General features: G+C 65.1%; 45 protein-coding genes, 3 tRNA genes, 1 other RNA gene and 1 pseudogene. 17 read left to right on the forward strand and 33 right to left on the reverse strand.

Annotation, left to right across the window (positions count from 1 at the left end):
* Positions 1 to 660: DUF4364 family protein (locus B5G43_RS13000; RefSeq protein WP_242960581.1), on the reverse strand; the 660-nt coding region annotated here is incomplete at its 3' end.
* 197 nt (positions 661 to 857) lie between these two features.
* Here B5G43_RS13000 and B5G43_RS13005 point away from each other — a divergent pair.
* Positions 858 to 1955, forward strand: a complete 1098-nt coding sequence (locus B5G43_RS13005) for a DUF3048 domain-containing protein (RefSeq protein ID WP_087262084.1) — start codon at positions 858 to 860, stop codon at positions 1953 to 1955.
* Between the two features lie 53 nt (positions 1956 to 2008).
* Here the strand turns inward: B5G43_RS13005 and tsaD are convergent, their stop codons facing one another.
* Entirely contained in the window at positions 2009 to 3019 is a 1011-nt protein-coding gene (gene tsaD, locus B5G43_RS13010; protein ID WP_087262086.1) for a tRNA (adenosine(37)-N6)-threonylcarbamoyltransferase complex transferase subunit TsaD, read from the reverse strand.
* Positions 3020 to 3092: 73 nt separating this feature from the next.
* Positions 3093 to 3180, reverse strand: a tRNA-Leu gene (locus tag B5G43_RS13015).
* Between the two features lie 155 nt (positions 3181 to 3335).
* On the opposite strand from B5G43_RS13015, the gene B5G43_RS13020 reads away from it, so the two are divergent.
* The 3 genes from B5G43_RS13020 to B5G43_RS13030 all read left to right on the forward strand — a co-directional run bounded on the left by B5G43_RS13020 (position 3336) and on the right by B5G43_RS13030 (position 4167).
* Positions 3336 to 3764, forward strand: a complete 429-nt coding sequence (locus tag B5G43_RS13020) for a hypothetical protein (RefSeq protein ID WP_087262088.1) — start codon at positions 3336 to 3338, stop codon at positions 3762 to 3764.
* 87 nt (positions 3765 to 3851) lie between these two features.
* A tRNA-Phe gene (locus tag B5G43_RS13025) sits at positions 3852 to 3927 on the forward strand.
* A 163-nt stretch (positions 3928 to 4090) separates the two neighbouring features.
* A tRNA-Arg gene (locus B5G43_RS13030) sits at positions 4091 to 4167 on the forward strand.
* 41 nt (positions 4168 to 4208) lie between these two features.
* Here B5G43_RS13030 and B5G43_RS13035 read toward each other — a convergent pair.
* From B5G43_RS13035 to B5G43_RS13090, 12 genes are all read right to left on the reverse strand, one after another.
* Positions 4209 to 4814, reverse strand: a complete 606-nt coding sequence (locus B5G43_RS13035) for a cytidylate kinase-like family protein (RefSeq protein WP_087262090.1) — start codon at positions 4812 to 4814, stop codon at positions 4209 to 4211.
* Between the two features lie 140 nt (positions 4815 to 4954).
* On the reverse strand, positions 4955 to 6172 hold the full coding sequence (locus B5G43_RS13040) for an LL-diaminopimelate aminotransferase (RefSeq protein WP_087262092.1): 1218 nt from the start codon (positions 6170 to 6172) through the stop codon (positions 4955 to 4957).
* On the reverse strand, positions 6117 to 6959 hold the full coding sequence (gene dapF / locus B5G43_RS13045) for a diaminopimelate epimerase (RefSeq protein WP_087262164.1): 843 nt from the start codon (positions 6957 to 6959) through the stop codon (positions 6117 to 6119). The genes B5G43_RS13040 and dapF overlap by 56 nt, the downstream gene beginning before the upstream one ends.
* 14 nt (positions 6960 to 6973) lie before the next feature.
* A complete protein-coding gene (locus tag B5G43_RS13050) occupies positions 6974 to 7513 on the reverse strand; it encodes an ANTAR domain-containing protein (protein WP_087262094.1) in 540 nt (179 codons plus the stop codon).
* A gap of 45 nt (positions 7514 to 7558) precedes the next feature.
* Positions 7559 to 8890: a type I glutamate--ammonia ligase gene (gene glnA, locus B5G43_RS13055; RefSeq protein WP_087262096.1), complete on the reverse strand. Its 1332-nt coding sequence runs from the start codon at positions 8888 to 8890 to the stop codon at positions 7559 to 7561.
* 268 nt (positions 8891 to 9158) lie between these two features.
* The gene (locus tag B5G43_RS13060) at positions 9159 to 10943 is read right to left on the reverse strand and encodes an FUSC family protein (RefSeq protein WP_087262098.1); all 1785 of its coding nucleotides are present in this window, start codon (positions 10941 to 10943) and stop codon (positions 9159 to 9161) included.
* 33 nt (positions 10944 to 10976) lie between these two features.
* Positions 10977 to 11885: a multidrug resistance efflux transporter family protein gene (locus B5G43_RS13065; protein WP_204244520.1), complete on the reverse strand. Its 909-nt coding sequence runs from the start codon at positions 11883 to 11885 to the stop codon at positions 10977 to 10979.
* Positions 11886 to 11981: 96 nt separating this feature from the next.
* The gene (locus tag B5G43_RS13070) at positions 11982 to 13346 is read right to left on the reverse strand and encodes a citrate/2-methylcitrate synthase (protein ID WP_087262100.1); all 1365 of its coding nucleotides are present in this window, start codon (positions 13344 to 13346) and stop codon (positions 11982 to 11984) included.
* Positions 13347 to 13461: 115 nt separating this feature from the next.
* Entirely contained in the window at positions 13462 to 14316 is an 855-nt protein-coding gene (locus B5G43_RS13075; RefSeq protein ID WP_087262102.1) for a patatin family protein, read from the reverse strand.
* Positions 14317 to 14351: 35 nt separating this feature from the next.
* Positions 14352 to 15191, reverse strand: coding sequence for a metal ABC transporter permease (locus B5G43_RS13080; protein ID WP_087262104.1), 840 nt, complete (start codon positions 15189 to 15191; stop codon positions 14352 to 14354).
* Between the two features lies 1 nt (position 15192).
* Positions 15193 to 15963, reverse strand: a complete 771-nt coding sequence (locus B5G43_RS13085; RefSeq protein ID WP_087262106.1) for a metal ABC transporter ATP-binding protein — start codon at positions 15961 to 15963, stop codon at positions 15193 to 15195.
* Positions 15960 to 16892: a metal ABC transporter substrate-binding protein gene (locus tag B5G43_RS13090; protein ID WP_087262107.1), complete on the reverse strand. Its 933-nt coding sequence runs from the start codon at positions 16890 to 16892 to the stop codon at positions 15960 to 15962. The genes B5G43_RS13085 and B5G43_RS13090 overlap by 4 nt, the downstream gene beginning before the upstream one ends.
* A gap of 157 nt (positions 16893 to 17049) precedes the next feature.
* Between B5G43_RS13090 and B5G43_RS13095 the strand changes: the two genes are divergently transcribed.
* The gene (locus tag B5G43_RS13095; RefSeq protein WP_087262109.1) at positions 17050 to 17463 is read left to right on the forward strand and encodes a thioesterase family protein; all 414 of its coding nucleotides are present in this window, start codon (positions 17050 to 17052) and stop codon (positions 17461 to 17463) included.
* A gap of 41 nt (positions 17464 to 17504) precedes the next feature.
* Here B5G43_RS13095 and B5G43_RS13100 read toward each other — a convergent pair whose 3' ends face one another.
* Positions 17505 to 19274 (reverse strand): LTA synthase family protein, encoded by a 1770-nt coding sequence (locus B5G43_RS13100; RefSeq protein WP_087262111.1) that lies wholly within the window; start codon positions 19272 to 19274, stop codon positions 17505 to 17507.
* 145 nt (positions 19275 to 19419) lie between these two features.
* On the opposite strand from B5G43_RS13100, the gene rnpB reads away from it, so the two are divergent.
* From rnpB to B5G43_RS13115, 3 genes are all read left to right on the forward strand, one after another.
* Positions 19420 to 19769, forward strand: an RNA gene (gene rnpB / locus B5G43_RS13105) — RNase P RNA component class A.
* 163 nt (positions 19770 to 19932) lie between these two features.
* Positions 19933 to 20802, forward strand: coding sequence for a radical SAM protein (locus B5G43_RS13110; RefSeq protein WP_087262112.1), 870 nt, complete (start codon positions 19933 to 19935; stop codon positions 20800 to 20802).
* 132 nt (positions 20803 to 20934) lie between these two features.
* Positions 20935 to 21294, forward strand: coding sequence for a DUF1413 domain-containing protein (locus B5G43_RS13115; protein WP_087262114.1), 360 nt, complete (start codon positions 20935 to 20937; stop codon positions 21292 to 21294).
* A gap of 51 nt (positions 21295 to 21345) precedes the next feature.
* Here B5G43_RS13115 and B5G43_RS13120 read toward each other — a convergent pair whose 3' ends face one another.
* The 14 genes from B5G43_RS13120 to B5G43_RS13185 form a co-directional block, all read right to left on the reverse strand.
* Entirely contained in the window at positions 21346 to 22074 is a 729-nt protein-coding gene (locus tag B5G43_RS13120; RefSeq protein ID WP_087262116.1) for a YebC/PmpR family DNA-binding transcriptional regulator, read from the reverse strand.
* Positions 22075 to 22180: 106 nt separating this feature from the next.
* On the reverse strand, positions 22181 to 22978 hold the full coding sequence (locus B5G43_RS13125) for a Nif3-like dinuclear metal center hexameric protein (RefSeq protein WP_087262118.1): 798 nt from the start codon (positions 22976 to 22978) through the stop codon (positions 22181 to 22183).
* A complete protein-coding gene (locus B5G43_RS13130) occupies positions 22966 to 23679 on the reverse strand; it encodes a class I SAM-dependent methyltransferase (protein ID WP_087262120.1) in 714 nt (237 codons plus the stop codon). Before B5G43_RS13130 ends, B5G43_RS13125 begins: the two co-directional genes overlap by 13 nt.
* Before the next feature lie 79 nt (positions 23680 to 23758).
* Entirely contained in the window at positions 23759 to 23968 is a 210-nt protein-coding gene (locus tag B5G43_RS13135) for a DUF1858 domain-containing protein (RefSeq protein WP_087262122.1), read from the reverse strand.
* Between the two features lie 160 nt (positions 23969 to 24128).
* Positions 24129 to 24410, reverse strand: coding sequence for a zinc-ribbon domain containing protein (locus B5G43_RS13140; RefSeq protein WP_087262125.1), 282 nt, complete (start codon positions 24408 to 24410; stop codon positions 24129 to 24131).
* A 76-nt stretch (positions 24411 to 24486) separates the two neighbouring features.
* Entirely contained in the window at positions 24487 to 25122 is a 636-nt protein-coding gene (locus B5G43_RS13145; protein WP_087262126.1) for a sigma-70 family RNA polymerase sigma factor, read from the reverse strand.
* Between the two features lie 86 nt (positions 25123 to 25208).
* Positions 25209 to 26558, reverse strand: coding sequence for a phosphoglucosamine mutase (gene glmM, locus B5G43_RS13150; protein ID WP_087262128.1), 1350 nt, complete (start codon positions 26556 to 26558; stop codon positions 25209 to 25211).
* 46 nt (positions 26559 to 26604) lie between these two features.
* Positions 26605 to 27663, reverse strand: a complete 1059-nt coding sequence (ruvB, locus tag B5G43_RS13155) for a Holliday junction branch migration DNA helicase RuvB (RefSeq protein ID WP_087262130.1) — start codon at positions 27661 to 27663, stop codon at positions 26605 to 26607.
* Positions 27664 to 27684: 21 nt separating this feature from the next.
* Positions 27685 to 28290 carry a Holliday junction branch migration protein RuvA gene (ruvA, locus tag B5G43_RS13160; protein WP_087262132.1) on the reverse strand — a complete coding sequence of 202 codons (606 nt, stop codon included), beginning with the start codon at positions 28288 to 28290 and terminating at the stop codon, positions 27685 to 27687.
* A gap of 15 nt (positions 28291 to 28305) precedes the next feature.
* Positions 28306 to 28842: a crossover junction endodeoxyribonuclease RuvC gene (ruvC, locus tag B5G43_RS13165; RefSeq protein WP_087262134.1), complete on the reverse strand. Its 537-nt coding sequence runs from the start codon at positions 28840 to 28842 to the stop codon at positions 28306 to 28308.
* Between the two features lie 152 nt (positions 28843 to 28994).
* Positions 28995 to 31109 (reverse strand): polyphosphate kinase 1, encoded by a 2115-nt coding sequence (ppk1, locus tag B5G43_RS13170; protein WP_087262136.1) that lies wholly within the window; start codon positions 31107 to 31109, stop codon positions 28995 to 28997.
* Positions 31102 to 32019 (reverse strand): hypothetical protein, encoded by a 918-nt coding sequence (locus B5G43_RS13175; RefSeq protein WP_087262138.1) that lies wholly within the window; start codon positions 32017 to 32019, stop codon positions 31102 to 31104. The genes ppk1 and B5G43_RS13175 overlap by 8 nt, the downstream gene beginning before the upstream one ends.
* Before the next feature lie 123 nt (positions 32020 to 32142).
* Positions 32143 to 33051 (reverse strand): DNA/RNA non-specific endonuclease, encoded by a 909-nt coding sequence (locus B5G43_RS13180; RefSeq protein WP_087262140.1) that lies wholly within the window; start codon positions 33049 to 33051, stop codon positions 32143 to 32145.
* Positions 33048 to 33458 carry a hypothetical protein gene (locus tag B5G43_RS13185; protein ID WP_087262142.1) on the reverse strand — a complete coding sequence of 137 codons (411 nt, stop codon included), beginning with the start codon at positions 33456 to 33458 and terminating at the stop codon, positions 33048 to 33050. The genes B5G43_RS13180 and B5G43_RS13185 overlap by 4 nt, the downstream gene beginning before the upstream one ends.
* 399 nt (positions 33459 to 33857) lie before the next feature.
* Between B5G43_RS13185 and pheS the strand changes: the two genes are divergently transcribed.
* The 7 genes from pheS to B5G43_RS13220 all read left to right on the forward strand — a co-directional run bounded on the left by pheS (position 33858) and on the right by B5G43_RS13220 (position 41217).
* Complete coding sequence (pheS, locus tag B5G43_RS13190) at positions 33858 to 34883, forward strand: phenylalanine--tRNA ligase subunit alpha (RefSeq protein ID WP_087262144.1); 1026 nt, start codon at positions 33858 to 33860, stop codon at positions 34881 to 34883.
* Positions 34884 to 34898: 15 nt separating this feature from the next.
* On the forward strand, positions 34899 to 37589 hold the full coding sequence (pheT, locus tag B5G43_RS13195; RefSeq protein WP_087262146.1) for a phenylalanine--tRNA ligase subunit beta: 2691 nt from the start codon (positions 34899 to 34901) through the stop codon (positions 37587 to 37589).
* 164 nt (positions 37590 to 37753) lie between these two features.
* Complete coding sequence (locus B5G43_RS17860; RefSeq protein ID WP_242960583.1) at positions 37754 to 38674, forward strand: rhodanese-like domain-containing protein; 921 nt, start codon at positions 37754 to 37756, stop codon at positions 38672 to 38674.
* A 71-nt stretch (positions 38675 to 38745) separates the two neighbouring features.
* Positions 38746 to 39516 carry a (Fe-S)-binding protein gene (locus tag B5G43_RS13205; protein WP_087262148.1) on the forward strand — a complete coding sequence of 257 codons (771 nt, stop codon included), beginning with the start codon at positions 38746 to 38748 and terminating at the stop codon, positions 39514 to 39516.
* Positions 39513 to 40190: a TIGR04283 family arsenosugar biosynthesis glycosyltransferase gene (locus B5G43_RS13210; protein WP_087262150.1), complete on the forward strand. Its 678-nt coding sequence runs from the start codon at positions 39513 to 39515 to the stop codon at positions 40188 to 40190. The genes B5G43_RS13205 and B5G43_RS13210 overlap by 4 nt, the downstream gene beginning before the upstream one ends.
* A gap of 18 nt (positions 40191 to 40208) precedes the next feature.
* On the forward strand, positions 40209 to 40880 hold the full coding sequence (locus B5G43_RS13215) for a TIGR04282 family arsenosugar biosynthesis glycosyltransferase (RefSeq protein WP_158097434.1): 672 nt from the start codon (positions 40209 to 40211) through the stop codon (positions 40878 to 40880).
* Positions 40881 to 40968: 88 nt separating this feature from the next.
* Positions 40969 to 41217 (forward strand): IreB family regulatory phosphoprotein, encoded by a 249-nt coding sequence (locus tag B5G43_RS13220; protein WP_087262154.1) that lies wholly within the window; start codon positions 40969 to 40971, stop codon positions 41215 to 41217.
* A gap of 49 nt (positions 41218 to 41266) precedes the next feature.
* Here the strand turns inward: B5G43_RS13220 and B5G43_RS13225 are convergent, their stop codons facing one another.
* The 3 genes from B5G43_RS13225 to fba form a co-directional block, all read right to left on the reverse strand.
* On the reverse strand, positions 41267 to 41779 hold the full coding sequence (locus tag B5G43_RS13225; protein WP_087262156.1) for a TIGR04002 family protein: 513 nt from the start codon (positions 41777 to 41779) through the stop codon (positions 41267 to 41269).
* Positions 41780 to 41806: 27 nt separating this feature from the next.
* A complete protein-coding gene (dinB, locus tag B5G43_RS13230; protein WP_087262158.1) occupies positions 41807 to 43012 on the reverse strand; it encodes a DNA polymerase IV in 1206 nt (401 codons plus the stop codon).
* A gap of 133 nt (positions 43013 to 43145) precedes the next feature.
* Positions 43146 to 44114: a class II fructose-1,6-bisphosphate aldolase gene (gene fba / locus B5G43_RS13235; protein WP_087262160.1), complete on the reverse strand. Its 969-nt coding sequence runs from the start codon at positions 44112 to 44114 to the stop codon at positions 43146 to 43148.
* Positions 44115 to 44296: 182 nt separating this feature from the next.
* Between fba and B5G43_RS13240 the strand changes: the two genes are divergently transcribed.
* The gene (locus B5G43_RS13240; RefSeq protein ID WP_087262161.1) at positions 44297 to 45538 is read left to right on the forward strand and encodes a 6-phosphofructokinase; all 1242 of its coding nucleotides are present in this window, start codon (positions 44297 to 44299) and stop codon (positions 45536 to 45538) included.
* Positions 45539 to 45692: 154 nt separating this feature from the next.
* Positions 45693 to 46405, forward strand: a pseudogene (locus tag B5G43_RS13245) (insulinase family protein); the annotation flags it as partial.

Here is a 46405-nt window from a genome sequence, read left to right on the forward strand (position 1 = left end):
AACATCATGACCATTGAGCTCCTGTGCGTCAACGAGGACCAGGCGGCCCGGCTGTCCCAGGGGTTCCAGGCCAAGCCCGAGCGGGTCTACAATGAGGTCCTTGCTCTCTTCGTTTTTATCCAGAATGGCCGCCAGGACCTCATTGTAGACCCGCTCGGGCTTGGCCTGGAACCCCTGGGACAGCCGGGCCGCCTGGTCCTCGTTGACGCACAGGAGCTCAATGGTCATGATGTTGCCCCCCTCGTCGTCCAACGTCATGCGGGCGGTGAGGCTGCCGTCCTTGCGGGGGATCACCTGGGTGCGGACCTGGGCGTTGCGGCGCAGGATGCCGTTGACCCGGGCCAGATTGGCGTTGCACTTGTGCTTGACCGAGTACGGCAGGCTGCTCTCCCAGGCCTCGCCGTTGTGGCGGCCCTTGTCGGTGATGGCGTACCGGTCCTCCTCCAGCGTCAGGTGCCCCGTCTCCACCAGCTCGGCCACCGCCTCGGCAAAGTCGAAGTAGTCCACCCCTTCGTCGCACATGGTCAGCTCCGTCAGGGTGGGAAAGTCGATGGGCGAGGCCACCCGGGCCATGATATAGAGCACCAGGAATTTGATCTCGATCTTGTCATGGATGAATCCGAACCGGCTCATGGCGCAGTCCCCCTTCTCCGTGGTCATAGGCTCCGCCCCGGGGGCATATACCAAAGTGGACGTGCCCGTGCGCGGATCATACCGCAGTTCATTATACGCGATTTTTCCCCGCTTGGCAAGCACTCCCCGCCCCTTCCCAGCTTGACAGCTTGTCCCGGGCGGGCGTATCATATCCATACAACGTACCTTCGACCCCATTCGACGGAGAAAGCGAGGTCCCAGCCATGCGCAAACCACTGCTCCCACTTTGCCTTGCCCTGACGTTCGCCCTCACTTCCTGCGGCGGAAAGCCCGCCGCCGTCTCCCCCCAGCCGGAGCACGACGTGCCCACGGTCTCCGCAGAGCCCACCGCCACGCCGGAGCCCACGCCAACTCCCTATAACGGGCCCCTGAATCCCCTCACCGGAATGCCCCTGGACGAGGAATATGTGAACCGCCGTCCGGTGGCCGTCATGCTCAACAACCTGAAGGTAGCCCTCCCCCAGCTGGGCGTGGCCCAGGCCGACATCATCTACGAGTGCATCGTGGAGGGCGGCATCACCCGCATGATGGGGGTCTGGCAGGACCCCAGCGACACCGGCGGCATCGGCTCCATCCGCTCCTCCCGGCCCTACTATCTGGAGCTGGCCCTGGGCCACGACGCCGTGTACATCCACGCCGGCGGCAGCGAGGACGCCTACTCGAAAATCAAATCCTGGGGCGTCACCGCCCTGGACGGGGTGCGGGGGCCCTACTGCGGCTCCTCCCCCGGGTCCAACCTGATGTGGCGGGACAGCCAGCGCCGGAAAACCATGGGCTATGAGCACAGCGTAGTCACCACCGGCGAGAACATCGCCCAAAAGCTCTCTTCCTACTCCTTCCGCCTGGACCACGAGGACGGGTACTCTTACGAGATGGACTTCGCCGACGACGGCACCCCCGCCGGGGGCGTCACCGCCAACACGGTCACGGTCCCCTTCTCCAACGTCAAGACCGGCGTCTTTACCTACAACTCCGAGAGCGGCAAGTACGCCGTGGAGGAGTACGGCAAGGCCTACGTGGACGGCAACACCGGCGAGCAGGTGGAGGTCACCAATGTGCTGGTGCTCCAGACCGCCTGCCGCAGCACCGGCGACAGCCTGGGCCACATCACCGTGGACCTGACCAGCGGCGGCAAGGGCTACTTCGCCTGCGGCGGCAAGATGACCGAGATCCGCTGGAGCAAGGCCGGGCGCAACGCCCAGCTGGTGTACACCAACACTGACGGCTCTCCCCTCACCCTGGGCCGGGGAAACAGCTATGTAAATATCGTCCCCACCAACGCAGACATCACCGCCGAATAAACAAAACGAGCGCCGGACCACAGCGGTCCGGCGCTCTCTTTTTTATATAGGTATCAGCCCAGGGAGATGTCCCGGGTGGCGTAGGCGTTCAGGTCCAGGCCGCCGCGCTTGCCCGCCAGGAACTCATAGTACCCCTGGCAGCCGATCATGGCGGCGTTGTCGCCGCACAGGGACAGGGCGGGCAGGAAGAGCTTGTTTCCGCTCTTCTGGCAGGCCCGCTCCAGGTCGGCGCGCAGCCGGGAGTTGGCCGCCACGCCGCCCGCCACGGCCACCTTGCCGTAGCCCATCTGGCGGGCCGCCTCCATGGTGCGGGGCACCAGGGTGTCGCTGACCGCCGCCCCGAAGGACGCTGCCAGGCCGGGGAGATCCAGCTCCTCCCCCTTCTGGGAGGCGTTGTGGGCCAGGTTCAGCACCGCCGTCTTGAGCCCCGAGAAGGACATGTCCAGCGGCGCGTCATGGACGTGGGCCCGGGGCAGGTCGTAGCGCTTGTCGTCTCCCCCCTGGGCCAGCTTGTCCATGGGGGCTCCGCCAGGGTAGCCGATGCCCAGCACCCGGGCCACCTTATCAAAGCACTCCCCCGCCGCGTCGTCCCGGGTGGCGCCCAGGATGGACATGTCGGTGTAGTCCCGCACGTCCACGATCATGGTGTTGCCGCCCGACACGCACAGGCACACAAAGGGGGGCTCCAGGTCGGGGTGGGTGATATAATTGGCGGCGATGTGGCCCCGGACGTGGTGGACCGGCACCAGCGGCTTTTGCAGGGCGTAAGCCGCCGACTTGGCGAAGTTCACCCCCACCAGCACCGCGCCGATGAGGCCGGGGGCGTAGGTCACCGCCACAGCGTCCACGTCCGCCCGGGTGATGCCCGCCCGGGCCAGGGCCTCTTCCGCCAGGCCCGAGATGGCCTCCACGTGCTTGCGGGAGGCGATCTCCGGCACCACGCCGCCGTAGGTGGCGTGCATGTCCGCCTGGGACGCGATCACATCGGAGAGCACCGTCCGCCCGTTCTCCACCACCGCCACGGCGGTCTCGTCGCAGGAGGATTCCACTGCCAGTATCTTCATATCATCCGCTCCTCTTCTCCGGAACTGTTGAAAACAAAAAAGAAGGACACGCCTGGGCGTGTCCTTCTCTCCTTGGTGCGCGAGGCGGGACTTGAACCCGCACGTGCGTAATGCACACTAGAACCTGAATCTAGCGAGTCTGCCAATTCCACCACTCGCGCATTTCTTTCGCTTTCGGCCTCGGCCGTTTGCCGTTCGCCTCAGCGCGAGATATATATTACCACCGACTTCCCCATCTGTCAACAGGTTTTTCAAAAAAATTTCAAAATATTTTTGACCCCCGCTGGAGACCCTATGGGAGAAAGGAGTGTGCCCGATGAACGGTAATACCGAGCTGTTGGATTTCACCGCCCAGAACGCCCAGATGGGCGCTCTCTCCCTCTCCAAGCTGTTGAAGCTCTGCCCCGACGAGCCCTTCGCCACCCACATGCGGGAGCAGCAGCAGGGCTACGACCACCTGGAGCAAAAGGCCCGCCTGCTGCTGGAGCGCCACGGCAAGGAGGAGAAGGGCCTCTCCGTGGGCGAGAAGCTGCGGACCTATTTAATGGTGGACTTCCAGACCCTCAACGACAGGAGCCCCTCCCACCTGGCGGGGATGCTCCTCATCGGCAGCAGCATGGGCATCGTCCAGGCCCGGCAGAAGCTCAGCCAGTACCCCCACGCCGAGAAGGAGATCCGCTCCCTTCTGGAGGAGCTCTGTACCTTTGAGGAGAAGAACGTGGAGCGCCTGAAAACCTTCCTGTGAGGGCTCAAAAAATTTTTGGGTTCTTTTGAAAAAAACACTTGCATTTTGGCGGAAGCTGCGGTAGAATAACACCGTTATTTTCGCAACGCCTCTGTAGCTCAGTTGGTAGAGCAGGGGACTGAAAATCCCCGTGTCGCTGGTTCGATTCCGGCCGGAGGCACCAGAAAAAAGGACACGACGTATGTCGTGTCCTTTTTTCTGGTCTCCAATCCCTCTCCCCTGCCGCCAAAAATTTTTTCGAATTTTTTCGAAAAAGGGGTTGCATTCCTCTGGGGAGTGTGCTATTATAATTGAGCTGTCAGCGAGAACGACTCGCACGGCGGTATGCGGCTGTAGCTCAGCTGGATAGAGTGACTGGCTACGAACCAGTAGGTCGGGGGTTCGAATCCCTTCAGCCGTACCAAAAGTGGGACATCCAAACGGATGTCCCACTTTTGTTTTTCCTCAGTCCACCTGATGGCAGTAGCGCACCAGCAGGTCCACCGTGCGCTCCACGCCGTACCGGGCGCTGTTGATGCACAGGTCGTAATTCTCCGGCGCGCCCCAGCTGCGGCCGGTGTACTGCTCATAGTAGGCCCGGCGCTGCTTGTCGGTCTTGCGCACCAGAGCCGCGGCCTCCTTCTCGTCCACGTGCTCCAGCAGGCCCACCTGCTGGATGCGCTTCTCCAGCGGGGCGCAGATGTAGATGCTGATGTGGGGAATGCCCGCCCGGGCCAGCACATGGTTGGCGCAGCGCCCCACCAGCAGGCAGTCCTCCTCCCGGGCCTTCTTGCGGATGACCTCGCTCTGGAGCCAGTAGAGGGCGTCGCTGGGGGAGGTGCCCCGGCCCGCCGTACCGCCGCCCTCGTACACGCTCTCAAAGAGCCAGGGGTGGCTCCGGTTCTCATCCGCCCCCTCCAGGCGGGAGAGCTCGATGTCTCCCCGGCCCGCGGCCAGTTCGATGATCTCCTTGTCATAAAAGGCGATGCCCAGCCGCTGGGCCAGCTGGCGGCCGATCTCCCGCCCGCCGCTGCCGTACTGACGGCTCAGCGCGATGACAGTGTGTCCCATACGATCCCTCCTCGAAACACGAAGCAGTGCCGGGAAGCGGTCCCGGTCCTCTGTCTTTAGTTTAAGCGAAGGCCATGAGCCTGTCAACGCCTTCCAGCGCAAAAAGCCCCCCGGTCCATAGGACCGGGGGGCTTTTCTGGTTACAGCACGCCGCGGATGCGCTCCACGGCCTGACGGGTGGCCTCCCGCTCGCCGAAGCCGGTGAGGCGGATGTACCCCTCGCCGCTGGGGCCGAAGCCCGCGCCGGGGGTGGTGACCACGTTGGCCTCCTTCAGCAGGCGGTCGAAGAAGGCCCAGGAGCCCATGCCGTTGGGGGTCTGCGCCCACACATAGGGGGAGTCCACGCCGCCGGACACGGTGAGCCCCGCCGCGGCCAGGCCCTCCCGGATGACCCGGGCGTTCTCCTGGTACACGGCCAGATTGGCCTGCACCTGGGCGCGGCCCTCGGGGGTGTAGATGGCCGCCGCGCCCCGCTGGACCACGTAGGGCACGCCGTTGAACTTGGTGCACTGGCGGCGGTTCCACATGGCGTTCAGGCTCAGCCCCTGGCGCACCAGGGCCTTGGGCACCACGGTGTAGGCGCAGCGGGTGCCGGTGAAGCCGGCGGTCTTGGAGAAGGAACGGAACTCGATGGCGCAGGTCTCGGCGCCGGGGATCTCATAGATGGTGTGGGGCACGCCGGGGGTGGTGATGAAGGTCTCATAGGCCGAATCGTACAGCAGCACCGCGCCGGTGCGGTTGGCGTACTCCACCCAGGGCAGAAGCTGCTCCTTGGTGGCGGCGGCGCCGGTGGGGTTGTTGGGGAAGCACAGGTAGATCATGTCCACGTCCTCCCGGGGCAGCTCCGGCAGGAAGCCGTTCTCCGCCACGCAGGGCATATAGACCAGGTTGGACCAGCGGCCGGTGGCCTCATTGAAATCCCCCGCCCGGCCGGCCATGGCGTTGGTGTCCACGTACACCGGGTACACCGGGTCGCACACGGCCACCTTGTTGTCCAGGCCGAACAGATCCACGATGTTGCCGCAGTCGCTCTTGGCGCCGTCGGAGATGAAGATCTCATCGGGCTGGATGGACACGCCCCGGTCCTGGTAGTCCTGCCGGGCGATGGCGTCCCGCAGGAAGGCGTAGCCCTGCTCGGGGCCGTAACCGTGGAAGCCACCGGCGGTGGCCATTTCGTCCACGGCGGCGTGCATGGCGGCGGTGACGGCGGCGGGCAGGGGCAGAGTCACGTCGCCGATGCCCAGCTTGATGAGCTTCTTGTCCGGGTTGGCCTCGGTGTAGGCGCTCACCCGCCGGGCGATCTCAGAGAAGAGGTAGCTGCCGGGCAGCTTCTGGAAATTCGCGTTCATCTGTACCATGTTCGTATTCTCCTTCAAATACGGTCACAGCCGGACCGCTCATGTAAATGTGGCCGTCATCCGCCCAGCGCACCTCCAGCGCCCCGCCGGGCAGCACCGCGGTGACCTCCCGCTCGCACAGCCCCTGGGACGCCAGCGCCGCCAGCGCCGCGCAGGCCCCGGTGCCGCAGGCCAGGGTCTCCCCGCTCCCCCGCTCCCACACCCGCAGGCGGATGCGGCGGGGGCTCTCCACGGCAGCGAACTCCACGTTCACCCGCCCGGGAAAACAGGGGCTGTGCTCCGCCGCCGGGCCCAGAAGGGCCAGATTGATGTCCTCCGGGCAGGGACAGAGCGAGACCGCGTGGGGATTGCCCATGGAGACCGGTGTAAAGGTAATTTCCTTTCCCGCGATTGGAACCACAAGGGGTTTGCCCAAGGTGGGTTCCCCCATGTCCACGGTGGCTCCCACCGCTTTTCCGCCCTCCACCCGCAGGCGCAACTCCTTTACACCCGCTGCGGTCTCTACGGTTAAGACCGTTCTCTCCGTCATCCGCCGGTCGTAGAGAAATTTCCCCACACAGCGGATGCCGTTTCCGCACATGGCCCCCTCGGAGCCGTCGGCGTTGAACATGCGCATGCGGAAATCCGCCCGGTCCGACGGGCAGATGCAGATGAGCCCGTCGCTCCCCACGCCGAAATGGCGGTCGGAGATCCGCCGGGCCAGCCCCGGCAGGTCGGCCGGGCTCTCTTTGGTGCAGTCCACGAACACATAGTCGTTTCCGATGCCGTGCATCTTGGTGAACCGCAGCAAATGGACACCTCCTATTGGGTCCGCCGCTCCGCCTCCTCCAGCAGGAGGCGGGCGGTGTCGGATAGCTTGCGCCCCTCGTCCATGCTCCGCTTCTGGAGCAGGCGGTGGGCCTCCCCCTCCCCGATGCCCCGCCGCTCCATCAGAACGGCCTTGGCCCGGGCGATGAGGGCCCGCTCCTCCTCGCTGCGGGCGGGGCGGGTGTCCCGCCGGGCGGCGGACAGAGCGGCGCGGAGGGTATCCAGCAGGGCCCGGCGGGTGATGGGGGGACTCAGGCGAAAGACGCCCCCCTCCATCCAGAGGGCCTGCATGTCCTGCCGGGCCAGGAGCACCATGGCGCTCCCCCGGGGCAGGTCGTAGAAGAGCTCCCGGGCGCTGCCGTCGGGAAAGCGGTAGGAGCAGATGACCACCGAGATGCCCTGCTGGGCGGCCAGGACCCGGGCCTGGGCGGCGGTGCGGCAGAGGATACCCCGGGCCGCCCCGGTCTGCTCCAGAAGGGCGCGGATCTTCTCCCCCGTGCCCTCGTTCTCAAAGACCAGCAGCACCCGCTCCATCCACGTCTCTCCCCCCGTTGCTCCGGACACCGTGGTCCGGGGCGCTTAATAGTTCATGATATACTTCTCCCGCTCCCAGGACGACACACGGGTCTTGTACTCCCGCCACTCGCTGCGCTTGCCCTGGATGTAGTAGCTGGCCACGTGGTCGCCCAGGGTGTCCATCAGCAGCTGGTCGGCCTGGAGGGCCCGGATGGCGTTGGACAGGGAGTCGGGCAGGGACTCGATGCCGTGGGCGGCGCGGGTGGCGTCGTCCATGGCGTAGATGTTCTCGCTGATCTCGTCGGGCGGGGTGAGGCCCTTCTCGATGCCGTCCAGGCCGGCGGCCAGGCACACGGCGAAGGCCAGATAGGGGTTGCAGGACGGGTCGGGAGAGCGCAGCTCCACGCGGGTGGACTGGCCCCGGGCCGCCGGGATGCGGATGAGCGCCGAGCGGTTGGAGGCCGACCAGGCCAGGTAGCAGGGGGCCTCGTAGCCGGGCACTAGGCGCTTGTAGGAGTTCACGAGGGGGTTGGTGATGGCGGTGATGCCCTTCACGTGGGCCAGGATGCCGGCGATGAAGGAGTAGGCCTCCTTGGACAGGCCGCGGGGATCGCTGGGATCGCAGAACACGTTCTTGCCGTCCTTGAAGAGGGACATGTTGGTGTGCATGCCGGAGCCGGCCACGCCGAAGATGGGCTTGGGCATGAAGGTGGCGTGGAGGCCGTTCTTCTGGGCCAGGAGCTTGACCGCCAGCTTGAAGGTCATGATGTTGTCGGCGGCGGTCAGCGCGTCGGCGTACTTGAAGTCGATCTCATGCTGGCCGGCGGCGTTCTCGTGGTGGCTGGCCTCGATCTCGAAGCCCATCTCCTCCAGGTTCAGGCAGATCTCCCGGCGGGTGGTCTCACCGTGGTCCAGGGGGCCCAGGTCGAAGTAGCCCGCCTCGTCGTTGGTCTCGGTGGTGGGCAGACCGTGCTCGTCGGTCTTGAAGAGGAAGAACTCGCACTCGGGGCCCACGTTGAAGGTGTCATAGCCCATGTCGTGCATCTTCTGCAGGGTGCGCTTGAGCACGTTCCGGGGGTCGCCCATGAAGGCAGAGCCGTCGGTGTTGTGGACGTCGCAGATCAGCCGGGCAGTCTTGCCGAACTGGGCCTGCCAAGGGAAGATCGTAAAGGAGTTCAGATCGGGATAGAGGCACTGGTCGGACTCGTCGATGCGCACGAAGCCCTCCACCGAGGAGCCGTCGAACATGATCTGGTTGTTGACCGCCTTCTCGATCTGGGAGGCGGTGAGCGCCACGTTTTTCAGCTGGCCGAAGATGTCGGCGAACTGCATCCGGATAAATTTGATGTCCTCTTCCCGCATGATGCGGATGATCTCTTCCTTGGTATACTCCATGAGTATCCTTCCCCTTTCCCTCATTTCCATATATAGGCCGCAGCCTTGCCCGGTAGACCAAAAAAAGGCGCTCCGCTCCCTGGGGAGCCGGAACGCCTTTGTTCTCAACCGGTGAACGGCGGTGCTCCGCCGCACCCCTGACCGCCCCGCGGCCCAGAGGTTCTGCTCTATACTACCATATCCCCGCCGCCTTGGCAAGGGGACATTTTCACAGCCTTTGGCCTGAAACGGTCCCATCTTCCGGCCGTCTCGCCAAAGTCCGGGGTTTTTACAGCGCCGCCAGGGCCGCGTCCAGCCGCTCCATGTCCTCGGAGAGCTCCTCCCACTCCACGCCCAGGATGGTCCGGTGCCGCAGCACCAGGAAGAGCTGGATCAGCCGGGCCTGGAGGGCGTAGCTCCTGGGGAGCAGCTCCTCCAGGCAGCGGGCCGCCGCCGGGTCGGTCTCCCCGGCCAGCAGGCGCTCGGTGGCGTCGATGGCCAGGAGGTTGCGCAGCAGCAGCTCCCCCTCCCCGGTGCCCTTCCGGTCCCGCAGACCGGCCATCAGCCGGCGCAGGTTGTCCGCCGTGTCCCGGGTGTGGTTGCGCACCAGGTCCCCCTTCTCCACCCGGAAGAGGATGAAACCCCCCGCGCAGGCGCAGGCCGCCGCCGCCAGGATGCTGAGGAAGCGGCCCTCCAGCGCCTGGGACACCGTCATGGACCGGGCCCACAGGCTCTGCACCGAGATCTGGGTGCCGATGAGGGTGATGATGCGGGTGTCCTGGATGGAGAACATGATGGAAAAGCCCACGAAGAGGAACACCATGCTCTTGACCGTCTGGTCCCCGGGGATGAACTCGGTGACCAGGGCAAAGAGCAGCACGCCCAGAATGGTGCCCACCATGCGCTCGTAGGCCTGCTTCCGCTCGTCCTTGTGAAAGACGTTGAGGATGCAGTACACCGTCATAGGTACCCACACCCGGCGCACGAAGGGCATGGGATAGACCAGCGCAAAGGTGAGGGTGTTGAGGACGGTGGTCTTGACGGCGAAACGCACCCAGGCATTTTCCATGGACAGGCCCTGGCGCAGCTGCCGCAGCTTCACCCCCAGGGCGGCGCGCACCGACCAGGAGCGGCTCTTCCGGTCCTCCCGCAGGTCCAGCTGGCTCAGAAGGTCCCGCAGCGCCGCCTTCCAGCGGTGACTGTGCCGGGGGGCGGGGGTGGCCAGGAGCTTTTCCACCCGGTCCCGCAGGGCGGCCAGGGCCTCGTCGCTGACCTCATGGAGCCAAAGGGCCTGCCGCATGCGCTGGTAGTAGCGCTCCACCTCCTCGGTGAGGACCCGGTCCTGGTCCAGGCTCTGCCGGATCATGAGCCGGATCTGCTCCAGGCAGGTGAGAGTGGCGAAGTACCACGCCTGACCCTTGTTCAGCTTGCCCCACTGCTTCAGCACGTCACCGTAGATGGCCTTGGCGTAATTCGTGGCGGGGGCCACGATGGTGCGGTAGCTCCGGGGCCCGCCCTCCAGTGCCGCAAGGCGGTCGGTGAGCTCCGCGAAGGCGGCCAGCAGGGCCTTCTCCCCCGGGTCGGGGGTGGGGCGCAGGCGCTTCATCACCGCCACGAAGAGGGCGATGAGCACCCCGCACAGCACGCACGCCAGGGCACAGCGCCCCAGGTCGGTCACCGTGCAGCGGTTCATCTGCCCCAGCACGAAGGCGAAGCCGTAGAGGAAATAGCTCCTGGGCTGGAAATCGTCGCCGTACCAGATGGTGACCAGCAGCATCCAGGCCGCGTTAAGCACCAGACACAGGGGGTAGTGCAGCGTGGCCGCCACGCCCACTAGGGCGCTCACCGACACGGTGAGGAAGTCCACGGTGTAGGCCTTGAAGGAGAGGTGCCGGCTCCACAGCCCCCGCAGGTAGAAGAGAAAGACCATCCCCACCGAGGACACGTTTCTCCCGCCCACGTTCATGCACACCAGGAAGAGCACCACCCCCATCAGAATGGCGGGCAGGGTGCTCTTCCACTGCCGGAACCAGCGGTGGGTCCGCTCCCGCCACAGTCCCAGGTCCTTTGCCATGGCTCCTCCCCCCTTTCGATGTTTGGCCGGTTCTTACGCCCGCCGGGCCGCCGCCCGGCAGTTGAGCAGCATCCCCGCGATGATGACCGCGATGCCCACGAACTGCACCGCGCTGGGCAGGGGGTCCTTCAGCAGCACCACCCCGCCGATGAGGGTAAAGACGATCTCACCCGCGATGGTGCCCTCCGCCACCGACAGAAGCCGCGGGTCGCTCTTGGCCAGATTGGTGGCCTGGAAGAAAAGCAGCGTGGCGATGACCGCCGAGAAGAGGCACACCAGGAAGGCCTGGAAGAGCTGATTCCCGTCGGGGAGCCGGTTCTGCCCCACCGCCACGGCGGACAGGACCAGCCAGAAGGGCACGCTGCAGATGGTCATGCCCAGCACCCGCTGGGGGGTGTCCAGCTCCTCGCCGCACAGGGTCATCATCTTGCGGTTGCCCAGGGGGTAGGCCACCGCCGCCACGGCGATGAGCCCCACGCAGATGAGGGCCTCTCCCCCGGCCTCGCCGGAGAGGATGCTCTCGCTCTGGATGAGGAACACCCCCGCCAGGATGACCAGCACCGCCCCCAGGCTGTTGAGGGGCACCTTCTTGCCCCACAGGGGGTTCAGGAACACGCCGGCCACGATGGTCAGCTGCCACAGGGACACGGTAAGCCAGGACGGCCCGAAGTCGGACGCCCAGGTGAGGGGCGCGTAGAAGAGGCCGAAGCCCACGGTGCTCCAGAGAAGCCACGCGCCGGGCGCCTTCTGGATGGCCGCAAAGACCGGCTTCAGCTTTCCCTGCACCCCCACCAGCACCAGCAGGATGGGCAGGGAGAACAGGTAGCGCAGCGAGGCGCTCCAGATCCAATAGCCGCCGGAGAGGTTCATGCTCCGGTTCAGAATAAAGGTAAAGGCGAAGAAAAAGGACGAAATGATGCCCAGGGTCAGGATGCGTTTCAAGGTAATTTCTCTCTTTTCTCTCAAATTTTTTCTTGCCCAGGAGAAAAACGGGCGCCCCAAAAGGGGCGCCCGCCCTGCGGCTCGGTTTACAGTTCCTCAGCGGTCACTCAGAGGATGATAGGGCTGGTGCTGGCCCACATACTGGTAGGCCGGACGGATGATCTTGCCCATGTTGATGAGCTCCTCGATGCGGTGGGCGCCCCAGCCCGCCACACGGGCCATGGCGAACAGCGGCGTGTAGAGCTCCAGCGGCAGGTCCAGCATGTGATAGACAAAGCCGGAGTAGAAGTCCACGTTGGCCGACACGCCCTTGTACATCTTCCGCTCGCCGGCGATGACCTCGGGGCCCAGCCGCTCCACCATGGAGTAGAGCTCGTACTCCTCCATGCGGCCCTTTTCCCGGGACAGCTTCTCCACCATGCCGTGGAGGATGTTGGCGCGGGGGTCGGAGAGGGAGTACACCGCGTGGCCCATGCCGTAGATGAGGCCGGACTTGTCAAAGGCCTGCTTGTCCAGGAGGGCCTGGAGGTAGTGGCGCACCTCGTCCTCGTCCTTCCAGTCCTTGACCACCTGCTTCATGTCCTCGAACATGCGGATGACCTTGATGTTGGCGCCGCCGTGGCGGGGGCCCTTCAGCGAGGCCAAGGCCGCGGCCATGCAGGAGTAGGTGTCGGTGCCGGAGGAGGTGACCACGTGGGTGGTGAAGGTGGAGTTGTTGCCGCCGCCGTGCTCAGCGTGGAGGATGAGGCAGATATCCAGCACGTGGGCCTCCCAGTAGGAGTAGGCGGAGTCCGGCCGCAGGAGGGACAGAATGGTCTCGGCGGTGGAGTGCTGGGGCTGGGGGGCGTGGATATAGAGGCTGTTGCCCTCCTTATAATGATAGGCCTGGTAGCCGTACACCGCCAGCAGGGGGAACACCGCCACCAGCTGCATGCACTGGCGCATGACATTGGGCAGGGAGATGTCGTCGGCGTTCTCGTCGTAGGAGACCAGGTTCAGCACGCTCCGGGCCAGGGAGTTCATGATGTCCCCGCTGGGGGCCTTCAGAATCACGTCCCGCACGAAGTTGTTGGGCAGCGACCGGTAATAGGCCAGCTGAGCCTGGAACTCCTGGAGCTCTTTGGCGTTGGGCAGGCGGCCCAGCATCAGGAGATAGGCGGTCTCCTCAAAGCCAAAGCGCTTCTCCTTCAGGACCCCGTTCACCAGGTCCTGCACGTTGATGCCCCGGTAGTACAGCTCGCCGTCGCAGGGGACCTCCTTGCCGTCCACCACCTTCTTGGCGATGATGTCGGACACCTCGGTCAGGCCCGCCACCACGCCCTTGCCGTTCAGGTCGCGCAGGCCCCGCTTGACATCATAGCGCACGTAATCCGCCGGGTCGATGCTGCTGTTGCTCCGGGTCATCTCGGCCATTGCCTCGATCTCCGGCGTGATCCGTCCGTAATTGGGGTTCGTTGCCATGGGATATTCCTCCTTTGCCGCGTGATCTTCGCAGTTTCTGATTGTGTTGTTCTAAATCAGTATAGCATGTAATTGTTACCAGATTGTGAATCCGCGGCCGAAATTTCAGGAGTGTTCACGCGCCCAGGAAAGCCCGCAGCTCCTCCAGGCGCGCGTCGGCCTGGTCGTAGCCCGCCCGCCAGAGGGCCTGGATCTTCTGCTGGTCCCGCTCCACGCGGGAAAAGCCCTGGGTGTTCTCGGGGGCGAAGAGGAACACTTTCCCCTCCTCCTCCAGGCGGAAGAGCTCCTCCCGGGCGGCGTTGTAGACCTTCCAGCGCTCCCGCATGGTCTCGCAGAAGGCGGGATACTGCCGGTAGCGCAGGTCGATGGCCTTCTGGAGCTTCTCAGGCTGACGGCGGTAGCTCCGCTCCCGGGTCAGGACCACCACCACCTTGTCGCAGCCCTGCGCAAAGGCCCGGCGGTACGGGATGGCGTCGGCCGCCCCGCCGTCCAGGTACTTCTTCCCCCCGATGTCGTACACCGGGAAGAGCAGCGGCATGGCGCAGGTGGCCTGGAGAAGCTTGAAGTGGTCGTCGTCGGTGCGGGGCACCTCCAGATACTCGGCCTTGCCGGTCTCCACGTTGGTGACCACCGCCTCGGCCCGGCCGGGCCAGGCGGCAAAGGTCTTGTAGTCGAAGGGCACCAGCTTGTCAGGGATGTCCTGGTAGGTGAATTTCAGGCCGAAATAGCAGCGGTTGCCCGGCTTGAAGAGGTTCCGGGCGCCCATGTACCGCTTGTCGTTGGCGTAGCGCTTCAGAATCTCCAGATTGCGGCCGAACTGCTTGGAGATGTAGCTCACGCCGTAGGCGATGCCCGCCGACACGCCGACCAGATAGTCGAAATCCACGCCGGCCTTCAACAGGCCGTCGGTGACGCCGCTGGAGAAGATGGTGCGCAGGGCGCCGCCCTCCAGCACGATTCCGGTTTTCATACCAATACGCCTTCTTTCCAGATGGGCGCCGGCCCTCACTGCCTCCCCTTCCGCAGCAGGAAGGTCAGCGCGAACCAGAGCGCCAGATAAAGGGTGATACAGGCTCCGGTGGAGGAGCCCACATAATAGGAGGTCATCAGCCCGGCCACGCCGCACACCAGCGCCCCCAGAATGGAGAAGGCGTGGTACTGCCGCATGTTCTTGGCCAGGTTCCGCCCCGCCGCGCCGGGGAGCACCAGCAGGGAGTTGATGACCAGCAGGCCCACCCAGGTCATGGACACCGTGACCACCACGGCGATGGCGGAGCAGAAAATGGCCTCCTGCCAAAAGACCCGGATGCCCCGGCTGTCGGCCAGAGCCGGATGGACCGAGGAGAGCATCAGATGGTTGAAGGAGCACACCCAAAGCCCCACTACCACCACCAGGATGGCGAAGAGAAGGGCCACCTTCCCCGGCTCCACGCTGAGGATGTCGCCGATGAGGAGGGCGTTGAATTTGGTGAAGCTGCCGCCTCCCAGGGTGGCGATGAAGATGCCAAGCGCCACCGCCGTGGAGGAAAAGACGCCGATGACGGTGTCGCTGGCCATGTTGGTGTGGCGGCGCACATAGGTGAAGAGGACGGCGAACACCACCGCGAAGGCCACGGCGCACCACATGGGGTCCATCAGCCCCAGGAGGGTGCCGATGGCGATGCCGGTAAAGGCCGAGTGGCCCAGGGCGTCGGAGAAGAAGGACATGCGGCTCTCCACCACCATGGTGGAGAGGAGCCCGAAGAGGGGCGAGATCACCAGGATGGCCAGAAAGGCCCAGCGCATGAAGTCGTAGGCCGCCCACTCGAAGGGCAGGCCGGAGAGAAGCTCGTTCCAGAACTGCATGTTACCGCTCCCCCCTTCCGGTGATGTTGAGGTGAAAGACCTCCTGGAATTCCGGGCTGGAGAGGACCTGGGCGGGGGTGCCCACCTTCAGCACGCTGGAGCGGAGCAAAATCACCTTGTCGGCGTACTGGTCCAGGGTGGCGAAATCGTGGGTGGACAGGAGGATGGACAGGTCGAAGCGGGTGCGGATCTCGTCCAGCATGTCCAGCAGCTGCTTCTCGCCGTCGATGTCCACGCCGGACAGGGGTTCATCCAGAATGAGGATGTGGGGCAGGGGCTCCAGCGCCAGGGCCAACAGCACCCGCTGCAATTCTCCGCCGGAGAGCGCCCCCAGGCGCTTGTCGATGAGCTGCTCCCCGTGGACCCGCTCCAGGCACGCCTCCACCCGGCGGCGCAGCTTGGCCGGGATGGGCAGGAACACCGGCCAGTGGTCCACCGCCGCGGCGAAAAAGTCCAGCACGCTCACCGGGTCCCCCCGGTCAAAGCTGGGGGACTGGGGCACGTAGCCGATGAGGGGCCGGGTCTTGTCGCCCCCCGCCCGCTGGAACTCGATGGTGCCGCTGTGGGGCACCTGGCCCAGAATGGTGCGGAACAGAGAGCTCTTGCCCGCGCCGTTGGGGCCGATGAGGGCCACGATCTCCCCGCAGTGCAGGTGGAAGGACACGTCGTGGAGGACCTCCTCCCCGCCGAAGTTCACCCCCAGATCGGTGACCTTCAGGCAGCAGCTGCCCGCGCAGCCGCCGCCGCAGTCGGTATGTCTGCGTACCGTCATCCCAACGCCTCCATCAGCGTCTCCAGGTTGGCCTCCATGGCCTCCAGGTAGGGGGTGAGGCCGGTGCCGTCGCCGCTCATAATCATGTTAAGCTGATACACTTTACAGCCAGTTTCCCGGGCAATGGCCTGGGCGGTGGAGTCCGAGCCGTTGACCTCGGTGAAGATGGCGGGGATGTCGTGCTCCCCGACGAGGGTCACCATCTCCTGAATCTCGGCGGCGGAGGCCTCGGACCCCTCCTCCTCCTCGATGGCCTTCAGAAGGTCCAGCCCAAACGCCTGGGCAAAGTACTGGAAGCCGTCGTGGAAGGTGATGAGCTCCTTGTGGCTCAGGGAGGACAGCATGGCCGTCCCCTCCTCCGCCAGGGAGGTCAGGGACTCCTTGGCCATGGAGGCGTTGCCCACATAGGCGTCGGCGTTGGCGGCGTCCAGCTCGCCCAGACGGGCGGCCAGGGTGTCCACCATGGCGGCGGCGTTGTTGGGGTCCATCCAGATGTGGGGGTCGTACTCGCCGTCGTGGCTGTGGCCGTCCCGGTCCACCGCCGCGCGGAGCTCGATGCCCTCGGAGCAGTCGATGCGCGGCGTCTCCGAGGAGGCCAGAGCGTCGTCCATAAAGTCCTCCAGCCCCGCGCCGTTCATGGCGATGACGTCGGCCCCGTCGATGGCCTTCATGTCGTTGACGGTCAGGGTGTAGTCGTGGAGGCAGGAGGTCTGCTGGTTCACCAGCAGGCTCACCTCCACCCCCTCCACCCCGGCGGTCACGGCGGTGGTGAAGAGGTACACCGGGTAGGTGGTGGCCAGGACGTGGAGCGTCCCGTCGTCCGTCTGCGCGGGCGCGCTCTCCGTGGCCGTGGGCTGGGAGGCCGGGGCGGTGCAGGCGGACAGGAGCAGAAGGCCGGCCACAAGGGCGGTCAAAAATCGTTTTTTCACAGATACACCTCGAGTGATTCAGATTGACGCATCCCCTTCGGACGCGTCCATAATATTGTATTATACACGACAAATCCCACTTTGTACAAGTCCCCCTTTGCCAGAGCCCCCGGTCCCGTGCTACAATGGAGGCAAATCGACAGGAAGGTGATCCGCTTTGAAGGACTATATCCACACCGTCCAATACTACGAGACGGACCAGATGGGCTTCGTCCACCACTCCAACTACATCCGCTGGTTTGAGGAGGCCCGGATGGACCTTCTGGACCAGCTGGGTCTCCCCTACGCCGCCATGGAGCAGAAGGGCTTCCTCAGCCCCGTGCTGGAGGTGCGCTGCCGGTACAAGCAGGCCGCCCGCTTCGGGGAGGCCGTGGCCATCCAGGCCCGGCTCACCGAGTTCGGAAACGTCCGCTACCGCCTGGCCTACACCGTGCGGGACCGGGACACCGGGGTCCTCCGGGCCGAGGGCGAGAGCGAGCACTGCTTCATCAACCGGGAGGGCCGCCCCATCGCCCTCAAGCGCCATGACCCGGAGCTGGCCCAGAGCCTGCTGGACGCGGTGGAGCCGTAAACGGAAACGCCCGCGGGAAATCTCCCGCGGGCGTCTTATTGTTACCGCCGCACCCGGTCCTCGGTCTCGCCGAAGAGCCGGTCGTATTGCAGGCGCTGATAGTCCTGAATGAGGGCGGTATAGTCGTTGGTCTCCAGGTGGCTGTACGCCTTCCCCTCCGCGTCGGTGTAGCCCACGAAGGTCACCGCCGGCAGGGTGGTCTGGGTCTCCCACAGGAAGGCCCCGTAGTCGTCGCTCTCCACCCCGGCGTAGGCCAGCAGATACTGCCCCAGGAAGTTGAGGCTGGTGTTCTCCGGGCCCTCCGTCACGTCCAGAGGGTAGTTGGCCCAGATGACGAAGGGCACCCGGTACTTGTTCATGTACTGCTCCATAGTCATCTCGTCTTGGGTCACGCCGTAGGCCAGGTCCAGGAACTCCTGCTCCACCGAGGGCTGGTGGTCGCCGAACATAAGTATGATGGTGGGCTCGTCGTACTGGGAGAAGTAGTCCACCAGGGCCTGGAAATCCTGGTCGCTCTTGTTGGCCAGAGTGAGGTACTGCTCCGCCATGGGGTAGGCGCCCGGCCGGTCGGTGAGCTGCACCTGGGCCGGGTAGTCGGCCACGGTGTAGGCCCCGTGGTTCTGGATGGTCACGTTGAAGAGGAAGAGAGGCTCCCCCGCCTCCTTGTGCTCGAACTCCCAGATGATCTGGGCGAAGTCGGAGGCGTCGCTCACATAGCCGTGCTCCATGGTCTGGGGGACGTCCATGTCCTCCCCGCACTTGAAGCCGTCGAAGCCCAGGAGCGGATAGGCCTGATTGCGCTGCCAGGAGGTGCGCTCTCCCGGGTGAAAGGCCAGGGTGTCGTACCCCTCCGCCTTCAGGAGGGAGGCCAGCGAGGGACTCTCGTCCAGGATGTACTGCTGATAGGGGATGCTGCCCGAGGGCAGGAAGGCCATGGAGTTGCCGGTGAGGAACTCGAACTCGCTGGCGCTGGTGCCCGCGCCGAACACCGAGGTATAGGCGTGGCCCCACACGGCGTTATCCAGGGTGCGGATGTAGTCGGTAACGCTCTCGCTGAGGGAGAGGTTGCCGAACTCCTCAAAGTCCGCCCAGGACTCGTTCATGATGGCGATGATGTTGGGCTGCTTTACCCCGCCGCTCAGGTCGGGGATCTCCTGCTCCACCTTGGCCAGGATCTGTCCCAGCCGCTCGGGGCTCACGTCGTCGGGCTCCTCCACGTCCATGAAGGCGGTGTTGCACAGGAAAGTGGCCACCGCGCCGCTGGTGCGGTAGGCGCCGGTCTGGTCCCACACGTCGGTCTTGACGCCCAGCTTCTCCAGCCGGGTGGGCTGGAGGACGGGGATCAGGCACAGCGCCCCCACCCCCAGGCACAAGATCCGCACCTTCCCCCGCAGTTTGGGCACGCCGCCCAGGCGGATGAGGGCCACGGTGGCGCCGATCACCGCCGCCAGGGAGAGGACCATGGGGACGGTGGGGGTGAAGTTGTAGCTCCCGCCCACCGCCGCGGCGGTGCCCAGGGCGGTGAAGTCCCAGGGCAGCACCGGGGTGCCCCGGAACACCGAGACGAAATAGTTGGCCGTCCCCCACAGCCCACACAGGAGATGGATCGCCGTGCCGCACAGGACCCGCCGCCCGGTGAGGGCGCACAGGGGAAAGTACACCACGCCGATGCACAGGGCATTGGCCAGCACCACGCCGGGGGCCAGCTGCCAGGGATACGCCCCCAGGATGAACTGCATGAGATAAAAGGCCGTCACCGGCGGGGCGAGAAACAGCAGGACCCCCACCACACGGCGCATCTGAGATTTCATAAAACTCGCTCCAAACCTTTACAAAAGTTTTACATAGGTTTTCTATATTACACGATTTCCGGGAAAATGTCAAAGCCCTTCGGGCCGGAGTTACGAATATACTGTGATTTGACAAGCGGGGCCAAATCGGTTACAATACCCTTTGCAAGCAAGCTGGACAGCCGCGCGGCGGGGGCGAAAGGCCCCGCTGTGAGGAAAGTCCGGGCTCCACAGGGCAAGGATAACGGGTAACACCCGCCGGGGGCGACCCTAGGAAAAGTGCAACAGAGATATACCGCCTCACATCTGTGGGGTAAGGGTGGAAAGGCGAGGTAAGAGCTCACCCGACGGCGTGGAAGCGTCCGTCGCTGTAAACTCTATCCGGAGCAACGCCGTGGAGGGACATGTGGTCGGCCCGACCGTCCCGCGGAGGCGGCTGGAGCGTGCCGGCAACGGTACGTCGAGATAGATGGCTGTCTTAAAGGACAGAACCCGGCTTACAGGCTTACTTGCACCAGACGGCCCCTCGGGGCCAGCACGAACCAGAACCGGCAGGAGAAATGTCCTGCCGGTTCCGGTTTTTTTGCGCCCGGCGCGGGTCCTTGCAAATCCACCCGGGTCTGGTATAATAGTCTTATAAGGTTCCCATCCGCCCACAGACGCGTCAGGAGGCGATGTTATGGAATATGAGGGTCAGATCTGCCGCGGCCCCATGGAGCGGGCTTCCTTCATGCTCCCCATCTCGGTGGGATGTTCCTACAACCAGTGCCGGTTCTGCATGCTCTTCAAACACCTGACCTACCGGGAGCTCCCGATGGAACAGATCGAGGCGGAGCTCCAGCGGGTCCGCTCGGTGGGCGGCAACCCCAAGCAGGTGTTTTTAGGGGACGGAAACGCCTTCTCCGCCCGGACGGACCGGCTGCTGGCCATCCTGGACCGGGTCCACCAGGCCTTCCCCGCCTGTGAGAGCGTCCATATGGACGCCACCATCCACGACATTCTCCGCAAACCGGCCCAGGAGCTGGAGGCCCTGTCCGCCGCCGGCGTGCGGACGTTGTATCTGGGCATCGAGTGCGCCCTGGACGACGTGCTGGCGCAGATGAACAAGGGCCAGACCGTGGCCCAGGCCGAGGAGGCCATTGAAAAGCTCCATCAGGCGGGCATGCGCTACGGCGCCCACATGATGACCGGCATCTGCGGCAAGGGCCGGGGGCTGGAAAACGCCCAGGCGTTGGCGGAATTCTACAACCGCACGCGGCCGGACCGCATCGTCAACTTCTCCCTCTTCCTCCACCGCCGGGCCCCGCTGTACCAGGACATCCTCGCCGGGCGGTTCGTCCCCGCCGACGAGCTGGAAAACCTGCGGGAGGAGCGGCGGCTCCTGGAGCTGCTGGAGACCGACGGGCTCTCCTACGACGGTTTTCACGACTTCCTCCCCTTCCGGGTCCGGGGCCTCCTCCCCCGCGACAAAGAGAAAATGCTCCAAAAGCTGGACGAGGCCATCGAGACCTATGCGGAACAGGAGCCCGCGGTGGCCTTTGTGGAATAGCGCGGCGACCAACCCGCGGCACAGCAGAACCTTCTGCCGTGCCGCGGATTTTTTCTCCCTTGACATGTGAGGGCCATCATGCTATCCTAGCCTTGTCAGGTTGGCCCTCACATGTGACAGGAGGAATCTACTATGCCTATCGTGAAAATCTCCCTCAATGACACCTACTATCAGAAGCTGGAACACATGGCTGCGGAGGCGGGCATCAGCATCCAGGACGTCATCCGAAATAAGGTCTTTGACGAGGAGCCCCCCCAGTTCACCCCCAGGGACGCGGTGGCGCGCATTTTTGAGCAGTATGCGCCAGGCGACCGCTTCACCCTGCCGGAGGTCTACGGCGACGACTGGGTCGGCATGAAGCGGGGGGTATCCGGCGTGTTCGGCCGGCAGTTCTTCCGCTATGTGGAGCAGGAGCACCCCGCCCACATTCGCTTTGTGGGCATGACCGACCGCAACCGCCACGCCCAGTACGAGCTCATCGCCAAGCCGTGAGCGCAAAAAAGCGCCCACCCCGAAACGGGGTGGGCGCTTTTGGTTTTCCTGTTAGTCCTGCTCCCAGTTGTGGTAGACGTTCTGCACGTCGTCGTTGTCCTCCAGCAGGTCGATGAGCTTCTCCATGTTCTTGATGTCGGCCTCATCGGTCAGGGTGACATAGTTCTGGGGCACCATCTGCACACCGGCCTCCAGGAAGGTGTAGCCCTTCTCCTCCAGCTTGGGCAGCACGTCGCCGAAGGCGTCGGGATCGGTGTAGATCTCAAAGACCTCGTCGCTGGCCTGCATGTCGTCGGCGCCGGCGTCCAGAGCGTCCATCATCACGGTGTCCTCGTCCAGGTCCTCCCGCTCGATGACGATGACGCCCTTGCGGTCGAAGGACCAGGACACGCAGCCGGTGGCGCCCAGGCCCTTGCCGTACTTGTCCAGCAGGTGGCGGACCTCAGGAGCGGTGCGCTGACGGTTGTCGGTCAGGGCCTCCACGATGACGGCCACGCCGTTGGGACCGTAGCCCTCGTACACCACGCTCTCGAAGTTGTCGGTGTTTCCGGCGCCCAGAGCCTTGTCGATGGTGCGCTTGATGTTGTCGTTGGGCATGTTGGCCGCCTTCGCCTTGGCGATGACGGTGGCCAGGCGGGAGTTGTTGGCGGGGTCGCCGCTGCCGCCGGTCTTGACCGCCACGATCATCTCACGGGCGATCTTGGTAAACATCTGAGAGCGCTTGGCGTCGGCCGCGCCCTTGGTCTTTTGGATATTGTGCCACTTGGAATGTCCAGACATACAATCGTTCCCTTCTTAAATCCTACGGCCCCACCGCGTGGCGGTAAGCGCCGAAAATCATCGCAACTAGTCTATCACAGCCCGCCGCACTTTGCAACCCCTGCCCTTACAGGCAGGCGTACACCTCTTTATGGACGGCGCTGCGCACGATCTCCAGGCCGGGGAAGCCGCTCTTCAGCCACTTCTCCAGCACCGGGCAGATCACCTGCTCGGTGGGGAAATGGCCCGCATCGATGAGGTTGATGCCCAGGGCCTTGGCGTCCAGGAAGCCGTTGTACTTCACGTCGGCGGTGACGAAGGTGTCGCAGCCCAGCTTCACCGCGTCCAGAAGCATGTCGCCGCAGGCGCCGCCCCCCACCGCCACCCGGCGCACCGGACGGCGGGCGTCCACGTACCGCACAGCGGCGGCGTTCAGGGCCTCCTTCACCTCCTTGGCGAAGGCGGGCAGGTACACGGGCACGCCCTCCCGCACGCCCACGCGGCCGATGCCGTAGGGCCGGGCCAGGGCGTCCACGCCGTCGGGGTGGAGCTGCTCCAGGCGGGTGAGGCCCAGCGCGGCGGCCAGGGCGTCATTGACGCCGCCCTGCACCGCGTCCAGGTTGGTGTGGGCGCAGATGGCGGACAGGCCGCCCTCCACCAGGGCCAGCAGCACCCGGCCGGTGGGGTCGCCGTCGGTGATGGACCTGGCCGGGTGGAAGATCACCGGATGGTGGGAGACGATGAGCTGAGCGCCCAGCTCCACGGCCTCCGCCACCACCTCCTCGGTGATGTCCAGGGCGACCAGCACCTTCTTCACGTCCCGCTCGCCGCGGCCCACCAGGAAGCCGGCGTTATCAAAGTCCATCTGGAGGGAGAAGGGGGCCAGTCCGTCCAGATAGCGGTAGATCTCCATTACATTTGGCATACTTCCAACTCCTTTTGCATGGTGATGAGGCCCTCCCGCACGGCGGAGAGCTCCTCCCGCCAGGGCACGTCCTCGGGGCGGCTGGAGTGGGAGATGCCCTCCAGGGCGCGCTCCACCCGGCGTCTTAACCCCTCCAGCAGAGCGGGGCGCAGCGGGTCGTCCCGGCCGTGTTCCTGCCGGCCCGCCCAGCACTCGGCGGGGGTGAGGGGTGCCTCCTCCCCCGGCACCACGTCCAGGACGGTGTAGATGGTCCGCCCCTCCTGCCGCAGCAGTTCCCGCTCCACCTTGTAGCCGTGCTTCTGGAGCCAGGCGCGCAGCTCAGGCAGGGCGCTCATGGGCTGCAGCAGCAGCCGGTAGTCCCCCAGGCGGGTCCAGGGGGCGGCGGCCAGGATGGCGGTGATGGTCTCCCCGCCCATCCCGGCGATGGCGATGACCTCCACCTCCTCCGGCGAGATGCCGTCCAGCCCGCTGCACAAGCGGAAGGAGATGCGCTCGGTGAGGCCGCAGCGGTCCGCGGTCTGGCGGGCCCGGTCCAGGGGCCCCCGGCGCAGGTCGGAGGCGATGGCGCGGTCGATCACGCCCCGCTGCAGCAGGTACGCGGGGAGATAGGCGTGGTCCGTGCCCACATCCGCAAAGCGGACGCCGGGCGGGACGCAGCCGGCCACCGCCAGCAGGCGGGGCGAGAGCTCAATGGTATGCAAGGGCGGTTCACCTCGTTTCCGGGAGATCCACAACCCAAAAAAGAGCGGCACGAGGCCGCTCTTTCCGGGTCGCGGTTGTTTACTTCTGGTTGGCGGCGATGGTGTTGTTCAGCTCGGTGAGCAGAGCGCCCACGTCCACGCCGTGGACGATGCAGGCCTCTTCCACGGTCTCGCCGCGGGAGGCGGGGCAGCCCAGGCAGTGCATGCCGATGGACATAAAGACAGGCGCGGTCTCGGGCGCGATGTCCAGGATATCGCCGATGATAGTATCCTTCGTGATCTGAACCATGATGGTCGACCTCCATTACAAAAGTGAATTACAGGAGTAGTATATCCTATCCGCCGCCGTTTTTCAACTGCAAATCGCGCAGGGGCCGCAATTTCCCGAAACGGCGCGAAAAAAGGGACGCCCCCCAAAAGGGGGCGTCCCAGTTCAGGCTGCTGTTCGCTTAGCGCTGCTCGCCGCGCATGCGGGCGAAGCAATCGCTGCAGTACACGGGGCGATCGGACTTGGGCTCGAAGGGCACCCGAGCCTCGCCGCCGCAGGCGGCGCAGGTGGCGGTGAAGTACTCGCGGGGGCCGCGGGCGGCGTTCTTGCGAGCGTCACGGCAGGCCTTGCAGCGCTGGGGCTCGTTCTGGAAGCCGCGCTCAGCGTAGAACTCCTGCTCACCAGCGGTGAACACGAACTCCTGGCCACACTCTTTGCATACCAAAGTCTTGTCTTCGTACATGATGATACCCTCTCTTTGACTCATTTGCCCAGGTCCGGAAGATCCGAGATGTGCTGGGACGGTTGATATATTGCGCTCAGCTCTCGCTGACATCGCCGGTTGAAAAGTGCCGCGCCAGCTTGCGTCGGATGCGCTGGACGGCGTTGTCCACCGATTTGGGGGACCGTTTTACCTCAGCTGCGATCTCGGAATAGGACAACCCGCTCAAATAAAGTCTTAACACACGCGCTTCCAATCCGGATAACCCGTCCTGGAGGACGTTCATCCGCTCCTGGACCTCCTCCCGGCCGATCAGCGTATCCTCCGGGTTCTCCAGGCGCCGGTGGTCGGTCCCACAGGTGTCATGGATGGTGAAGCCGTCAAAAAGGGGTGTTTCAATGGAGACGTAGTTATTCAATGGGGTGTGTTTATCTCTTGCCGCTGCTTTGATCGCGGAGATCAGTCGGTTCTGGATGCAGACCTGGGCATAATGCCGGAAGGACGCCTCCCGCCCGGGATCATACTCCCGGATGGCGTGGAGCAATCCCACCATCCCCTCCTGGATCAGGTCCTCGCTGTCGCCGCCGGCCAGGAAATAGGGCCGGGCGCACATGCGCACCATGCGGGTATACCGCCGCACCAGGGCCTCCTCCGCGTCCCGGTCGCCCTGGGCCACGCGGTTACACAGGTCCTCGTCGGAGTGCCGATCCCATTGGGGCTGGAATTCTTCCATTCCGAATCTCCTTATGCCATATTATACGCAAGTGTTCCTGCTTTTGTCAAGTAATTATGCAAATTATTTTAGAGCATGTCTTATACTCACAGGTTTTTTATGACATTTGCCAGTTCCTCGGCGCAGGCGGAGGCCTCTTCCGTTGTTGCGGCCTCCACCATCACCCGCAGGAGAGCTTCTGTCCCCGAGGGGCGGACCAGCACCCGGCCGCACCCGGCCAGGGCGGCCTCCTTGGCGGCCACGGCGTCCTTCAGAGCCTGGGAGGCCATGATGGACTCCTTCTTCTCCTTGCTCTCCACCGGCAGATTCACCAGCACCTGGGGGTAGCGCTTGCAGTCCGCCACTAGCTCCGAGGCCTTGCACCCGGCGCGGTGGAGCACCTGGAGGAACTGCAGGGAGGTCAGCTCGCCGTCGCCGGTGGTGGCGTAGGCGCGGAAGATGGTGTGGCCCGACTGCTCGCCGCCGATGACGAAATCGCCCTCCAGCATCTTCTCCAGCACGTTCCGGTCGCCCACGGGGGTGCAGAGGAGCTGCATGCCGTTGTCCGCGGCGAAGCGGTGGAGGCCCAGATTGCTCATGACGGTGCCCACCATGGTGTTGCCGTTGAGCTTGCCCTCCTGCTGGAGGACCCGGGCGCAGGCGGCCATGATCTGGTCGCCGTCGATGTCCTGGCCCTTCTCGTCCACCGCCAGGAAGCGGTCGGCGTCGCCGTCATAGGCCAGACCCAGCTGGTACTCCCCTTCCACCACCCGGGCCTTCAGGTCGTCCAGGTGGGTGGAGCCGCAGCCGTTGTTGATGTTGACGCCGTTGGGCTGGGCGTGGATGATGTCGGCGTGGAGCTTGGGGAAGCGGCGGAACAGCCCCGGCGCGGTGGCGGAGGCGGCGCCGTTGGCGCAGTCCACCAGCACCCGCATCCCGGCCAGGTCGTCCTGGATGGTGGAGGCCAGGTGGTCCAGGTACTTCTCGCTTAAATCCTCGCCGGGGATCACCCGGCCCAGGTCGCCGCCGGTCTGGAGGGTGGGGAAATTGCCGGAGAGGACGATCTCCTCAATGGCGTTCTCCAGCTCGTCCCGGAGCTTGTAGCCCTGGCTGTTAAAGACCTTGATGCCGTTATGCTCAAAGGGGTTGTGGGAGGCGGAGATGACGATGCCCGCGTCGGCGCCGCTGTCCACGGTGAGCCAGGCCACCGCCGGAGTGGGCACCACGCCCAGGCGCAGCACGTCGGCGCCCGCCGAGCACAGGCCCGCGATCAGCGCGCACTCCAGCAGGTCGGAAGACACCCGGGTGTCCTTGCCGATGGCCACCAGGGGGCGGCTCTTCTCCTTCTCCCGGGCCATGACCACCGCGGCGGCCAGGCCCACCTGGTAGGCCAGGGTGGCGTCCAGACCGGCGTTGACCACGCCGCGGATGCCGTCGGTTCCAAACAGTTTACCCATAATATTCTTACCTCTTTCTGCCGAAATCATCAAAGGTTCGTTCAGGCTAAAAGCTCAGCTGGTCCAGGCCCGCCGCGCTCCGGGGCACCGGGAGGCCCAGGTGCTCGTAGGCCCGGGGGGTGACGCACCGGCCCCGGGGGGTGCGGGTGAGGAAGCCCATCTGCATCAGGTAGGGCTCGTACACGTCCTCCAGGGTGATGGCCTCCTCGTTGATGGTGGCGGCCAGGGTCTCCAGGCCCACCGGGCCGCCGCCGTAGTGCTCGATGATGGAGTGGAGCATCCGCCGGTCGATGGCGTCCAGCCCCAGGTGGTCCACCTCCAGGGCGGTGAGGGCGGCGTCGGCCACCTTCCGGGTGATGACGCCCCCCGCCTTCACCTGGGCGAAGTCCCGCACCCGCCGGAGCATCCGGTTGGCGATGCGGGGGGTGCCCCGGCTGCGGCGGGCGATCTCCATGGCGCCGTCGTCCTCGATGGGCACATCCAGGATGCCCGCCGAGCGCTTCACAATCAAAGCCAGCTCCTCCGGGGTGTAGAGCTCCAGGCGCAGGGTGACGCCGAAGCGGTCCCGCAGAGGCGCCGAGAGCTGGCCCGCCCGGGTGGTGGCCCCGATGAGGGTGAATTTCGGCAGGTCCAGCCGGATGGAGTTGGCCGCGGGGCCCTTGCCGATGATGATGTCGATGGCGAAATCCTCCATGGCGGGATATAAAATCTCCTCCACCGAGCGGTTGAGCCGGTGGATCTCATCCACGAAGAGGATGTCGTTCTCCGCCAGGTTGGTGAGCAGGGCCGCCAGGTCCCCCGGCTTCTCGATGGCCGGGCCGGAGGTGATGCGGATGTTGACCCCCATCTCGTTGGCGATGATGTTGCTGAGGGTGGTCTTGCCCAGGCCCGGAGGGCCGTGGAGCAGGACGTGGTCCAGGGGCTCGTTGCGCATCTTGGCCGCCTGGATGAATACCTCCAGGTTCTCCTTGGCCTTCTTCTGTCCGATGTACTCCTGTAACGTCTTGGGGCGCAGGGAGCCCTCGCTCTCGTCCTCCCGGGTGAAGGAGGTGGTCACCAGGGGCTCCTGGGTCTCAAAGCCGTCCTCGGAAAATGATATGCTCAAGGTCTCACTTCCTTTAACATCTTAGCCCTTCACCATCTTCTTGAGGGCCTGCCGGATGATCTCCTCCAGGGCCAGGGACTCCAGGTCGATCCCCTTCAGGGCCACCCCGATCTCCGCCGTGGAGTAGCCCAGCACCGCCAGGGCGGCGGCGGCCTCGCTGGCCTTGTCCTCCGGGATGACGGTGACCCCGGTGCCGCCGTAGCTCTCCCCGCCCGGGCTGATCTGGCCCTTGGCCAGTTTGTCCTTCAGCTCCAGGATGATGCGCTGGGCGATCTTCTTGCCGATGCCCGGGGCCACGGTGAGGGCCTTCTCATCGCCGGTGATGATGCTCATGGCCAGGGACTCCGGCGTGGCGGCGGACAGGATGGACAGCGCCGCCTTGGGCCCCACCCCCGACACCCCGATGAGGAGCCGGAAGCAGTTGAGCTCGTTCTCGGTGGCAAAGCCGTAGAGCTCGAAGAGCTCCTCCCGCACATAGAGGTGGGTATAGAGCTTCCCCTTCTCCCCCGTTTTCAGCTGGGAGAGGGTCTGATTGGTGGTGCGGCAGGCGTAGCCCACGCCCCCGCAGTCGATGACCGCCAGGTTGGGCTCCATATGGGCCACGGTGCCGCTGACATAGTAAAACATAGCTTGACTCCTTCTTTACCGCTCCCGGCGCACGGCGTACCGTCCGCTGCCCGGCCGGGCCGAGTCCAGGATGCTCAGCCGCGAGGTGGACGAGCGGGCGTGGCACAGGGCGATGGCCACCGCGTCGGCGGCGTCGTCTGGCTTGGGGACGGCCTTCAGGTTCAGAAGCCGCCGGGTCATCTCCATGACCTGCCGCTTCTCCGCCTTGCCGTAGCCCGCCACCGCCTGCTTGACCTGGCTGGGCGAGTACTCAAAAATCGGAACCCCCGCCCGCTCGGCGCACAGGAGGATCACCCCCCGGGCCTGGGCCACGCCGATGCCGGTGGTGACGTTGTTGTTGAAAAAGAGCTCCTCCACCGCCATGGCGTCGGGGCGAAACTGCTCCAGAAGGGAGTCCAGATCGTCGGCGATCTGCCGCAGGCGGGCGGGCAGCGGCTCCCCCGCGGGGGTGGTCACCGCGCCGCAGGCCAGCAGCCGCGCCCGGGGCCCCTGGGCCTCCAGCACGCCGAAGCCCACGATGGCAAAGCCCGGATCGATGCCCAGAATGGTCACGGACGCTCCTCCTTCGGTGCGCATGAATTGCGAAATGGGTATACTCCGATTTATTTTAGCACACCATGCAAAAAATGAAAAGGGCTTTTTGGCCCCGGCAAAACGAACGGGCCCGGAGGCAAATGTCTCCGGGCCCGGGTGCGGATGTGCAATTATCGCTTCCCAAAGAGCTTCCCCCGCAGGGTGTGCAGCAGCCCCTTGGGCTGATGTTCCTCCGCCGGAGCGGCCGCCTCGGCCTGCTGGGCGGCATCCATGAGGGCCTGCTGGCTGTCCACCGGGGTCTCCCCCTGGGGGCAGTGGCGATAAGTGCCGTCGCTCTGGAGGATGCGCGCCTTGGTGTTGTCGGCCAGGCAGAAGTCCAGGATCTGATGGAGCTTCTCCCGGGCGGCCCGGTCGTGGATGGGACAGGCCACCTCCACCCGGCGCTGGGTGTTGCGGGTCATGAAGTCCGCCGAGGAGATGTACATCTTCTCCTCGCTGCCGGTGCCGAAGCAGTAGATGCGGGAGTGCTCCAGATACCGGCCCACGATGCTGCGGATGCGGACGTTCTCGGTCTTGCCGGGGACGCCGGGCAGGATGCAGCAGATGCCCCGGACGATCATGTCGATCTTCACTCCGGCGCAGGAGGCCTGCTTCAGCTTCTCGATGATGTCCACGTCGGTGATGGAGTTGATCTTGATGAGGATGCGGCCTTTGTCCCGCTTGGCGATCTCCTCGTCCATGCGCTGGATGATGGTACGCTTGAGGGAGTTGGGGGCCACCAGCAGCTCCCGGTACGCCCCGTCCAGGTTGCCGATGGACATGTTCTTGAAGAACTCCACCGCGTCCTGGCCGATGCGCTGATCCGCCGTGAGAAGGGACACGTCGGTGTACTGCTCGGCGGTCTTTTCGTTGTAGTTGCCGGTGCCCACCTGAGTGATATAGCGGATCTCGCCGTGCTCCTGGCGGGTGATGAGGCAGATCTTGGAGTGGACTTTATAGTCCTCAAAGCCGTAAATGACGGTGCAGCCCGCCTCCTCCAGCCGCTCGGACCAGTCGATGTTGTTCTGTTCGTCGAAGCGGGCCCGCAGCTCGATGAGGACGGTGACGTCCTTGCCGTGCTCGGCGGCGGCGCAGAGGTAGTCCACCAGCTTGGCCTTCCGGGCCAGGCGGTAAATGGTGATTTTAATGGAGATGACCGCCGGGTCGTTGGCCGCCTCCTTGATGAGGCGGAGGAAGGGCTCCATCTTCTCAAAGGGATAGGACAGCATCCGGTCCTTGCGCATGACCTGGCGGATCATGCTCTCCTGGGGGTGGATGCCGGCGGTGAGGCAGGGGGTGAAGGGCGGATAGGTCAGCGCCCGGCGCTTGATCTCCGGCAGGCGGCTGGCCAGGGAGAAGGCGTACTCCAGCTTCAGCGGGGCGGCGGTGACGTACATCTGTTCCTCGCTGATGGGCAGACGCTGCTGGAGGTAGGCCGAGAAGGCCGGGCTGATGGGCCGGGACAGCTCCAGGCGCACCGGGGCCAGGCGCATGCGCTGCTTGAGGACCTTCTTCATCTTCTTGCGGAAGTCGTCGTTGTCGAAATCGAAGGCCTCGTCCTCCGGGTTGATGTCGGCGTTGCGGGTGACGCAGAACACCACCTTCTCCAGCACCGTGTAGCCGGGGAACACCTGCTCCAGGAAGGCAAAAATGAGCTCCTCAGTGTGGATGTAGCGCAGCTCGCTCCCCGGCAGGAACAGCACCGGCGGCAGCGCGTCGGGCAGGGGCACCACCGCGAACACTTCGCGGCTCTTGAACTTCACCCAGGCGCCCACGTGGATGGTCTTATTTTTCAGATGGGGGAAGGGGTGGTGGGTGTCCACGATCTGGGGGGACAGGATGGGCGCGATGGAAGAGCGGAAGTACTGCGCGGCGTACTTCTGCTCGGTGGGGGCCAGCTCCGGATAGGTCAGGCGGCAGATGCCGTGCAGGCGCAGCTGCTGCTCCAGCTCCAGACAGATCTCCTCCCGCTTGTGGTAGAGGGGCCGCACGGCGGCGTAGATGGCCTGGAGCTGCTCGGCGGGGGTCCAGCCGGAGCGGCTGTCCCGGGACTGGTCCTTCAGCTCCATCAGGTCAAAGAGACTTCCCACCCGGATCATGAAGAATTCATCCAGGTTGCTGGTGAAAATGGACACGAATTTCAGGCGCTCCAGCAGGGGCACCGTCTCGTCGGTGGCCTCGCTGAGCACCCGGTCATTGAAGCTCAGCCAGGACAATTCCCGGTTCTGAGTAAAGGTATCAGGCATAATGTTCCTCCTCTCGCTCCAGCATCTGGGACAAATAGCCCTCCCGGACGCCGTAGGGACTGGTCAGGATGGTGTGGCCTCCGTACACCTGGGCCACGGTGTGCAGGATCAGCACGCCGGGCACCAGGGTGTGGACCCGGTCCGGGGCGATCTTCAGGACCCGGCGCAGCAGCTTGCGGGGGTTCTCCTCCGCCTGGTGCAGCACCTTTTTCAAAAAGGCCCGCTCGTACTCCCGGGCGGCCTCTCCGCCGCCCTCCGCGTTCCGGTAGAGCGCCAGGGCGGCCCGGGCGGTGCCGCCCACGCCCACCATGGGCTGGCCGGTGTACTCCTCCGCCGGGGGCAGGGCCTCCAGCAGCGTCCGGCGCACCTCCTCCTCCATGGCCCGCAGCTCCTTCTTAGTGGGGAAGAGGTCGGAGACGAAGCGGCTGTACAGGTTCAGCGACCCCAGGGGCACCGACTTGGCCGCCAGGATGCGCTCCTCCTTAAAAAAGACCAGCTCGGTGCTGCCGCCGCCGATGTCCACCATCAGGCCGCTGCCGCCCTTCATGCTGCGTACCGCGCCCCGATAGTCCAGGGTGGCCTCCTCATAGCCGGAGAGCACCCGGATGCGCAGGCCGGTCTCCTCCTTCACCTGCTGGAGGACCTGCTCGGTGTTGACGATGTTGCGCAGGGACGCCGTGGCGAAGGGGTACACCGGGCAGTCTGGGAGCATCACCAGGATGCTCTGGAACTCCCGCAGCACCGCGATGAGCTTCTCCACGCCCTCGGGCGAGAGGCAGTTTTTCTCGTCCACATAGCTGGCCAGGCCCGCCGGGCGCTTGTTGTTCAGAATGGCGCGCAGCTCGCCCCCATCCCGCCGGTACACCGCCAGGCGGATGGTGTTGGAGCCGATGTCGATGACACAGTACAAGACCGTTCCCTCCCAGAATGGCTCTTTCCCGCCCCCTTTCGACGGGAAAGATGCCGCATACGCTTGATGATAGCAAGCCGTTCGTCAAACTACCAGCGCATTTTTGTAAAATCTCCGTAAAACTTAAGGCTTGCAGATGCCGCAGGGCTCATAGCCCGCGTCGATGAGGGACTGCCGGGTGCCGGTGTACTCCTGGCGGTTGGTCTCGCTCATGGAGGACACGCCGGAGCAGTCGGGCAGATGGAACTTCTTGGAGTTGGTGTTGAGGATGTACCGCTCCTCCTGGGTGGAGGACGAGGTGGTCTCCCCGGCGGGGTCGGAGCCGTCCAGGGCGCTCTCGCCGGTGGCGTAGTCGATGGTGACGCCGGGCTGGACGTTGTAGCAGTACACCTCAAAGCACACGCCCTCGCCCTCATCTTCCACGCTCATGGCCTCCATCACCACGCCCCGGGCCACCAGCTCGTCCCCCTCAAAGACCGGGGTCACCCGGTAGAGGACGTGGTTCTCGGTCTCCTTCACGTAGTCGGCCACCAGGTTCTCAAAGGGCAGCATGCCGTCCACGTTCAGGTAGCGGGTGCCGGTGATGAGGTTTTGCTCGTTGGCGTTCTCGCCGGTGAGCTGGAAGCCGATGAGGTGACAGCGGTTATAGAGGTACTTGCCGTCCACGCAGTCGTACTTCGCGGTCTGCCAGCCGGTGGGCTTCACCTGGCTGATGCTCCCCCGGTCCTCGGTGGGCATCAGGTCCACGCCCACGTTGGCGTAGGCGGTGGTGCAGCGCCCCAGGTCGTCCAGCTCGCCATAGGTCTCAAAGGAGTTGGTGGTAAAGTCCTCCTCCGGGAAGTCAGGGGTGTTGTCCCCCAGGACCACATAGGGCTCCCCGGAGTAGTCGGGCACGTCCTCCAGCCCCGTCACCACGGCGGCGGTGGTGGTGCTCCCCGTGTCGCCGGGGAGCTGGGAGGGGATGGACGAGCAGCCGCTCAAAAGCACAGTGCAGGCGGTGAAGAGGGACAGAAGGGTATTGAGCTGATTCATTTCACAAAGACCTCTTTCGTGAGTTTGGGGTGGGAGCGGCCGGGGAATTCCCGCTGCTCCACCAACTTCCAGCCGCATTTGGCCGGGTCAAAGTCCAGGTAGCGGTCGGCGGGATAGGTCCGGTTCCAGCGGTAGACCACCATGGCCTCCACCCGCTCCAGCCAGGGCAGCACCGGCGCCGCGCCCCCGAAGCAGTACTCCCCCGGTCCGGCTTTTTCGGGAAAATCCTCCGCCACGGCCAGGTTGGGGCTCTCCTCGGTGAACTGCCGCCGGGCGGCCGCGTCCATCCACAGGCGCTTCTCCCCCACCGTGTCCAGCAGGTCCGCCCGCAAAGCCGCGTCCCGGCTCTGGGGCCGGTCGTGGAAGGCGGTCCCGTTCCGGTCATCCACACAGACGACCCAAATCATCGGCGCTCCCCCCTTTCATTTGCTACATTATACCATCCGCGCTTCCCGGAAGCAAGCCGCCCCCGGAAGGCGGAAATTTCCCTTGCAATTTGGGGAAAAACGTGCTATAAATACTCTTACATGCAGAGAAGGGGAAAATAGCGGTCCCCGGCCCGTCAGAGAGCGTCCGTCACCGGCTGAGAGCGGATGTGGGCGCCGCGCCGCTTGGTTCGCCCCGGAGCGGCCCTGGAGACAGGGACGGTCTCGCCCGCCGTTATACGGGCAAGAGTGCCCGCGCGGAGCGCGGGAATCCGGGTGGTACCGCGGAAGGTCGGCCTTTCGTCCCAGTTTGTGGGACGGAGGGCCTTTTTTGCTGCCTTCCTCCCCGCACATCATCACATCCGACAAAGGAGTTTTACCATGAAGGAACAACTGGCAAACATCCGCGCCCAGGCCCTGGCGGCCTTTGAAGCGGCCGGGGACAACGCCCAGCTGGACGCCCTGCGGGTCCAGTACCTGGGCAAAAAGGGCGAACTGACCGCCGTTCTCAAGCAGATGGGCAAGCTCTCCGCCGAGGAGCGCCCCGCCATGGGCCAGCTGGCCAACGAGGTCCGCGCCGCCCTGGAGGAGGCCCTGGAGCGCCGGAGCAAGGAGCTGGAGGCCCTGGCCCTGGAGCAGCGCCTGAAGGACGAGGCCGTGGACGTCACCATCCCCGGCAAGGCCGTCAAGGAGGGCCACCGTCACCCCATGTATATCGCCCTGGATGAGATCAAGGAGATCTTCATCGGCATGGGCTTCACCGTGCTGGACGGCCCCGAGGTGGAGCTGGCCAAGTACAACTTCGACCGCCTCAACGCCGAGGAGGGCCACCCCTCCCGCGACTGGTCCGACACCTTCTACTTTGACGAGGACTCCCGGGTGATGCTCCGCAGCCAGACCTCCCCCATGCAGGTGCGGGCCATGGACACCATGGAGCTCCCCATCCGCATCATCGCCCCCGGCCGGGTCTACCGCAAGGACGAGGTGGACGCCACCCACTCCCCCATGTTCCACCAGGTGGAGGGCATGGTCATCGACAAGGGCGTCACCATGGCCGACCTGAAGGGCACTCTCAACACCGTGGTGGAGAAGCTCTACGGCAAGGGCACCAAGACCCGCTTCCGTCCCCACCACTTCCCCTTCACCGAGCCCTCCTGCGAGATGGACGTGCAGTGCCACAAGTGCGGCGGCGTGGGCTGCCCCACCTGTAAGGGCGAGGGCTGGATCGAGCTGCTGGGCGCGGGCATGATCCACCCCCGGGTGCTGGAGATGGCCGGCATCGACACCAATGTCTACTCCGGCTGGGCCTTCGGCATCGGCCTGGAGCGCACCGCCATGCGCCGGTTCAAGATCGCCGACCTGCGCCTCATCTTCGAAAACGATGTGCGCTTCCTGGAGCAGTTTTAAGAAAGAGGGATCATCATGAATTTAAGCAGAAAATGGCTGGGTGAGTTCGTCACCGTCGACGCCAATGATAAGGATTTTGCCGAGGCCATGACCCTCTCCGGCTCCAAGGTGGAGATCACCACCGACCTGGGCGCGGAGATCTCCAACGTGGTGGTGGGCCGCGTCCTCGAGCTCAAGCGCCATGAGAACAGCGACCACATGTGGGTCTGCCAGATCGACGTGGGTCAGGCCGAGCCCGTCCAGATCGTCACCGGCGCGTGGAACGTCCACGTGGACGACCTGGTGCCCGTGGCCCTGCACAAGTCCACCCTCCCCGGCGGCGTGAAGATCGAGAAGGGCAAGCTGCGCGGCGTGGTCTCCAACGGCATGCTGTGCGGCCTCAGCGAGCTGGGCCTGGAGGTCCGCGACTTCCCCTACGCCGTCATCGACCCCGCCGCCGTCCTGGGCGACTACAAGCCCCTGGACCCCGAGAAGCCCTCCATCCCCGCCGACATCCAGCCCGGCCACAAGATCTTCGGCAGCGTGGTCTGCGCCAAGGTCACCGCCGTGCGCACCGACGGGTACAGCCGCTACACCGTGGCCTGTGAGGTGGACGCCGGTTCCGTCTCGGTGACCACCACCTGCCCCAACCTCCACGCCGGAGACCTGGTGGCTCTGGACACCAAGAAGGAGCACATCTGCACCCTCACTGACCTGCGGGCCCAGCAGGCCGAGTTCCCCCACTGCATCCCCGACGGCATCTTCATCCTCAACGAGGACTGCAAGCCCGGCGACGACCTGAAGCCGGTCATCGGCCTGGATGACCACGTGGTGGAGTTCGAGATCACCCCCAACCGCCCCGACTGCCTAAGCGTCATCGGTCTGGCCCGGGAAGTGGCCGCCACCTTCGACGCCCCCCTCACCCTCCACACCCCCGAGGTGAAGGCCGAGGGCGAGGGCTCCCTGGTGGAGCTGCTGGACGTGGAGACCCCCGCCAGCGACCTGTGCCCCCGCTACACCGCCCGCATGGTCCGCAACGTGAAGATCGCCCCCTCCCCCAAGTGGATGCGGGAGCGGCTGCGCGCCATGGGCGTGCGCCCCATCAACAACATCGTGGACATCACCAACTACGTCATGCTGGAGTACGGCCAGCCCATGCACGCCTTTGACTACCGCTATGTGAAGGGCGGCAAGATCATCGTCCGCCGGGCCGAGGAGGGCGAGGAGCTGACCACCCTGGACGGCCAGGTGCGCAAGCTCAACGCCAACCACCTGGTCATCGCCGACGAGCACCGCGCCGTGGGCCTGGCCGGCATCATGGGCGGCGAGAACAGCGAGATCGTAGCCGACACCGTGGACGTGGTCTTTGAGTCCGCCTGCTTCGACGGCACCTGCATCCGCAAGGGCGCGCTGGCCCTGGGCATGCGCACCGAGGCCTCCGCCAAGTTCGAGAAGGGCCTGGACCCCCTCAACACCCTCCCCGCCGTGGACCGCGCCTGTGAGCTGGTGGAGCTGCTGGGCGCCGGCGAGGTCCTCCCCGGCACCATCGACATCCTCAACTACGTCCCACAGCCCCGCGTGCTGAAGCTGGAGCCCGCGCGCATCAACGGCCTGCTGGGCACCGACATCGCGGAGAGCGAGATGGTGGCCATCCTCAAGAAGCTGGACTTCCAGGTGGAGGGCGACCAGGTGACCGTCCCCTCCTGGCGCGGCGACGTGATCGGCATGGCGGACCTGGCCGAAGAGGTGGCCCGCTTCCACGGCTACAACAACATCCCCACCACCCTCATGCGGGGCCAGACCACCCTGGGCGGCTTCTCCGAGGAGGAGAAGCTGGAGCGCCGGCTGGGCGGCATGTGCCGCTCCATGGGGTACGATGAGATCATCACCTACTCCTTCATCTCCCCCACCTGCTACGACAAGATCCGCTGGGCTTCCGACGATGCCCGCCGGGAGTCCTTCAAGATCCTCAACCCCCTGGGCGAGGACACCTCCATCATGCGCACCACGGTGCTGCCCTCTATGCTGGAGATTCTCACGCGCAACTACAACTACCGCAACCAGAATGTGAAGCTCTACGAGGTGGGCCGCATCTACCTGCCCGGCGGCGACGACGGTCTGGCCATCGAGAACAAGGTGCTCTCCATGGGCGCCTACGGCGACGACATGGACTTCTTCGCCCTCAAGGGCGCCGTGGAGGTCATCCTGAAGGACCTGCGGGCCCTGAATGTCCGCTTTGAGGTGCCCTGCGTGCCCAATCCCTCCTACCACCCTGGCCGTGTGGCCGACGTGTATGTGGGCGAGCGCCGCATCGGCGTGCTGGGCCAGGTCCACCCCCTGGTGGCCCGCAACTACGGCGTGGACGCCGAGTTCTACTGCGCCGAGCTGGACTTCGGCCAGCTGCTGAACATGGACTGCTCCGTGCCCGAGTACGTCCCCCTGCCCAAGTTCCCCGCCGTCACCCGCGACATCGCCGTGGTGTGTGACGAGACCGTCACCGTGGGCGCGCTGGAGGACTGCATCCGCAAGGGCGCCAAGGGCCTGCTGAAGGACTGCAAGCTCTTCGACATCTACCGCGGCAAGGGCATCGCCGAGGGCAAGAAGAGCGTGGCCTTCAACCTGGTGCTCCGCGCCGACGACCGCTCCCTCACCGCCGAGGAGGCCGACGCCGACGTGAAGAGCATCCTGGAGGCCCTCTCCTCCCAGCTGGGCGCCGTCCTGCGCTGAGCGGGAGAGCGTCGATAAGATTGGGTGTCTTTCATCGAAACTTGTGATTGGACACCTCTCTCCCTCCTGCCTATAATAGGTGGTGTGCCGTTCCGCCGCGTTTCGACCCACGGGCCGGGGCGCGGCGGAACTTGTTTTATCCACGGAAAGGATGGAGAGAATTTATGAAACGTACCCTGTCCCTGCTCCTGGCCCTGGCTCTGTGCGCCTCCCTGCTGGGCGGCTGCGGCGGCCAGACCGCCACCGAGAGCACCGCCCCCGACCGGGCCGACGCCGACATCGACTGGCAGTACATGTCCGCCGAGGACACCAAGGCCATGCTGGATAGCGGCGAGCCGGTCCTCATTCTGGACAGCCGCCCCGACGACATGTACAACGCCGGCCACATCCCCGGCGCCTATCACCTGCCCTGCTACCCCGTGGACACCCCCGAGCTGGAGCAGCTGCTGGTGGACGCCGCCGCCGACTTGAAGGCGCTGGACGCCCCCATCGTCATCGTCTGCAAGACCGGCAACAAGGGCGCCAAGCGGGCCATTTCCGTCCTCATCGACCAGGGCGTCCCCGCCGAGCAGCTCTACATTCTGGAAGGCGGCGGCGAGGGCTGGACCTATGAGGACTACCTCACCACCGAGAACGACTCCCCCGCCGAGCCCACCGTGCTGGGCGGCGAGAGCACCGGCGGCGACGCCGCTGTGGAGCCCACCCCCTATGACGGCGACCGCGCCGACGCCGCCATCGAGTGGCAGTACATCACCGCCGAGGACACCAAGGCCAAGCTGGACGCCGGTGAGCCCCTGATCGTGCTGGACACCCGTCAGGACGACATGTACTCCGCCGGCCACATCGAGGGCTGCCTCCACGTCCCCTGCTTCCCGGTGGACACCCTGGAGCTGGAGAACGTGCTGCGGGACGCCGTGCCCACCCTGCAGGAGAGCGATGACCCCATCGCCGTGGTCTGCAAGACCGGCAACAAGGGCGCCAAGCGGGCCATCTCCGTCCTCATCGACGAGGGCGTGTCCGCCGACCGGCTCTTCATCCTGGAGGGCGGCGGCGAGGGCTGGCCCTACGACACCGTCACCGATTGATCTTCGCACTTCCACCAGGCCGCCGCCCCTCGCGGCGGCCTGGTCTGCGTTCCACGAAAGGAGAATGCGCCATGCATCTCATACAGCGGCTCATGCTGCTGGAAAAGCGGCACTACCCCTTCCGGCGCTGGCCCAAGGGCCATTCCGCTGCCCTGCTCTTCCCCGGGTGCAACTTCCCGGGGCAGTACCCCAAAACCATGGCGTATCTGGAGGACCTCTGCCGGGCGCGGGGGGTGGGCGTGGCCTACGACTGCTGCGGTAAGCCCCTGGGCGATGCCAGGGACGAAGCCGGAGCAGCACACTCTCTGGCCGCGCTGGAGAAGCGGCTGAAAGCACTGGGCGTGGAGCGGGTGTACACCCTCTGCCCCAACTGCGCCGCCTATCTCGCCCCCCGGCTGTCTGTGCCGGTGAAAAGCGTCTATGAGCTGCTGAAGGAATGGGGCTGGTCCTCCCACGCCGTGCCCCCGGAGGGGGTAGTCTTTCGCCCCTGTCCCGACCGGAAGGAGGGGACCTGGCTTCGGGAGGCCGGAGCGCTCCTCTCCCTGGACGGCCTGCGGGGCGTGGAGAAGGTCCCCTGCTGCGGCCTGCGCCACGAGATCGCCGCCCACGGCCCGGAGGCGGGCCAAAAACTCTGCGCCCTCGTCAAGGAACAGCAGTCGGAGGATACCCTCTTCACCTACTGCGCCTCCTGCTCCGGACAGTTCGCCCGCCACGGCTGCGCGCCGGTGCGCCACCTCCTGCCCTACCTCCTGGGGGTGGACGAGGCCCCCGACTGCGCCCGCTCCTTCCTCAACCGGATGAAGTCGGGCTGGTTCCCCCGCCGGAAGGGGGAGCGGCCATGATCTCGGTGCTCCTCCCCGTCTACCAGGAGGAAAAGGCCCTCCCCGCCCTGCTGGAACGGCTGAAGGCATTGGAGGGAGATTTTGAGGTGATTTTTGCCGACGGCGGCAGCACCGACGCCACGGTGCCCCTTCTCCGGGAGGCTGGATACCGGGTGGTCACCGGGGCCAAGGGCCGGGGCAATCAGTGCAATCTGGCCGCCGCCCACGCCAAGGGAGACATTCTCTTTTTCCTCCACGCCGACAGCGCCGTGGAGAAGGACGTGCTCTCCCACATCCAGGCCGCCGTGGACAAGGGCGCCCGGTGGGGCTGCCTCACCATCACCTTTGACGACACCCGCTTCCCCTACTGCGGGGGCATCCGCATCTCCAATTTCCGGGCCAAGGTGGGCCACATCGTCTTTGGGGACCAGGGCATGTACTTCACCCGGGCCCTTTTTATGGAGATGGGCGGCTTTCCCGACCTCCCCATCATGGAGGACTACGAGCTCTCCCTCCGCCTGAAACAAAAACGCATCCCGCCGGTGGTGGTGAAGAGCCCCATCGTGGCCTCGGTGCGGCGTTTCGAGGCCGGGGGGCCCTGGCGGGTGGGGTTCCAGATGTACTACCTGCGACACCTCTACCGCAAGGGGGTCTCCCCCCAGCGCTTGCAGGAGCTGTACCGGGACTGCCGGTAAGGAGGTTTTTCCATGCATATGCAAACACGACGGGCCATCCTGCTCTTTACCCGGGTTCCCCTGCCGGGGCAGTGCAAGACCCGGCTGCTCCCCGTCCTCAGCGGTGAGGAATGCGCCGCCCTCCAGGGGGCCATGGTGGCCGACGACCTGGCGGCGCTAAAGCCCCTGGGGCTGGACATTCTGGTCTTTTACGCCGGGCCCGGAGAGCCGGAACTTTTGTCCCCCTTCACCGGGGACACCCCCCTCTTCCCCCAGGAGGGGGACGGGCTGGGGGAGCGCATGGACAACGCCATCCGCCGCGCCTTGTCCCTGGGCTACGAGGGGGCGCTGCTGCTGGGCTCCGACCTCCCCTTTCTGGACGGGGCCGATGTGGCCAGAGCCGGGGAACTGCTGGACGGGTGCGACATCGTGCTCTGCCCCTCGGCGGACGGGGGGTACTGGCTGGTGGGGATGGATACCGCCTTCCCTCCCCTCTTCTCCGGGCAGCGCTACGGCGGCGCGTCGGTGCTGGAGGACGCACTGGCGGTCTGCCGCGCCCACGGTCGCTCCGCCGCCCTGGGTCCGGTGCGGCGGGACCTGGACACCCCCGAGGATCTGGCCTGGTTCCGGGGGGAACTGGCCGCCGGACGGCTCCCGCGGCGGGGCCGCACCGCCTCCCTCTTATGGGCTGCGGACAGTCCAAGTCCTTAATTCTTCCTAAATTTTTCGTCCTCCCTCTTTACACCCCCGCCCTTTTCGGTTAAAATAAAGGGCAGAAATGGTAAGGAGGTGCGATGTCATGCAGTCAGATTACACACGCAGATTCAGTCTCAATTATGAGAAGGATCAGGAGATTAAAGACATTCTGACCTCTGTCTATAACTCCCTGCAGGAGAAGGGATACAATCCCATCAATCAGATTGTAGGTTACATCCTCTCAGAGGACCCCACCTATATCACCAATTACAACAATGCCCGCACGCTGATCCGCAAGCTGGACCGGGACGAGCTTCTGCAGGAGCTGGTCCGTCACTATCTCAACAGCTGAATATGAGACGACAACGCCCCGTTTCCGTGATGGAAACGGGGCGTTTGTTTTACTCGGCCCGACGGAGGCGGGCTTTCATGTGGGCGGAGTCCAGGGCCCGGGCAATGACGGCGTAGGCCACGCCGTTGGCCGCGGCCTGGATGAAGGTGGCGGCGAACTGGGGCCAGAAGGAGAGCGCCGTCCCCGTCATGGCCACGCAGGCCACGCCGTAGGCCGTGGGGGACAGCACCGCCGCGCCGAAGAGGGCCAGCACGTTGCGCCGGCACAGGAAGGTCTCCCCCCGGCTGGTGAAGAGCAGGGCCACCGCCGCCTTGATGAGCAGGGTGGGCAGCGCCCAGGCCGGATAGGTCAGCAGGTCGGCCAGACCCGCTCCCAGGGAGGCCGCCGCCACGGCGTAGGGCAGTGGCAGCAGGGAGGCGGCCAGGTACAGGAAGGCGTCTCCCAGGTGGATGTACCCGGTGGGCACCGGGATGTGGAACAGATAGGCGGTGGTCAGGGCGATCACCGCGGCGAAGAGCGCGGCGGTGACCAGATCCCGCCCGCTCCGCTTGGACGCAGACACAGCAGATCCTCTCCTTTAAAATAATAATCAGCGCTTCTCCTCTCCCCGGGCCGCGGAGGCCAGAGAGAGGGCGTCGTGCCCGTATTTTTGGCGCACCCCGTCCACCGCCCGCTCTAGCTTCTCCAGCTTCGCCCGGCGCTGGGAGGCGTTCACGGCGAAGAGGTCCAGCTGCTCGGCGGCCTCCCCCTCGGGGAGCAGGTTCTGGGCGGTGATGGTGAGGGCCCGCACCGGCGCGTCCGGACGCCACGCGGCGTGGATGAGGGCGCAGGCGGCCTCCAGAATGTCCCGGGTGACGAAGGTAGGGGCCTCCAGCCGCCGCTGGCGGCAGATGTCCCGGAACTGGGGGTCCCGGATGGTGACCTGGACGGTGGTACACTTCATCCCCACCTGGCGCAGCCGCTCGGCCACGCTGTCGGCCAGGCCCGCCGCGCCGGAGCGCAGCTCCTCCCAGCCCGTCAGGTTCTGGGGAAAGGTGCAGCCGTTGCCCACCGACTTGGGGGGCGGCTGGTCCCGCAGGGGCACCACCGGGCTGTGCTCGCTGCCGTCGGCGTAAGCGCGCAGGGTGGCACCCGCCTTGCCCAGCAGGCGCATCAGCACCGCCCGGTCGGTGACGGCCAGATCCCCGATGGTGTGGACCCCGTGCTCGGCCAGGGTCCGCTCCGCCGCCCGGCCCACGAAGAGCAGGGCGCTCACCGGCAGGGGCCACAGCAGGTCCCGGAAATTCTCCCTTGAAATGACGGTGGTGGCGTCGGGCTTTTTGTAGTCGCTGCCCATTTTGGCGAACACCTTATTAAAGGAGACGCCCGCCGACAGAGTCAGCCCCGTCTCCGCCCGCACACGCTTGCGGATCTCGTCGGCCACCTGTTTGGCGTCCCCGCCGAAGAGGTGGAGGGAGCCGGTGAGATCCAGCCAGCTCTCGTCGATGGAGAAGGGCTCCACCAGGTCGGTGTACCGCTCATAGATGGCGTTGATCTTCTTGGAATAGTACACATATTTCTCCCGGTGGGACGGGAGGAGCACCAGCTCGGGGCACTTCCGCCGGGCCTGCCACACCGTCTCGGCGGTGCGCACGCCGAAGGCCTTGGCCCCTTCGTTTTTGGCCAGGATGACCCCGTGGCGGCTCTCCGGGTCGCCGCACACCGCCACCGGGCGGTCCCGCAGGTCCGGGTGGTCCAGCAGCTCCACGGAGGCGTAAAAGCTGTTCATGTCACAGTGCAGGATGACCCGGTCCACGCCACGCTCCCCCCTCTCCCCCGGATGATACCACAGCCCGGCTGCCTTGTCAAACGGGCGTTCCAGCCTTTGGGACAAAAAAAGTCCGCTGCGGAAGTTCCGCAGCGGACTTTGTGGGAGACAGAAGCGGCGATTAGGCCTTGCCGTCGCAGCCCAGGACGTTGATCAGCTTGTGCTTGACCAGCTCCTTGATGTTGGCGCGGGCGGGCTTCAGGTACTCGCGGGGGTCGAACTTGTCGGGATGCTCGTTGAAGAACTGACGGATGGTGCCGGTCATGGCCAGGCGCAGATCGGAGTCGATGTTGATCTTACACACGGACATGGAAGCGGCCTTACGCAGCTGCTCCTCGGGGATACCCACGGCGTCGGGCATCTTGCCGCCGTTGTCGTTGATCATCTTCACATAGTCCTGGGGCACGGAGGAAGAGCCGTGCAGGACGATGGGGAAGCCGGGCAGGCGCTTGGAGACCTCCTCCAGCACGTCGAAGCGCAGCGGAGGGGGAACCAGGATGCCCTTCTCATTGCGGGTGCACTGGTCAGCGGTGAACTTGTAGGCGCCGTGGCTGGTGCCGATGGCGATGGCCAGGGAGTCACAGCCGGTCTTGGAGACGAACTCCTCCACCTCTTCGGGGCGGGTGTAGGAAGCAGCGTGGGCGGCCACCTTCACGTCGTCCTCGATGCCGGCCAGGGTGCCCAGCTCGGCCTCGACCACCACGCCGTGGTCGTGGGCGTACTCGACGACCTTCTTGGTGATCTCGATGTTCTCCTCAAAGGGCTTGGAGGAGGCGTCGATCATAACGGAGGTAAAGCCACCGTCGATGCAGGCCTTACAGGTCTCGAAGTCGGGGCCGTGGTCCAGATGCAGGGCGATGGGGATATTGGGGCACTCGATGACAGCAGCCTCCACCAGCTTCACCAGGTAGGTGTGGTTGGCGTAAGCGCGGGCGCCCTTGGAAACCTGGAGGATCAGGGGAGCATTGACCTCGCGGGCAGCTTCGGTGATGCCCTGAACGATCTCCATGTTGTTGACGTTGAACGCGCCGACCGCGTAGCCGCCGTCATAAGCCTTCTTGAACATCTCAGTCGTGGTAACGAGAGGCATAAGGATCAACTCCTTTTTTAAATTACAAATAGATTTTACCATTTGGAATTGATAAATACAAGAGGGCATGATATAATAATGAAAAATTTAGATAAGTCACCCTAAACATCTAAATTTGAGTGCTAAAAAGAAAAAATATGCACAAAGAAACTCGCAAAATCATTTAAGTGGAGGTTTAAGCTATGAATGAACTCAAAGGCGCGTGCATTATTGGTCAGTCCGGTGGTCCTACCGCGGTGATTAACGCCAGTGCGCTGGGTGTTATCCGCACTGCTCTGGACAATGACAGCATCACTCGGGTGCTGGGCGCTGCCAACGGCATCAAGGGTGTGCTGGACGACAAGCTCTATGACATGTCCCAGGAGGATGCCGCCGAGCTGGATTTGTTGAAATATACCCCCTCTTCCGCTCTGGGCTCCTGCCGCTATAAGCTGGCCGATCCCGACGTGGACGACACCGATTACAAGCGCATCCTCGAGATCTTCAAGAAGTACGACGTGCGCTACTTCTTCTACAACGGCGGCAATGACTCCATGGACACCTGCAACAAGATCTCCAAGTTCATGCAGAAGTCCGGCTACGAGTGCCGCGTCATGGGCGTGCCCAAGACCATCGACAACGACCTGAACGGCACCGACCACTGCCCCGGCTTCGCTTCCGCCGCCAAGTATATCGCCACCTCCTGCGCCGAGGTCTGGCAGGACGCCCACGTCTATGACACCGGCATGGTCACCGTCATCGAGATCATGGGCCGTCACGCCGGCTGGCTGGCCGGCTCCGCCGCCCTGGCCTCCCTCACCGGCTGCGGCCCCGACCTGGTGTACCTGCCTGAGACTGACTTCGACATGGATCAGTTCATCAACGACGTCACCGCCATCTACAACAAGACCGGCAAGTGCATGGTCGCCGTGTCCGAGGGCATCCACTACGCCGACGGCCGCTTCGTGTCCGAGGCTGAGACCTCCGCCACCGACGGCTTCGGTCACGCTCAGCTGGGCGGCCTGGCCGTGAAGCTGGCCGACGTCATCAAGAACAAGACCGGCGCCAAGGTCCGCGGCATCGAGCTGTCCCTGCTGCAGCGCTGCGGCTCTCACGTGGGCTCCAAGACCGACATCGACGAGGCCTTCGAGGCCGGTAAGGTGGCCGTGGAGGCCGCTGTGGCCGGTACCACCGACAAGATGGTGGCCTTTAAGTGCACCCGCGAGGGCGGCTACAAGTGCGAGACCGTGCTGCAGCCCCTGGACATCGTGGCCAACTTCGAGAAGAAGGTCCCCCGCGAGTGGATCAACGCTGCCGGCAACGGCGTGGAGCAGCCCTTCATCGACTACGTGCTGCCCCTCATCCAGGGTGAGCCCAACGGCCCCAAGGAGAACTCCCTGCCCCGCTTCGCTCACCTGAAGAAGGTCCTGACCACCGAGATGTAATCCATCCCTCCCCCTCCGGGCCCGCCCGGAGGGGGCTTTTTTTGTCAGTTGGAAAAAGATTGTGAATTTTTGGCCGCGGCAGGTGTCAAACCGCCCCTGTCTGTGGTATGATAAAGGGTATCTCAGCCAAATCCCTAGGAAAGGAATGGTGATCGTGGCTCAAGTAACCCGTATCGAGCTCTTTCCCGGTGTCCGCCTGACGGCGGTACACACCAATACCTTCAAATCCTGCGTGCTGGGCGCGCAGTTCCTGGCCCCCCTCTCCCCGGAGACCGCGGCGGCCAACGCCCTAGTGCCCTCGGTCCTCCGCCGTGGCACCGCCAAGCACCCCGACATGGAATCCATCTCCGCCGCGCTGGACGAGCTGTACGGCGGTTCCATCCAGCCCATGGTCCGCGCCCGGGGCGAGATCCAGTGCGTGGGCTTTCTGGGCAACTTCCTGGACGACGCCTACACCCTGGACGGCTCCGCCGTGCTGGAGCCGGCGGCCGCTCTGCTGGGGGAGCTGCTCCTGAATCCCCGCACCCAGGACGGGGCTTTCTGCCCTGACTACACGGCCGGCGAGCGGGCCAACCTCATCGACCGCATCCGCGCCCAGGTGAATGAAAAGCGCAGCTACGCCATCAAGCGCCTCAAAGAGGAGATGTGCGCCGGGGAGCCCTTCGCCGTGGACCGGCTGGGCGACGAGGCCCACGCCGCCGCCCTCACCCCCGAGACCCTGTGGGAGCGGTATCAGGCCCTCCTGGCCACCGCCCCCATGGAGCTCTACTACTGCGGCACCGCCGAGCCCGCGCGGGTGGAGGCCGCCCTGCGCGCGGCCCTCAAAGACCTGCCCCGGGGCGAGCGTCAGGCCGTCCCCGCCCATCC

It is taken from the genome of Flavonifractor sp. An92 (genome assembly GCF_002159175.1).
In the GTDB taxonomy this organism is placed as follows: Bacteria; Bacillota; Clostridia; order Oscillospirales; family Oscillospiraceae; genus Pseudoflavonifractor_A.

Bases quoted from the DNA above. Each gene is read 5' to 3' on its own strand.
- B5G43_RS13075 (WP_087262102.1), bottom strand. From the start codon at position 14,316: ATGAAAACCGGAATCGTGCTGGAGGGCGGCGCCCTGCGCACCATCTTC.
- B5G43_RS13135 (WP_087262122.1), bottom strand. From the start codon at position 23,968: ATGGTTCAGATCACGAAGGATACTATCATCGGCGATATCCTGGACATC.
- fba (WP_087262160.1), bottom strand. From the start codon at position 44,114: ATGCCTCTCGTTACCACGACTGAGATGTTCAAGAAGGCTTATGACGGC.
- B5G43_RS13120 (WP_087262116.1), bottom strand. From the start codon at position 22,074: ATGTCTGGACATTCCAAGTGGCACAATATCCAAAAGACCAAGGGCGCG.
- B5G43_RS13070 (WP_087262100.1), bottom strand. From the start codon at position 13,346: ATGGCAACGAACCCCAATTACGGACGGATCACGCCGGAGATCGAGGCA.
- B5G43_RS13180 (WP_087262140.1), bottom strand. From the start codon at position 33,051: ATGAATCAGCTCAATACCCTTCTGTCCCTCTTCACCGCCTGCACTGTG.
- B5G43_RS13110 (WP_087262112.1), top strand. From the start codon at position 19,933: ATGGAATATGAGGGTCAGATCTGCCGCGGCCCCATGGAGCGGGCTTCC.
- B5G43_RS13005 (WP_087262084.1), top strand. From the start codon at position 858: ATGCGCAAACCACTGCTCCCACTTTGCCTTGCCCTGACGTTCGCCCTC.
- B5G43_RS13205 (WP_087262148.1), top strand. From the start codon at position 38,746: ATGCATCTCATACAGCGGCTCATGCTGCTGGAAAAGCGGCACTACCCC.
- ppk1 (WP_087262136.1), bottom strand. From the start codon at position 31,109: ATGCCTGATACCTTTACTCAGAACCGGGAATTGTCCTGGCTGAGCTTC.
- glmM (WP_087262128.1), bottom strand. From the start codon at position 26,558: ATGGGTAAACTGTTTGGAACCGACGGCATCCGCGGCGTGGTCAACGCC.
- B5G43_RS13100 (WP_087262111.1), bottom strand. From the start codon at position 19,274: ATGAAATCTCAGATGCGCCGTGTGGTGGGGGTCCTGCTGTTTCTCGCC.
- pheT (WP_087262146.1), top strand. From the start codon at position 34,899: ATGAATTTAAGCAGAAAATGGCTGGGTGAGTTCGTCACCGTCGACGCC.
- tsaD (WP_087262086.1), bottom strand. From the start codon at position 3,019: ATGAAGATACTGGCAGTGGAATCCTCCTGCGACGAGACCGCCGTGGCG.
- B5G43_RS13060 (WP_087262098.1), bottom strand. From the start codon at position 10,943: ATGGCAAAGGACCTGGGACTGTGGCGGGAGCGGACCCACCGCTGGTTC.
- B5G43_RS13240 (WP_087262161.1), top strand. From the start codon at position 44,297: ATGAATGAACTCAAAGGCGCGTGCATTATTGGTCAGTCCGGTGGTCCT.
- pheS (WP_087262144.1), top strand. From the start codon at position 33,858: ATGAAGGAACAACTGGCAAACATCCGCGCCCAGGCCCTGGCGGCCTTT.
- B5G43_RS13080 (WP_087262104.1), bottom strand. From the start codon at position 15,191: ATGCAGTTCTGGAACGAGCTTCTCTCCGGCCTGCCCTTCGAGTGGGCG.
- B5G43_RS13215 (WP_158097434.1), top strand. From the start codon at position 40,209: ATGCAAACACGACGGGCCATCCTGCTCTTTACCCGGGTTCCCCTGCCG.
- B5G43_RS13115 (WP_087262114.1), top strand. From the start codon at position 20,935: ATGCCTATCGTGAAAATCTCCCTCAATGACACCTACTATCAGAAGCTG.
- glnA (WP_087262096.1), bottom strand. From the start codon at position 8,890: ATGGAGTATACCAAGGAAGAGATCATCCGCATCATGCGGGAAGAGGAC.
- B5G43_RS13085 (WP_087262106.1), bottom strand. From the start codon at position 15,963: ATGACGGTACGCAGACATACCGACTGCGGCGGCGGCTGCGCGGGCAGC.
- ruvA (WP_087262132.1), bottom strand. From the start codon at position 28,290: ATGTTTTACTATGTCAGCGGCACCGTGGCCCATATGGAGCCCAACCTG.
- B5G43_RS13185 (WP_087262142.1), bottom strand. From the start codon at position 33,458: ATGATTTGGGTCGTCTGTGTGGATGACCGGAACGGGACCGCCTTCCAC.
- B5G43_RS13040 (WP_087262092.1), bottom strand. From the start codon at position 6,172: ATGGTACAGATGAACGCGAATTTCCAGAAGCTGCCCGGCAGCTACCTC.
- B5G43_RS13145 (WP_087262126.1), bottom strand. From the start codon at position 25,122: ATGGAAGAATTCCAGCCCCAATGGGATCGGCACTCCGACGAGGACCTG.
- B5G43_RS17860 (WP_242960583.1), top strand. From the start codon at position 37,754: ATGAAACGTACCCTGTCCCTGCTCCTGGCCCTGGCTCTGTGCGCCTCC.
- B5G43_RS13035 (WP_087262090.1), bottom strand. From the start codon at position 4,814: ATGGGACACACTGTCATCGCGCTGAGCCGTCAGTACGGCAGCGGCGGG.
- B5G43_RS13020 (WP_087262088.1), top strand. From the start codon at position 3,336: ATGAACGGTAATACCGAGCTGTTGGATTTCACCGCCCAGAACGCCCAG.
- B5G43_RS13050 (WP_087262094.1), bottom strand. From the start codon at position 7,513: ATGGAGCGGGTGCTGCTGGTCTTTGAGAACGAGGGCACGGGGGAGAAG.
- B5G43_RS13140 (WP_087262125.1), bottom strand. From the start codon at position 24,410: ATGTACGAAGACAAGACTTTGGTATGCAAAGAGTGTGGCCAGGAGTTC.
- B5G43_RS13210 (WP_087262150.1), top strand. From the start codon at position 39,513: ATGATCTCGGTGCTCCTCCCCGTCTACCAGGAGGAAAAGGCCCTCCCC.
- B5G43_RS13125 (WP_087262118.1), bottom strand. From the start codon at position 22,978: ATGCCAAATGTAATGGAGATCTACCGCTATCTGGACGGACTGGCCCCC.
- B5G43_RS13220 (WP_087262154.1), top strand. From the start codon at position 40,969: ATGCAGTCAGATTACACACGCAGATTCAGTCTCAATTATGAGAAGGAT.